This window comes from Microbacterium pasadenense, from assembly GCF_047246565.1.
GTDB lineage: Bacteria > Actinomycetota > Actinomycetes > Actinomycetales > Microbacteriaceae > Microbacterium.
This window is the reverse complement of record NZ_JBFOKN010000003.1, coordinates 123,535-181,205: the sequence shown is the minus strand read 5'-3', so window position 1 is coordinate 181,205 and position 57,671 is coordinate 123,535. Positions and strand designations below refer to the sequence as shown.

Below are 57,671 nucleotides of genomic sequence, written 5' to 3'. Positions count from 1 at the left end.
GCGGGACCGACACGGCCTGCTTGAGGTGCACGATGCCGGTGATGTCGTCCATCGAGTCGCCGAAGATCGGGAAGCGGCTGTGACCGGTGCGGCGGGCGAGCTGGATGACGTCCTCGACGCTGTCGCCGGCGGGCAGGGCGTGGACGCTCGGCCGCGGTGTCATGACGTCGGCCGTCGTCAGCCGGGAGAAGGTGAGGGTGCGGTCGAGGAGCGATGCGGTGTCCTTCTCGAGGACGCCGGCACTCGCCGAGCGCCGCACGAGGCTCGAGAGCTCCTCGGCGGTGCGCGCTCCGGAGAGCTCCTCCTTCGGCTCGATGCCCATCGCGCGCAGCACGGCGTTCGCACTGCCGTTGAGCAGGGCGATGGCGGGCCGGAAGACGGTCGTGAAGACGGTCTGGAAGCCCATCACGAGCTTCGCCGTCGGCCGTGGGATGGCGAGCGCGAAGTTCTTGGGGACGAGTTCGCCGATGATCATGGAGAACACCGTCGCGATCGTCATGGCGATGACCGTGGCGATGGGCCGGGAGGCCTCGTCCGGCACGCCCCATGCCGTGAACACCGGGCTCATCAGGTTCGACAGCGCCGGCTCCATCGTGTAGCCGGTGAGCAGCGTCGTGAGCGTGATGCCCAGCTGCGCGCTGGAGAGATGCGTCGAGGTGATCTTCAGCGCGTCGATCGTGAGCGACAGCCGCGTCTCCCCGTTCGCGCGGCGCGCTTCGAGGTCGGCGCGGTCGAGGTTCACGAGGGCGAACTCGCTCGCGACGAACAGACCGGTGCCGACGGTCAGGAGGAGCCCCACGCCCAGCCAGACGAAATCCATCAGACGTCACCCCGGATCATCGGGGGGCAGGAACGGTGGGGCGAAGGTCTACTGGGAGGGTCGTCCATTGTGAGGATGATTCTACGGCACCCCGGCTCTCGTCCGCGCGGACGGCAGCATCCGCGCCGCGCCGGCATCCGCTCTGCCGGACGACGCGCGGCAGGGCCTCGAGCGGATCACCAGCTGACGGGGAGCGCCTTGCCCTCTTCGTACCCCGCGGCGGACTGCAGCCCGACCGTGGCCCGCTCGGCGAACTCCGGGACGGTCGCCGCCCCGGCGTAGGTGAACGAGGACCGGACCCCCGCGGTGATCATGTCGACGAGGTCCTCGACGCTCGGCCGCAGCGGGTCGAGGTAGATCCGCGACGACGAGATGCCCTCGGCGAACAGCTCCTTGCGGGCGCGCTCGAAGGCGTCCAGCCGGCCGAAGCGCCCCTGCACGGCCTTCGTCGAGGCCATCCCCCACGACTCCTTGTAGACCCGCCCCTCCGGGTCCGCCCGCAGCTCACCGGGGGACTCGATCGTCCCGGCGAACCACGAGCCGATCATCACGGATGCCGCACCCGCTGCGAGCGCCAGCGCGACATCGCGCGGGTAGCGGACCCCGCCGTCCGCCCACACGTGCGCGCCGACCGCACCGGCCGCCTCGGCCGTCTCGAGGACCGCGGAGAACTGCGGACGGCCCACCGCGGTCATCATGCGGGTCGTGCACATCGCGCCCGGGCCCACGCCGACCTTCAGGATCGACGCACCGGCATCGACGAGGTCGCGGACCCCGTCCGCCGTGACGACGTTGCCGGCGACGATCGGCAGGCCGAGCCCGAGGTCCGCCACGGCGCGGAGCGCGCGCAGCATGCTCTCCTGGTGCCCGTGCGCGGTGTCCACGACGAGCACGTCCACGCCGGCGCCCGCGAGCGCCCGCGCCTTCGCGGCCACGTCGCCGTTGATGCCCACGGCGGCCGCGACGACGAGCCGGCCGGCCGCATCGACGGCAGGACGGTAGATCGAGGCGCGGAGGGCGGTCCGCTGCGAGAGGGTCCCGACGAGGTAGCCGTGCTGCAGCACGGTCACGATGTCGGCCTCGGCGGCCACCAGCACGTCGAACGCCGAGCGCGCGCCGTCGACGTCGTCGGCGTCGATCGACACGGCGCGGTGGCGGACGAGGTCGCCGAGCCTCGCATCGGGCAGGGCCGTGCCGAGCCGCTCCGCCGGCACGACGCCGACGATGTCGTCGACGTGGATGCGGCCGCGGCCGGGCGCGACGACGATGCCGTGCCCCGCCGCCGGGGGCAGCAGGGCCGCGGCATCCGCCACGAGCGCCTCCGGCGGCAGGACCAGTGGGCTGTCCCACGCGACGGGCTGATCCTTCACCCACCGGATCGCGCCGTCGACGTCCTGCAGCGCCATGTCCTGCGGCAGCACGGCGAGGCCGCCGCGCCGGGCGAGCGCCGCCGCGAGCCGCGGGCCGGTGACCGAGTTCATGTTGGACGCGACGAGCGGCAGCGTCGCGGTGGTGCCGTCGCGCGGCGACAGGTCGACGTCGAGGCGACTGGCCACCCCCGATCGACGGGGGACGAGGAACACGTCCGAGTAGGTCAGATCGACCGCGGGGCGCTCACCGGAGAAGTGCATGCTCCCACGCTACCCACGGACCGCCCGTCGCGCGGGCCGTCGGCGCCGGATCCGCCGCCTCCCCGGAGGGCGCTCGGATGCCGACAGGCCCGCAACCTGGGATACCCTTGATCTCTGTGCGCGATGCCGCGCGGGCTCCGCACAATTGTTACGTCATCGACGAAAGTAGGCGGATCCGTGTCCGATCAGGCGACCGGCGTGGGAAACACCACCGACGGGGAGTTCGGAGCCAACGAGTGGCTCGTTGCGGAGCTGTACGAGCAGTACAGCCGCGATAAGAACTCGGTCGACAAGGAATGGTGGCCGACCCTCGAGGCATACACCCCCGAGCAGTCCGCCCCCGCCGCCGCGGCGCCCGCCGCCGCCGCCCCGGCAGCCGCAGCCCCGGCATCCGCTCCCCCGGCACCGGCGCCCGCCGCCCCGGCCAGCAACGGCTCGCAGCCCGTCGCGCGCACGACGGCGCGGCCCGCCGCACCGCAGCCCGTCCCGGCGCAGGCGCCCAAGACCGCGCCCGCGGCAGAGCAGGCCACCGGCGAGGACGTCGTCACGCCCCTGCGGGGCATGACCAAGACCCTCGCCGCCAACATGGACCAGTCGCTCACGGTCCCCACCGCGACCAGCGTCCGGACGATCCCGGCGAAGCTGATGATCGACAACCGCATCGTCATCAACAACCACATGTCCCGCACCCGCGGCGGCAAGGTCAGCTTCACCCACATCATCGGGTGGGCGCTGATCCAGGCGCTCAAGGCGTTCCCGAGCCAGAACGTCTACTACACCGAGGTCGACGGCAAGCCGTCGATCGTCGCACCGGCGCACATCAACCTCGGCATCGCCATCGACATCCCGAAGCCGGACGGCACGCGCGCCCTCATGGTGCCGAGCATCAAACAGGCCGAGACCCTGTCGTTCGGCGCCTACCTCAACGCGTACGAGGACCTGGTCCAGCGCGCGCGCGCCAACAAGCTCACCGCCGCCGACTTCGCCGGGACGACGGTCTCGCTCACCAACCCCGGCGGCATCGGCACCGTGCACTCGGTGCCCCGCCTCATGAAGGGCCAGGGCTGCATCATCGGCGCCGGCGCCCTCGACTATCCGGCGGAGTTCCAGGGCGCGAGCCAGAAGGCGCTGTCGGAGCTCGGCATCGGCAAGACCATCACCCTCACCAGCACGTACGACCACCGCGTCATCCAGGGTGCCGGTTCGGGCGAGTTCCTGAAGATCGTCCACCAGCTCCTCCTGGGCCAGCAGGGCTTCTACGACGACATCTTCGCGGCGCTCCGGATCCCGTACCGGCCGATCGCTTGGAACAGCGACATCAAGGTCGACATCGCCGAGCGCGTCGACAAGACGGCGCGCGTGCAGGAGCTCATCAACTCCTACCGTGTCCGCGGTCACCTCATGGCCGACGTCGACCCGCTGGAGTACGTGCAGCGCACCCACCCCGACCTCGAGATCGAAAGTCACGGGCTCACGTTCTGGGACCTGGACCGCGAGTTCGTCACGAACGGGTTCGGCGGCAAGCGCACCATGAAGCTGCGCGACATCCTCGGCATCCTGCGCGACTCGTACTGCCGCACCATCGGCATCGAGTACATGCACATCCAGGACCCCGAGCAGCGCGCGTGGTTCCAGCGGAACCTCGAGGTCAAGTACCAGAAGCCGAACCACGACGAGCAGCTCCGCGTGCTCGGCAAGCTGAACGAGGCCGAGGCGTTCGAGACCTTCCTGCAGACGAAGTACGTCGGCCAGAAGCGCTTCAGCCTCGAAGGCGGCGAGTCCCTCGTCCCCCTGCTCGACCAGATCCTCCAGGGCGCCGCCGCCGAGAAGCTCGACGGCGCCGCCATCGCGATGGCGCACCGCGGCCGTCTCAACGTGCTCACCAACGTCGCGGGCAAGACGTACAGCCAGATCTTCCGCGAGTTCGAGGGCTCCGTCGCGATCGGCTCGAAGAGCGGCTCCGGCGACGTCAAGTACCACCTCGGCACCGAGGGCACGTTCGTCGCCGACGGCGGCGAGGAGCTGCCCGTCTACCTCGCGGCCAACCCGTCGCACCTCGAGACCGTCGACGGCGTCCTCGAGGGCATCGTCCGGGCCAAGCAGGACCGTCTGCCGATCGGGTCGTACTCGTGGCTGCCGATCCTCGTCCACGGCGACGCCGCCTTCGCCGGACAGGGCGTCGTGATGGAGACCCTGCAGATGTCGTGCCTGCGCGGCTACCGCACCGGGGGCACCGTCCACGTCGTCGTCAACAACCAGCTCGGCTTCACCACGCTGCCGCTCGACGCGCGCTCGTCGATCTACGCCACGGACGTCGCAAAGACGATCCAGGCGCCGATCTTCCACGTCAACGGCGACGACCCCGAGGCCGTCGTCCACGTCGCGGACCTCGCGTTCCGCTACCGCCAGGAGTTCAACCGCGACGTCGTGATCGACCTCGTCTGCTACCGCCGGCGCGGCCACAACGAGGGCGACGACCCGTCGATGACGCAGCCGCTGATGACCAACCTGATCGAGGCGAAGCGCTCGGTGCGCAAGCTCTACACCGAGGCGCTCGTCGGCCGCGGCGACATCACCGAGGAGGAGTACGAGAAGGCGAAGCAGGACTTCCAGAACCGCCTCGAGATCGCCTTCGCCGAGACGCACGCCGCCGAGACCGGGACCTCGCCCGTCGTCGCTCCCGAGCAGCCGGATGCCGTGGTGTCGGGCGAGCCCGAGGTCACCGGGGTGTCCCGTCAGCTGATCGAGCAGATCGGCGACGCATTCGTGAACAAGCCCGAAGGCTTCACGGTGCACACGAAGCTCCAGCAGCTGCTGGAGAAGCGCCACGACATGAGCCGCAACGGCAAGATCGACTGGGGCTTCGGCGAGCTGCTCGCCTTCGGCTCCCTCCTCGCCGAGGGGACGAACGTCCGCCTCGCCGGCCAGGACGTCCGCCGTGGCACGTTCGTGCAGCGCCACTCGGTCCTGCACGACCGGGCGAACGGGCAGGAGTGGCTGCCGCTCGCGAACCTGAGCGACAACCAGGGCCGCTTCTACGTCTACGACTCGCTGCTCAGCGAGTACGCGGCGATGGCGTTCGAGTACGGCTACTCGGTCGAGCGCGCCGACACCCTCACCCTGTGGGAGGGCCAGTTCGGCGACTTCGCCAACGGGGCCCAGTCGGTCATCGACGAGTTCATCTCGTCCGCCGAGCAGAAGTGGGGCCAGCAGTCCGGCGTCGTGCTGCTGCTCCCCCACGGCTACGAGGGCCAGGGACCCGACCACTCGTCGGCGCGCATCGAGCGCTACCTGCAGATGTGCGCGCAGGACAACATGACCGTCGCGCGTCCGTCCACCCCGGCGTCGTACTTCCACCTGCTGCGCCGGCAGGCCTACGCGCGCCCGCGCCGGCCGCTGGTCGTCTTCACCCCGAAGGCGATGCTGCGTCTGCGCAGCGCGACGAGCCCCGTCGACGACTTCCTCGAGGGCCGGTTCGAGCCGGTGATCGACGACGAGCGGGCACTCGACCGCAGCGCCGTCCAGCGCGTCCTGCTGCACGCCGGCAAGATCCACTGGGACCTGACCGCCGAGCTCGAGAAGAAGCCGAACGACCGTGTCGCCCTCGTGCGCCTGGAGCAGTACTACCCGGCTCCCGTCGATGAGCTCAACGCGATCCTCGACAGCTACCCGAACGCGGAGCTCGTCTGGGTCCAGGAGGAGCCGGAGAACCAGGGCGCCTGGCCGTTCATCGCACTGGAGCTCGTGAAGCACCTGAACGGGCGCACGATCCGCCGGGTCTCGCGGGCTGCGGCGGCGTCGACCGCGACGGGCTCGCCCAAGGTGCACGCGCGCGAGCAGGCCGCGATCATCGAGCAGTCGCTCACCCTCTGAGCCGGCACGCCCGCATGCGCGTCGCCCTCCTGGTGAATCCGACGGCGCGTGCGGGCTCGGGAAGCGGGACGGCCACGCGCGTGGCCGACCTGCTCCGCGCCGACGGCGTCGAGGTCCGCGTCGTGACGCCGCCGGACGCCGACGCGACCGGAGCCGCGCTGGACGAGTTCGTGGCGGAGCGCCCCGACGGCATCCTGGTGGCCGGCGGCGACGGCACGGTCGGGATCGCGCTCGCGAGGGTGCGGGGCACCGGCATCCCGCTCGGCATCGTCGCGACCGGGACCGGCAACGACCTCGCGCTCGCACTGGGCCTGCCGAGTCTGGACGCGGACGCGGCCGCCGCCGCGGTCACCTCGGGAACGGTCCGCGCGCTCGACCTCGCCCGGTCGATCGGGCCGGACGGCGCCGAACGGCTCTACGCGACGGTCTTCGCCAGCGGCTTCGACTCCCGCGTCAACGACCGCGCCAACCGAATGCGGTGGCCGCGCGGGCGGACCCGCTACACGATCGCCGTGCTGCGGGAGTTCCTCGCGCTCCGCACGACCCCGTACGTCCTGGATCTCGAGAGGCCGGACGGCACGACGACGCGGATCTCGGAGGATCTGCTGATCGCCGCGGTCGGCAACGGCCCGAGCTACGGCGGCGGCATCCCGGTGTGCCCGGACGCCCGCATGGACGACGGACTGCTGGATGTCACCGTGGTCCGCCCCGCCGGCCGGATCGCGCTGCTGCGCCTGCTGCGGAGGGTCTACGCCGGCACCCACACCGACGCGCCGCAGGTCTCGACGTACCGGGTGAGCGCGATCACGCTCGTCTCCCCCGGCGGGACCGGCTACGCCGACGGAGAGCCGCTCGGCGCCCTGCCGGTGCGGATCGACGTCCTGCCGGCGGCCGTCCGCGTGTTCGCGCCCGTCTGATGCCCGGCGCAGAGCGCGACGGTCAGTGGTGGGTGGCCTGCTCGGCGCGGAGCCGCGACAGCACCTGATCGCGCAGCTCCTCGGGAGCGGCCTCCTTGCACGCCCGGGCGACGACGGCCGTCAGCGTCGTGGCGACGAGCGCCTCGTTCCGGCACGACTCGCAGTGCTCGAGGTGCTCGGTGATGTCCGAATGCTCCGTCTTGCACACCTCGTTGCGCAGGTACTCTTCCAGGTCCTTGCGGGCCTTGTCGCAGCCGCAATCGCTCATTTCGCACTCCTTGTGGCGGGCACGTCGATGCCGCGCTCCTTCGCGTAGTCGGCGAGAAGGTCACGCAGCTGCCGCCTGCCTCGGTGCAGGCGGCTCATGACCGTGCCGATCGGTGTTTTCATGATGTCCGCGATCTCCTGATACGCGAACCCTTCGACGTCCGCGAGGTACACGGCCAGTCGGAAGTCTTCGGGGATGGCCTGCAGCGCGTCCTTGACGACGGATGCCGGCATCCGGTCGATCGCCTCGGCTTCCGCGGAACGGCCGGACGACGCGGTGGTCGACTCCGCACCGCCGAGCTGCCAGTCCTCCAGCTCGTCGATCGTGCCCTGGTAGGGCTCGCGCTGCTTCTTGCGGTACGTGTTGATGTACGTGTTGGTGAGGATGCGGTACAGCCACGCCTTGAGGTTCGTGCCCTGCGTGAACGAGGCCCACGCGGCGAACGCCTTGACGAACGTCTCCTGCACGAGGTCGGCCGCGTCCGCGGGATTGCGCGTCATGCGCATGGCGGCGGCATAGAGCTGGTCCATGAAGGGCAGCGCCTGGTCCTCGAACTGGGTACGCGGGTCGTCATCCGCCTGATCGTTCATCGCGCGCAAGTCTACGTTGCGCACCCTCGGGTCGACGGGTGCATCGATCGTCGCGATCATGTCACTCCTTCGGCGTCGCGGGTCGTGTTCAGTAGGCTGGAACCGATGACCGCCGACTCGTATTCCCCGTCACCCGCCGCGTCCCGCTGGCAGGCACCCACACCCGGGTCGCCCGTGCACGCGACGGTGACGGTTCCGGGGTCGAAATCGCTCACCAATCGCGAGCTCGTCCTGGCCGCGCTGGCCGACGGGCCGAGCCTGCTGACCGGCGCACTCCACTCCGACGACTCGGCTCGGATGGTGGACGCGCTCCGCACTCTCGGCGTCTCGATCCGGACGGTCGCCGGCGACGGCCCGTTCGGCCCCGACCTCGAGATCGTCCCGCCGGCGACGTTCGCCGGAGGCACCACCATCGACTGCGGCCAGGCGGGCACCGTCATGCGCTTCATCACGCCGCTCGCCGGGCTCGCCGTCGGCGACGTGCACGTGACCGCCCACGAGACGGCGCTCCACCGCCCGATGGGCGCGATGATCCGCGCGCTCCGCGACGTCGGCGCCGACATCGACGATTCGGGCAGCTGGTCGCTGCCGTTCGACGTGCGCGGACACGGGCACGTCCGCGGCGGCGAGGTCACCATCGACGCGAGTCAGTCGAGCCAGTTCGTCTCGGGACTGCTGCTGGCCGCCGCCCGCTTCGACGTCGGCCTGCGTCTCATCCACGAGGGTCACCGCCTGCCGAGCCTCCCTCACATCGAGATGACCGTCGACGCGCTCGCCCGCCGCGGCGTCCACGTCGAGCATCCGCGCGCGAACGAGTGGCTGGTCCCGGCCGGTCCCATCCGCGGCAAGGAGACGGCGATCGAGCCGGATCTCTCCAACGCGGCCCCGTTCCTCGCCGCCGCCGCCCTCACCGGCGGTTCCGTCACGATCCCCGGCTGGCCGGCGCATTCGACGCAGCCCGGCGCGCTCCTGGCCGACATCCTCCCCGTGATGGGGGCCCGCGCGACCCGTCGTGGCGGCGCGCTCACCGTCACCGGTGGCGAATCGATCACGGCGGTCGCCCTCGACCTGTCCGCCGCCAGTGAGCTGACACCCACGCTCTTCGCCCTGGCGGCGTTCGCGGACGCCCCGACGACCTTCCACGGGATCGGCCACATCCGCGGGCACGAGACCGACCGCATCGCGGCGCTCGTCGGCAACCTGCGGGCGCTCGGCGGCGAAGCGGAGGAGCTCGAGGACGGCATCCGGATCGTCCCGCGACCGCTCCGCGGCGGCCTCTGGCGCGCGCACCACGACCACCGCCTGGCCACGGCCGGCGCGGTGATCGGGCTGCGCGTCCCCGGCGTCGAGGTCGACGACATCGGGACGACGTCGAAGACGATGCCGGAGTTCCCCCGACTCTGGGCGGACATGCTCGCGTGAGCTGGCTGGACGACGACGGGGACGACGACGACCTCGGATACGACGAGACGGACTTCCGGGCTCGCCCGAATCCGAAGGCGAACCGGCCGCGCACGAAGCGCCGTCCCGCGCACGCCGATGCCGTGATCGCCCGCGTCCTGGGCGTCGACCGCGGCCGCTACACCGTCCTCGTCGACGAGGACGGACCGGACGAGCATCAGATCCTCGCCTCCCGGGCGCGGGAGCTCCGCAAGCAGCCCATCGTCAACGGCGACCGCGCCCGGGTCGTGGGCGACACCTCGGGCGACGACGGCACGCTCGCGCGCATCGTCGGCATCCTCGACCGGACGTCGCTGCTGCGCCGGAGCGCCGACGACACGGACCACGTCGAGCGCATCATCGTGGCGAACGCCGACCAGATGCTGATCGTCGTCGCGGCCGCCGACCCCGAGCCGCGGCCCCGCCTCGTGGACCGCTACCTCATCGCCGCGCTCGACGCCGGCATGCGGCCGATCCTCGTCGTGACCAAGACCGACCTGGCCGATCCCTCCCCGTTCCTCGCCCACTTCGAGGGGCTCGAGGATCTGGAGGTCATCACGAGCGGCCGGGACGCGATGCCGGTCGACCTGATCGGCGACCTCCTCGTCGGACACTCGACCGTCTTCGTCGGTCATTCCGGCGTCGGCAAGTCGACGCTCGTGAACGCACTCGTCCCCCACGCCCTCCGCGCCACGGGTCACGTCAACGAGGTCACCGGGCGCGGACGCCACACCTCGAGCTCGGCGGTGTCGCTGCGCTACGTCGGCCCGTCCGGGAAGGGGTGGGTGATCGACACGCCGGGTGTCCGCTCCTTCGGACTCGGCCACGTCGATCCCGCGAACATCCTGCGCGCCTACACCGATCTCGCCGACATCGCGGAGGAGTGCCCGCGCGGCTGCACCCACCTCCCCGACGCCCCCGACTGCGCCCTCGTCGAAGCCGTCGCCGATGGGCGGCTCGGAGAGCGCGGGGCGGCTCGCGTCGACTCGCTGCAGCGCCTGCTCACCACGTTCTCGGCGCCGCCGACGTTCTGAGGATTCGCTCCCCGACGCCGTAAACTGGGCGGATGCCTCGCCTCGAACCCGGTACCGTCGCGCCCGACTTCTCCCTCATCGACCAGGACGGCGATCCGGTCACGCTGAGCGAGATGCGCGGCCAGCGGGTCGTCGCGTTCTTCTACCCGGCCGCGATGACGCCCGGCTGCACGACCGAGGCCTGCGACTTCCGCGACAGCATGGCTCCGCTGCAGGACGCCGGCTACACCGTCGTCGGCATCTCGCGTGACGAGCCGGCGAAGCTGCGCGAGTTCCGCGAGCGCGACAGCCTCCCCTACGACCTGCTGAGCGACCCCGACCACGCCGTGCACGCGGCGTACGGCGCCTGGGGTGAGAAGATGAACTACGGCAAGACCGTCGAGGGCGTCATCCGCTCCACGTTCGTGATCGACGAGGACGGCGTCGTCCGCCACGCGCTCTACAACGTGAAGGCCACGGGCCACGTGGCGCGCGTGCGAGGACTGCTCGGCGTCTGAGCGACGGCCGGTCGCCGTCCGCGGCGCTCAGTCGGAGCCGGGCTCAGCAGCCGTGCCGGGCTCGAGGTCGGCCTCGCGCCGGGTCCGCGGACCGGCGGCTCGCGCGGCGCCGATCAGGAGCACCAGCCCGACGATCGCGGGCGCCGCGATCAGCGCGGCGACCTGCGGATTCGCACCGTCGCCGGTGAGCGTCCCGCCGGCGACGGACAGGACGAGCAGCTGCACGACGATGCCGCCGGAGCGGCCCCAGGACCCGCCTCGCCATACGGCCGCGGCGAAGGCGCCGACGGCAGCCGCGGCGACGAGGGTCAGCACCAGGAGGGCGATCGAGCTGGACACCGAATCGGTGTCGCCGCCCGCCAGCGCGAGGCCCTCCCAGACGGCGAGCAGCACGACGAACAGCGCCTCGAGCCCGAGGAAGGCCGCAGCGATCCGCTCGATCCGGGTGATGCTCACGTTCCGACTTCCTCGCCGCACCCTCGGCCGGGCGGGGCAGACGACTCTGGGCGCGTTGCCGCGCCGAAATACTCCGTTAACCCTTGATTCACATGCCGGAGCATGGGACTATTGGAGAGCAAATGTGCTCCCACAGCGCCGTGGGGCGAGCGTTCTGCTCGCACTCAAATCAGGGTAGTCGACGTCGCCCGGCGTCGCACATCCCATCTTCCCCACCTCCCCAAGGAGCACCGCTATGGATTGGCGCGACAAAGCCGCCTGCCTGACCGTCGACCCCGAACTGTTCTTCCCTGTCGGGAACACGGGTCCGGCCGTCGACCAGATCGAGAAGGCGAAGACCGTCTGCGCCCGCTGCACCGTGACCGAGCTGTGCCTGCAGTACGCCCTCGAGACCGGTCAGGACTCCGGGGTCTGGGGTGGCCTCTCCGAGGACGAGCGCCGCGCCCTGAAGCGCCGCGCCGCCCGCGCCCGCCGCGCCTCCTGACGCCGCCGGATCAGACCCGATCGCGCTCGATGTAGCGCATCGGGATCTCGATCGTCACTTCGGTGCCACTGCCCACCAGCGTGTGCCAGTCGATCGTCCCGCTCAGCTCACCCTGGATGAGGGTGCGGACGATCTGCGTGCCGAGCCCGCGGCCCACCTGTCCTTCCGGCAGGCCCACTCCGTTGTCTCGCACCCGGACCTCGAGACGCTCGTCGTTCCGATCCGCCAGGATCTCGACCTCACCCTCCTTGTCGACGAGACCGTGCTCGACGGCATTCGTCACGAGCTCGGTCAGCGCCAGCGCGAGCGGCGTCGCATAGGCGCTCGGCAGCGTGCCGAACGAGCCCGTCTTGAGGGTGCGGGCGCGCGTGTTCGGCGCGGCCGCCACTTCGGCGACGAGCTTCAGCACCCGGTCGAAGACATCGTCGAAGTCCACGTTCTGGGCGAGCCCCTCCGAGAGCGTGTCGTGGACGACAGCGATCGCGGACACCCGGCGCATGGCCTGCGTCAGGGCGTCGCGGGCCTCATCGGAGTGCGTGCGGCGGGCCTGGATGCGCAGCAGCGACGCCACCGTCTGCAGGTTGTTCTTGACGCGGTGGTGGATCTCGCGGATCGTCGCGTCCTTCGTGATGAGCTCCTGCTCCTGGTGACGGATCTCGCTCACGTCACGACACAGCACGATCGCCCCGATCCGGTTGCCGTTGTCACGCAGCGGGATCGTCCGCAGCGACACCGTCACCCCGCGCGCTTCGAGGTCGGCCCGCCACGGCGCCCGTCCCGCCATCACGATCGGGAGGGATTCGTCGTACTCGCGGGAGGTGGGCAGGATCGCCGTCGCGACCTCGATCAGCGGCTCCCCCTCGAGCTCGTCCTCGAAGCCGAGCCGGTTGAAGGCGGACAGGGCGTTGGGGCTCGCGAAGGTCGTCATCCCGTCCACGTCGAGACGGATCAGGCCGTCCGACGCGCGCGGGGCACCTCGGCGGGGCGACGTCGGCGCGCTCAGATCGGGGAAGTCGGCGGTGGCGACCATGCCGAACAGCTCGTCGGCGCAGTCGTTGAAGGTGATCTGCTGCCGCGACGGCGTCCGCGCCTCACCGAGGTTGGTGTGACGGGTCAGCACGCCGACGACGGTCGCGGGGCGACCCTCACCGGCCCGCTCGCGCACGATCGGGACGGCGCGCACACGCGTCGGGGTCTCCTCGAACCAGTCCGGTGAGGCGGAGTCGACCACCCGACCCTGCGTGAAGGCGTCCTTGACCTGCGTCCGCCACTGCGGCCGCACGAGGTCGCCGACGATGTCGCGGTAGAACAGGGTCGCGGAGCCGCCGGGGCGCGTATGTGCGACGGCGATGAACGAGTCATCGGGCGTCGGCACCCAGATGACGATGTCCGCGAAGGCGAGGTCGGCGAGGAGCTGGCCGTCGCCTGCGAGGCGGTGGAGCCACTCGACGTCCTCCGCGGTGGAACGGCCTTGGGCGTAGGCGAGGTCGCTGAGCGTGGACACGCTTCCACCCTAGAGCGCCCGATCACGCCGTCCGTGCGAGTCGCCGCCGGAGGACGGCCCGGCGCGCAGGGACCTCGGCGGGCAGCGGCACTGCCAACGACTCCGTGACGAGCCGACGCATCGCCGCGGGGATGGCCGACCGCGGGGCGACGTGGGCGATCGGCCGGGCGGCGAGCATGGCGGCATCCGTGCCGCGCACGTCCCAGGGCACGAACGACACCTCGGATGCGCCGGTGTACCGCTCCAGCGTGCGGCGGACCTGCCCGCGCGCATCGACCCCGAGCGCGCCGGCACGGGTCTTGTTCACGATCACCCGTACCGGCGCGGATCCGGCCGCCGCGCGCAGGTCGGGCCAGGCGCGGACGAACCGGGCGACGCCGACGGGATCGGATGCCACCACCGCGACGACGACGTCGGCGCTCGCGAGCGTGGCGTGGGTGGCGGCGTTCCGGCGCGGTCCGTCGACGAGGTCGCTCATGATCTCCTCGTCCCGCTCCAGCGGCGCGGCGACGTCGACGACCGCGTCGTCCACCCAGTCGCGGCAGACCTCGAGGGCGGCCGCAACCCGCGGGTGCGACAACTCCGGCCACCGGCCGGGACGGTTCAGCCCGGTCAGGACGTCGACCTCGCCGAGGGTGCAGGCGATGCGCGTCAGCTCTGCGACCGTGAGCGCGCCGCGGTCGGCCTGACGGCAGGCGGCGGCGAACCCGGGTCCCTCGTCGGCGAGCCCGGTCGCGAGGGCGACCGACGGCGCGTGCGTGTCGGCGTCGATGAGGGCCACGCGACGGACGGCGGCGGCGAGCGCGCACGCGAGCTCGATGGCGACGGTCGTGCGACCGGGAGAGCCGGGCGCGCCCCACACGGCGATGATCCGCCCGCGGGAGAACGTCGCCGGAGGCCGATCCGCCGGAGCGGTCAGCAGCTCGGTGACGGATGTGTCCCGGTCCCGCGGCACCAGCCCGAGCGAGGCGGCGAGCCGCCGATCCGTCGCGCGATCGCAGAGCGGGACGATGCGCACCCCGAGCCGGTCGCAGGCGGACACGAGGTCCGCGGTGAGCGACGCGCCGCGCGCGTCGATGATGAGCGCGTCCGCCCGGGACAGCTCCGCGAGCAGCTCGGCCGCCTCGGGCGTGGACAGCGCATCGAGGACGACCGCCGCAGGGCGGGTCGCCGCGACGACCGCGCGTACGTCGACGTCGTCGTCGCGCAGCCGCTGCGCGATCTCCTCGGCGCGGCGGCCGTCGACGGCGACGACGGCCCTCATCGCGCCGTCCCGGCGACGGGGACGACGGACAGTCCGGAGCCGTCCCCGAGCGCCGCGAGGGTCGCCGCGACGTCCGCCCGCGCGACCACCAGCTCGAGGGACACCTGCGTGCCCGACACGACGGCGTCATCGCGGGTGACCGAGACGACCGTCGCCGACGGCACCAGGACGCGCGGCCGTCCGAAGTCGCCGCGGTCGCCCGGAGGCGCGGCCCAGACCTCGACGACGCTGCCGGCGACGACGGCGGCGGAGACATCGCCCGTCGTCCGGATGACCACCGTCGTCGTGGTCGCGGCGGCCGGGTCGCCGATCGCCGTCCTCGGCACCAGCTCCCCCGCCGCGATGGTGCGGACCGCCACGACGCCGGGCTCCAGCGAGGCGGCCGAGGCATACGCCTCCCGCGCCTGCCCGAGCGCCACGTCCACCACCTGCAGGTCCTCCGCGGTCACCGTCTCGCCCGGCACGATCGTCCGGGCCGCCGCGAACACCGGGGCGGTCTGCCGCGCGGTCGCCACGACCAGCCAGACCCCGGCGACGGAGACGACGATGAGCACGATCCCGAGCAGGAACCGGGCATCAGCCCAGAACGCTCGAGGTCGGGGCCGGACGGTCTCGGGACTGCTCATGACGACATGGTGACCGACGCACGCGATTCCGGTCGCCGATTATCCACAGCCCGGCGCGGGACCGGCATCTCCCCCACCCGGCACCCATAATGGCGTCATGCCCGAGAACCCGACCGCGCGCATGCTCACCCCCGCCCAGGTGGCGGAGATGCTGCAGCTCGATGTCGACGAGATCGTCGCACTGGTCCTGGACGGCCGTCTCCGGGGCGCCAAGGTCGGGACCCCGGGCGTCTGGCGGATCGAGGCCGCCAGCGTCGAGGACTACCTCGACGACCAGGCCGAGGAAGCACGCCGCTACGCACTGTGGCGCGAGTCCAACGCCGCCAGCTTCCCGGAGCTCTGGGGGCGCGGCCCGCGACGGGACTGATCCCGTGCATCGCGCCGACCGCGGCGTGGTGCGAGCACACCCATCCCGGCGATCTCGGAGACTGACATCGTGAACATCACCCTGCTGCTGCGGTTCGTCGCCGTCGCGGAGGAACTGCACTTCCCCCGGGCCGCGCACGCCCTCGGCATCCCGCTCGCCTCGCTCTACACCTCGATCGACAAGCTCGAGGACGAGGTCGGATCCACGCTCGTGACCCGGGACAAGCCGACGCGGCTCACCCCCGCGGGGACCCTGCTGCTCGCGGACGCGAAGCGCATGATCGCCGAGGCGCCCGCGCCCGCCGCGAAGCCGCGGACCTCGGGCGGCGGCAAGGCGAAGGCCTCGAAGGGCAAGGGCCGCGCGCCGATCGTGAAGGGCCAGCCCAAGCCCTACAAGAAGCGCCAGGGCCGCTGAGGCGAGGACCGCGGACGTCAGACCAGCGGAACCGGCGACTCCAGCCGCACCGACACGACGGCCAGGAGCGGCAGGAGGCGGTGCCCGGTCACGAGGTCGCTGCGCCGCGGCACGCCGCAGTCGTGCAGCGCGATGTCGAGGTGATCGGATGCCGCGCGGTCGATGGTCCCGCTGAAGTCTCGGCCGCCGGTGCTCCGCACCGTGACGGGCACCCGCCGCCGCACGAGGTCACGCAGCACGAAGCCCAGGGTCATGCGCTCCTGCAGCGGCCCGGGCGCCGCGCCTCGCGCGCTGCGGAGGAGATCGGCGTGCGGCATCCCGACCGCCTCGATCGCGGCGAACGGCACGAGGACCGCGCCGCGCGAGCGGCTGCCGCCGTCGATCGCGACCCAGTCAGGCCCTACGGCCACGGCCGGCCCGGTGACGACCGACCCGTCGACGAGATCCACGACCGCCTCGACGGCGGGGTCCCGGCTCACCGCGGTCATCCGCTCGGTGAGGGTCAGGCGGGCGAACCGGAGGCGTTCGGCCTCGGTGTCGAGGGCGGCCCGCTCGGCCTCCTCCTCGGAGTCGAGCTGGTCCTCGAGGTCTTCGAAGAAGCGATCCCAGCGCACGGGGGCGACAGTAGGCCATCTCCGGGAGGATGCCGGAGCGCTGTCCACAGGTTGGAGGATTCTCATCCCCGCAGGACGGCCGCTGTGTTGTACTCGGTCGCATTCACCGCCGTCTGACCACACCCCGTCGAGGGAGGAAACGACATGGCAATCCCCGCTCCGGACGACTCTCCCGTCCCCCGCTCCGGCAGCGCCCTCGACGTGGCCGAGTACTTCGCGCCGCAGCGGACGTCCGCCCACGACCTGCCCGACGTGATGCCGCTCGTGAAGAACCTCACGATCGGGGTCCTGGAGGTGCTCGCCGGGGTCCGCGAGGTCGACCAGCTGGCCCGGTGGCTCGGCGAGGACGCGTACCGGGCGCTCATCACCCGCGCCAACCTGTCGGCACGGGCGCGCAGCGCCCGCGGTGTCGCCGCCGTCCGTCCCGCGCACCGCGTGCTCAGCCATCGACTGTGCGAGCCCGCGGACGGCGTCGTCGAGGCCGTCGTCATCGTCGCCGGGCCCGCACGGACGCGGGCCGTGGCGATGCGCTTCGAAGGATGGGACGGCCGCTGGCGGGCGACCTCGCTCGCGCTGCTGTGACCGCCGTCGCCGCTACTGGCGGTACGAGGAGAGGAAGTTGCCGAGCCGCTCGATCGCCTCGGTCAGCACCCGCGCCTCGGGCAGCGTGACGATCCGGAAATGGTCGGGCGTCGGCCAGTTGAACCCGGTCCCCTGCACGAGGAGCACGTGCTCGGCGACGAGGAAGTCGTAGACGAACTTCGCGTCGTCGTGGATCTCGTACACGTTCGGGTCGAGCTTCGGGAAGGCGTACAGCGCCCCCTTCGGCTTGACGCAGGTGACGCCGGGGATGGCGGTGAGACCCTCCCAGGCGGCATCCCGCTGCTCGTGCAGCCGCCCGCTCGGGGCGATGAGCGCGTCGATCGACTGCACGCCCGACAGCGCCGCCTGCACCGCGAACTGGGCGGGCACGTTCGGACACAGCCGGGTCGAGGCGAGCAGCTGGATCCCCTCGAGGAACCCGGAGGCATGCGCCTTCGGACCGGTGATGACCATCCAGCCGGACCGGTAGCCCGCCACCCGGTAGGTCTTGGAGAGGCCGTTGTAGGTGAGGCACAGCAGGTCGGGAGCAAGGGTGGCGAGCGGGATGTGCTCGGCCTCGTCGAACAGGATGCGGTCGTAGATCTCGTCCGACAGCAGCAGGAGGTCGTGCTCGCGCGCGATCGCGACGATGCCGGCGAGGACCTCCCGGGTGTAGACCGCCCCGGTCGGATTGTTCGGGTTGATGACGACGATCGCCTTCGTCTGCGGCGTGATCTTCGCGCGGATGTCCTCCAGGTCCGGCTGCCAGCCCGCCTCGTCGTCGCACCGGTAGTGCACCGGAGTCCCGCCGGCGAGGCTCGTCATCGCCGTCCACAGCGGGTAGTCCGGCGCGGGGATGAGGACCTCGTCGCCCTCGTTCAGCAGGGCCTGCATCGTCATCGTGATGAGCTCCGACACGCCGTTGCCGAGGTAGACGTCATCGGGGTCGAACTTCGGGAACCCCGGCTCCTGCTCGTAGCGCGACACGATCGCCCGGCGCGCCGACATGATGCCGCGCGAGTCGGAGTAGCCGTGCGCATGGGGAACGGCCTCGATCATGTCGCGGACGATCTGGAACGGCGCCTCGAAGCCGAAGACGGCCGGGTTGCCGGTGTTCAGCTTGAGGATCGTGTGGCCCTCGTCCTGCAGACGGTCGGCCTCGACCAGGGCGGCCCCGCGGATCTCGTAGAGGACGTCTTTGAGCTTGGACGACTGATCGAGGATGCGGGGTGTCATCCCCTCAGAGTATCGCCGCGGGCCGGGTCCAATCGGTGACCGGTGGCCTGATCGCCCCCGGTCACCGATCACCCGTCACTTCTTCTTGCCGGTCGCGCGCCGCTGCGCGCGGTTCTGCGGGGCGGGCGATGCGCCGTCGGTGCGCTGCCCGAAGACACCGCGGGGGCCCTCGTCGGCAGCCTCGGGCGCCTGCTGCGCCTGCGACTGGGCCTGCGCCTGCCGGACCTTGCTGGTCGCCGCCTGCTGCACCTGGCCGCGGTCGTTGCGGACCTCGACCTCACCGGCGTCGTTGGCCGCGGTGTACTGCAGCTTCTGCGCCTCGATCGTCGGGGCGGTGAGGCCCTTGGCCTCGACCTGCGCGTCGATGTCGCCGCCCTCCGCCTGACGGACCTCGACCTCGAGGTTGAAGAGGAACCCGACGGACTCCTCCTTGATCTGTCCCATCATGGCCTGGAACATCTGGAAGCCCTCGCGCTGGTACTCGATGAGCGGGTCGCGCTGGGCCATCGCGCGCAGGCCGATGCCGTCCTTGAGGTAGTCCATCTCGTACAGGTGGTCGCGCCAGCGACGATCGAGCACCTGCAGCACGACGCGACGCTCGAGCTCGCGCATCGCGGCGGAGCCGAGCTGCTCCTCGCGGGCGGCGTAGGCGATCTTGGCGTCCGAGAGCAGCTCGCGCTTGAGCAGCTCGGGGGTCACCTTGCCCTTCTGGCCGCTCTCGGCGACGACCTCGTCGATCGTCACACCGACGGGGTAGAGCGTCTTCAGCTCCGTCCACATCGCGTCGAAGTCCCAGCTCTCGGTGTGCCCCGAGCCGGTGTGGTCGTCGATGATCGCGCCGATGGCGTCCTCGATGAAGTGCTCGACCCGCTCGGAGAGGTCGTCCCCCTCGAGCATGTGCCGGCGGTCGGCGTAGATCGCCTCGCGCTGACGGTTGAGCACGTCGTCGTACTTCAGGACGTTCTTGCGGATCTCGGCGTTGCGCGATTCGACCTGTGACTGCGCGCTCCGGATCGCCCGCGTGACCATCGAGGACTCGATGGCGACCTCGTCGGGGAAGTTGGTGCGGGCGAGGATCGCCTCGGCCGCGCCGGACTGGAACAGCCGCATCAGGTCGTCGGTCAGCGAGAGATAGAAGCGGCTCTCGCCCGGGTCGCCCTGACGGCCGGAGCGACCGCGCAGCTGGTTGTCGATGCGTCGCGACTCGTGGCGCTCGGTGCCGAGGACGTAGAGCCCGCCCGCCGCCACCACCTTGGCCGCCTCTTCCGCCACGGTCTCCTTCACCGCGGCGTACGCGTCGTCCCAGGCGGCCTCGTACTCGTCGGGTGTCTCGACCGGGTCCAGGCCCTTCGCCTTCATCTCCGAGACGGCGAGGAACTCGGCGTTGCCGCCGAGCATGATGTCGGTGCCTCGACCGGCCATGTTGGTGGCGACGGTGACGGCGCCGTAGCGGCCCGCGCGGGCGACGATCTCGGCCTCGCGCGCGTGGTTCTTCGCGTTGAGGACCTCGTGCTTGATGCCCTTCTTGGACAGCAGGCGCGACAGGTACTCGCTCTTCTCGACGCTCACGGTGCCGACGAGCACCGGCTGACCGGCCTCGTGGCGGGCGGCGATGTCCTCGACGACCTGGGCGAACTTCGCCTGCTCGTTCTTGTAGACGAGGTCGGACTGGTCCTTGCGGATCATCGGCCGGTTCGTCGGGATGGGCACGACGCCCAGCTGGTACGTGGACATGAACTCGGCGGCCTCGGTCTCGGCGGTGCCGGTCATGCCCGCGAGCTTCTCGTACAGGCGGAAGTAGTTCTGCAGCGTGACGGTGGCGAGCGTCTGGTTCTCGGCCTTGACCGCGACACCCTCCTTCGCCTCGATCGCCTGGTGGATGCCCTCGTTGTAGCGTCGGCCGACCAGGATGCGGCCGGTGTGCTCGTCGACGATCATGACCTCGCCGTTCATCACGACGTAGTCGGTGTCGCGCTTGAACAGCGCGAGCGCCTTGATCGAGTTGTTGAGGAAGGAGATGAGAGGGGTGTTGGCCGACTCGTACAGGTTGTCGATGCCGAGGTAGTCCTCGACCTTCTCGATGCCGGGCTCGAGGACGCCGACGGTGCGCTTCTTCTCGTCGACCTCGTAGTCCTCGCCCGCCTCGAGGGTCCGCGCGATCTTCGCGAACTCGACGAACCAGCGGTTCGCCTCACCGGACGAGGGCCCCGAGATGATGAGCGGGGTGCGCGCCTCGTCGATGAGGATCGAGTCGACCTCGTCGACGATGCAGTAGAAGTGGTCGCGCTGGACCAGGTCCTCCTTGCGCCAGGCCATGTTGTCGCGGAGGTAGTCGAAGCCGAACTCGTTGTTGGTGCCGTAGGTGATGTCCGCCTCGTACTGCTGCCGGCGCACCTCGGGCGTCTGCCCGGCCACGACGGTTCCCGTCGTCATGCCGAGGGCGCGGTAGACGCGGCCCATCAGCTCGGACTGGTAGGAGGCGAGGTAGTCGTTCACCGTGATGACGTGGACGCCCTTGCCCGCGATCGCGTTGAGGTAGGCCGGCAGGGCCGCCGTCAGCGTCTTGCCCTCACCGGTCTTCATCTCTGCGATGTTGCCGAGGTGCAGTGCCGCGCCGCCCATGATCTGGACGTCGTAGGGTCGCTGGCCGAGGGTGCGCCGCGCCGCCTCGCGGACGGCGGCGAACGCCTCGGGCATGAGCTTGTCGAGCGTCTCGCCGCCCTCGTAGCGGGCTCGCAGCTCGGCGGTCTCACCACGCAGCTCCTCATCGGTGAGGTGCGTGTAGTCCTCTTCGAGGGCACCGACGGCCTTGACGACCTGCTGCAGGCGGCGCAGGATGCGACCCTCGCCGGCGCGAAGCAGTTTCTCGAATGGATTGGCCACGGACGATCTCCATCTGTCAGGTCCCCCCGAAGCGCGGGTGTCGACGGGAGCCGGAGCGCAGACCGCGCGGAACGCGCAGACATACCCCGTCATGTTATCCGGCCGTGACCTTCGCAGGTGCCGCACGGCTGCGCGAGTGTCTCGGCAAGTAGGATCGGCGCATGGCCGGTTTCTGGGGCAGACGCAAGCGCGAAGACGCGGAGATCGAGGCGCAGGACGCCGAACTGACGCGGAAGGCGGGGGCCGCGCTGGTCGCCGCCGACGAGCGCATGAGGGTCACCGACGATGAGCTCGCCTATGCCGAGATCGAGCTGGGCAGGGATGCCACCAAGGACCTGCGCGACGCGCTCGCCGCCGTCCGCCAGCACCTCGGCGAGGCGTTCCACCTGCACCAGCTCAACCACGACGAGATCCCCGACACCGCCGAGGAGCTCCGGACGCGGAACGCCCGCATCGTCCAGCTCTGCGACTGGGCCGAGGAGCTGCTCGGCGACCGCATGGAGTCCCTCGGCGAAGCGATCGCCCGCGCTCGTCGTGCGCCCGAGATCGTCGAGGGCATCCGACGCGACGTCGCCGCGATGAGCGAGCGGCTGCCGGCACTGCGGTCCACCCTCGAACGCCTCGCCACCCGGTACTCGGACGACGCCATGCGCACGGTGCTCGGCAACGCGGCCGAGGCGGAGCATCTGCTCGAGTTCGCCGTCCACAGCGCCGACGTCTCGGAGCGGCGGCGGGACGCCGGACACCGCGAGCAGGCGAATCTGGCGCTGGAGACCGCGATCGAGGCCTCCCGGCGCGCGGCGACACTGGTCGACGCCGTCGACACGTTCGAGATCGAGGCGCTGCGTGCGGAGTCGACGCTGTCCGCCATCGTCGAGGACTCCCGCGAGGACCTCGTCGCCGCCCAGCCCTTGCGCGCCACCCCGCAGGTCGGCGACGCCGCCGCGGAGCTCGAGGCGGCCCTCCGATCCCTGACCCCCGCGGGCAGCAAGCCCGATCCGTTCGCGGAGCTGAGCCGGCTGCGCACCGCCAACGCCGCCCTCGACGCGGCCGTCGCGAAGGCGCGTGAGCGTGCCGAGCGCCCGATCCCGTCCGAGGCGCACGTGCGGCATGCGATCGATGATGCGGACCGCCAGATCGGCGTCGCCCGCAGCGTGATCTCGGGGCACCGCGGCTGGATCGGGGCGGACCCCCGCACGCGCCTCGCCGAGGCGGAGCGCATCCGCGGCGACCTGATGGCCTTCGCGGGTCCCATCCCCGAGGACGACCGCGAGCGCGCCATGAACCTCGCCCGGCGAGCGGGTCAGCTCGCGGGGCAGGCGCTCGAGCTCGCGCAGCGGGACATCGACTCCTCCCGCCCGGACGACTGGAACCAGGGCGGCTACGGCGGCCCCCGAGGCGGCATGGGCGGCGGTATGGGCGGCGGCAACATGGTCGGCGGTCTCCTGGGCGGTCTCATGATCGGGGGCATCCTCGACGGCTTCCTCGACTGATGGCCGACCTCCGCTCCGCCCTCGGCGACGCCCGGCAGTGGCCCGTCCCGAACGTCTCGGTCGCCGTCGTCACGGCGGACGGCACGGTGGCGGCATCCGTCGGCGAACAGGACCGCACGTACCGGCTCGCGTCGGTGACGAAGCCGCTCAGCGCGTACGCGGTCCTCGTCGCCGTCGAGGAGGGCGCGCTCCGGCTGGACCAGCCCGCCGGCCCACCCGGCGCGACGGTCGAGCATCTGCTCGCCCATGCGGCGGGCTACGACTTCTCGTCCCGGGAGGTGCGCGCAGATCCCGGGACGCGCCGGCTGTACTCGAACACCGGATTCGAGGTGCTGGGCGAACTCCTCGAAGCCGAGACCGGCATCGCGTTCGCCGACTATGCCCGCGAGGCCGTGTTCGCCCCGCTGGGGATGACGGCGACGACGATCGGCGACTCGCCCGCGGCCGGCGGGTCCTCGACCGCCGCCGACCTCTCCCGCTTCGCCGCCGAACTGCAGGATCCGCGACTCCTCGACCGCACGACGCTGGCGACGGCGACAGCCGTCGTCTTCCCGGGGCTCCGCGGGGTGCTCCCCGGATTCGGCTCGCAGCGCGAGAACGACTGGGGTCTGGGCTTCGAGATCCGCGCCGCGAAGTCGCCGCACTGGACCGGGGCGGACAACTCCCCCGCGACCTTCGGCCATTTCGGCCAGTCCGGCACCTTCCTCTGGGTCGATCCGGCGGTGTCGGCCGCCGTCGTCGCCCTGACCGACCGCGCCTTCGGCGACTGGGCGGTGCAGGCGTGGCCGGCCTTCAGCGACGGCGTGATCGCGGCCCTGCGCGAGAGCTGAAGACCGGTCCGAGAACGACGGAAGGGCGGATGCCGTGGCATCCGCCCTTCTGCTCGTCCGGTCAGGAGGCGAGTTCCTCCATCGGAGCGGACGTCGTCGTGAGCGAGATCACGCCGTAGTCCCATCCCTTGCGCCGGTACACGACGCTCGGCTGGTCGGTGCGCGCGTCGATGAAGAGGAAGAAATCGTGGCCCACCAGCTCCATCCGGTCGACGGCGTCCTCGACGGTCATCCACTCGGCATCGAACTGCTTGGTGCGGATCACGACGGGCGTGTAGTCCTCTTCGTCCTCCGCGCCGCCGACGACGGGCATCTCACCGGTGGCGAGGGCGCGGATCACATCGGCGGATGCCGGCTCGACGTCGATTCCCTGGATGGTGCCGGTGCCCTTCTCGAGCTTGGCGCCGCGGGGATGGTTGCGTGCATCGACCCGCTTCTCCTTGGCCCGTCGTATCTGCTCGGTGAGCTTCGCGATCGCGAGGTCGAGGGCGGCGAACTTGTCCTCGTCGACGGCCTCCGCGCGGACGAGGGGCCCCTTCCCGGTCAGGGTGAGCTCCACCGTCTCATCCTCGCGCGCGCCGTTGTGGTACGTGCGATGCGTCACCTTGACATCGAGCCGTTGGGCTCGGGGAGCAAGGTGCTCGATGCGGGCCGACTTCTCTTCGACGACTGTCCGGAAGCGGTCGCTGACGCTCACTCCTACGCCGACGATACTGATGTCCATCGCTGACCTCCTTGTTCCGGTCCACCCGGTCAAGGGCGGACCTCGGTTCGCCTTCTTTCTCTCACGCTAGTCCGCACGTCACCCGATGTCACCTTCCGGCCACCGGAAATAAGGGTCAGGGGCGCCGCTTCGGCGTGGCGGCGACGGTCACCGCGCCGACCACGATCGCACCGGCGTCGCGGAGGGCCCGTGCGGCCTCGGTGAGGGTCGCGCCCGTGGTCACGACGTCGTCGACGATCACCACCCGGCGGCCTTCGGCGGGACGCGCGACCATCGCGCCGCGGACGTTGGCGGCGCGCTCGGACCGGCTCAGTCCGCGCTGGTCGCCTGCGCGCCGGGTCGGATCCAGCAGCCGCTCGGGCGGGTGCCCCGACCGACGCGCGAGGAGCTCGACGGCGGCGAAGCCGCGACGGCGCAGGGCCGCCCGGGACGTCGGCACGGCCACCGCCACCGCCTCCCCCGCCGGCCAGCAGCGCGCGAGCGCCTCGCCGAGCGGCCCCGCGAGGGCGGTCCGGCCGTCCTCTTTGAACGCCCGGATCACCCGTGCGGTCACACCCTCGAACCGCAGGGCGCTGGTCACCTCCAGCCCACCCGGCAGCGTCCGATGCTCCGGGACGGGGGCGAGGCTCGCGCGGCACGCCGGGCAGAGCATCACGTCGACCGCATCGCAGCCGGCGCACCAGGTCGGGAAGACCACGGCGAGCGCTTCGGCGAGCGCACCGCGGACGGCGGCGGATCGGGAACTCGTCATCCGACGATCGTCGACCGTCGCCGCCGCAGACGGTGGCGGGGAGGCGCAGCCGCGGACGGCGACGCCGGCCGTGCGCCTGGGGAGGAGCCGTCAGCGCGGCGTGCCCTGCTGGACGGCGAGGACCGTCACATCGGATGCCAGGAACTGCCACGATCCGCGCTGGACGAAGAGCCCGCCGTCGGCGGTGCGCAGACGCACGGTCCCGGACTGATTGCCGCCCGCGATCGCCACGACATCGTCGGGCGCGCGCACCTCGCTGCCCTCGCCGCCGATCGGCTGCTCGCGCATGACATGCTGCTCCCCGTCGGTCCAGACGAGGGCGAGGCGATCGGCGGCGAGCCACGTGAGCTCGACGCCCTCCCCCGACAGCGCACTGACGAGCACCGGCTCGCTGAGCGTCGTGGGGACGCCGTCCTCATCGCGGACGATGCCGGCGACCCACACCGCGGGCTGGGCGCCGTCGCGCACGAGAGCGGCCACCCGGGTGCCGTCGCGCGAGACGCGCATCGACGACACGCTGGTGGCTCCGGGCCAGCCGCCCTCGACCAGACGGGCCGAGCCGTCGGGACCGTAAGCCACCACCTCGGTCGGCACCCGCCCCGGCGACGTCCAGATGTGGCCGAACGGGTCGATGGACGGCGCCGTCATCCCGGCCCGGGTGTCGAGCGGGGTGACCGCGCCGCCGGCGCTCACGCGCAGGATGGCGCCCGTCGCGGTGCGGACGGCGGCGGTGGTCCGCTGCTCGTCCACCTCGATGGACTCGACCTCCTCGTCCAGCGACCCGAGTGCGGCGGACAGCTCGGGCAGCACGTCGACCTCGGAGCCGGACAGGAAGCCGAACTCGCCTTCGACGAGGACGAGCGGGCGCGCGTCGACGCGGTGCTCGCGGACGGTCACCGTCGGGACGTCGAGGACCTCATCGCCGACGAGCATCTGGACCTCGACGACTCGCGCGTCCGAGAGGCTCCTCTCGAGCTGGGTCTTCATGCGCGCGAGCGTCTCGGAACCGAGGTCGCGGGCGTTCGCGCTGAGCGACACCTGCGCGACACCGGCGTCCACCGGCACAGCCGGCTGCGTGAGCGACACGTCGCCCGGGAACGCGGTGCGGACGGACCTCGACAGCCAGGGGCTCGGCGAGCCCCCGACGATGGCCGCGGCGATGCGGGTCGCCGGGTTCGTGGCGGGGAACCACCGCAGATCGGGGACGAGCGAGTCCCAGCTCGGGTCGAAGTACGCGAGCGAGTAGCTGCGGAAGACCGTGCTGAACCCGTTCGCATCGAGGACGATGCCGTCGGGCGCTTCCGCGATGCGCCACTGGCCGTCCTGCTGGACGAGGCGGTACCGCATCGTGATCTCGCCCTCCCCGCTCGGCTCGTAGGCGCCGGTCTCGTCGACGCGGGCGACCGGCTGGACGGTGAGGACGACCTCATCCTCCCCCGCCACCTCGAAGGCCCGGTTCCCGGCCGCGTGGATCGTGACGCCCGCCTGCGGCTTCCACACCTCGCGGAACTCCGGGGTGAGGAAGTCCTGCGCCGTCTCCCAGTTGCCGCGGGGACCGGAGCCTGCCGCGACGAAGCCCTCCACGATCTGCTGCGGCGTGGCATCCGCGACGGGACCCGCCGGGACGAAGTCGAAATCGGGGAGCCGCTCGACCTCGTCGATGGCCCGTCCGACGTGCACGGGGCCGTCGACGGGAAGACCCGCGCACGCGGCGAGCGCGGCGGCCATGACCACGGCGGCCAGGGCGGTGATGATCGAGCGCAGCCGGGTCACAGCCGCTCCTCCCGGTCGGGCAGCGAGATGGGCTGGGTGAGACCGAGGTCCTCGAGACTGAGCGAGCCGTCGCGCGGCTCGACGTCGATGGGTGAGGCGCCGGTGAGATGATCGCCGAGGCGACGCGGCAGGGTCAGGACGAAATGCGAGCCGCGACCGGCCTCCGACCACACCGCGAGGGTGCCGCCGTGCAGGCGGGCATCGCCCAGCGCGATGGACAAGCCGAGTCCGGTGCCGCCGATCGTGCGCCGCCGGGAGGGGTCGGCACGCCAGAACCGGTCGAAGACGCGCTCCGCGTCGGTCGCGCTCATGCCCATGCCGAAATCGCGCACGCCGAGCGCGACGGCGCGCTGATCGCTGTCCACCGTGACGACGATCGGCCGGCCCTCGCCGTGCTCGATCGCGTTCCCGAGCAGGTTGCGCACGATGCGGCGCACCCGGCGCGGATCCATCTCGACGGGAGAATAGCCGCCCGGCGCGACGAGCCGCACGTCGGTGCCGTGCTGTTCGGCGAGCTGGCGCATGGACTCGATGACGTCCTCGGCGAGATGGGCGAGACTCGTCGCCTCGGCCTCGAGCTGGACGGAGCCGGCGTCGTACCTGCTGATCTCGAGGAGATCCGCCAGCAGGACCTCGAACCGCTGCACCTGCGCGTGCAGGAGCTCGGCCGCCCGTGCGGTCGACGGGTCGAACTCGTCGCGCTGGTCGTTGATCATGTCGGCGGCGAGCCGGATCGTCGTCAGCGGCGTCCGCAGCTCGTGCGACACGTCCGACACGAATCGCTGCTGCACCAGCGACAGCTCCGCGAGCTCCTTGATCTGCCCCTCGATGCTGTCCGCCATCGCGTTGAACGATCGTCCCAGCGTCGCGAACTCGTCCTCACCGCGAACGGGAAGCCGGACGCCGAGGTCACCGGAGGCCAGTTTGGCGCTGGTCTCCGCGGCCTGCGCGATCGGGACCGTGACCGAGCGCAGCACGAACAGCGAGATGGCGCCGATGAGCACCAGGAGCGCGATGCCGACGACCCACAGGGTCACCTGGACGAACTGCAGCGTCTGAGCCTCGGATCCGAGGTCGTAGGCGAAGTACAGCTCGTACGCCCCCGCCTCGGGGAGCAGGAGCTGCTGACCGACGATGATCCCGGGCGTCCGGCCGCCGTCGTCGTCGGGAAGCGCGATCGACTGCCACCACTGGCGGTCGGCGGCCAGTCGCACACTCTCGCGCAGCTCGCTGCTGATCATGCTCGCGGTGAGTCCGCCGCCCTCGAACCCCTGCGGGGCGATCGCGGACGGCTGGTCGTCGATCCGGAACACCGCCAGCATCGTCGTCCCCGCCTGGCGCGAGAGGATCTCGCGGCGCACCTCGTCCATGAGCACCTGCAGCGCGACGACGTCCCCCTCGATGACGGCGGCGTCGAACGTGGTCTGCGCGGACTGCGTCGCACGCGCCGCCGATGACTGCACCTGCTCGGCGCGCGACTCGTACAGATCGTTCAGGATCGCGAGGGCCATCCAGACGAGCGCCACCACGATCGTGAGCGCGGTGAGCGTCAGGGTCGCCGACAGCGTGCGGAACCGCAGCGATCGCCGCCAGGCGTACGGGATGCGACGGCCCCAGGAGCGCCAGTCCCGCCAGCCGGGGACGACGGTGTGCGTGCCGGTCCGCGCCGTCACGGACATGACCGCCGCCCGCCCGTCCCGGTCACACGGCGGCGCCGGCGCGGTAGCCCACTCCGCGCACCGTCGTCACGATCTGCGGGTTGTCGGGGTCGCGCTCGACCTTCGCGCGGAGGCGCTGCACGTGCACGTTCACGAGGCGCGTGTCCGCCTTGTAGTGGTAGCCCCACACCTGCTCGAGCAGCATCTCCCGGGTGAAGACCTGCTGCGGCTTCGAGGCGAGGGCGACGAGCAGCTCGAACTCGAGCGGCGTGAGGGCGATCGGGCCGTCGCCGCGCCGGACCTCGTGCGCCGCGACGTCGACGCTCAGATCGCCGATCCGGAGAGTCTCGACCGGCGCGGCCGCAGCGGGTCGCAGGCGGGTGCGGATGCGGGCGACGAGCTCCTTCGGGTTGAAGGGCTTCACGATGTAGTCGTCGGCGCCGGACTCGAGCCCTCGCACGACGTCGGCGGTGTCGGTGCGCGCCGTGAGCATGATGATCGGCACGCCCGACTCGGCCCGGATCTGATCGCAGACCTCGATGCCGTCGAGGCCGGGCAGCATCAGGTCCAGCAGGATCAGGTCGGGACGCTCGGTGCGCCAGCTGTCGACGGCGGCGGCGCCGTCGGCGCAGAACGCCACGTCGAACCCCTCGGTGCGCAGCACGATGCCGATCATCTCGGCGAGGGCGGTGTCATCGTCGACAACCAGGATGCGGGATGTCATGGGCCGATCTGTCCTTCGGGTATGGCGGACCTCCGCCGTCGGGTGATCCCACAGTATCCGACCGGGAACGCGGAAGGCCCGCACCCCATGCGGGGCGCGGGCCTTCCGGGCGATCTCGGGGATCAGGCGTGCAGGTCGAACCGGTCCAGCTCGGTGACCTTCGTCCACGCGGCGACGAAGTCGCGCACGAACTTCTCCGCGGCGTCGTCGGAGGCGTACACCTCGGCGAGCGCGCGCAGCTCGGAGTTCGAGCTGAACAGCAGGTCGGCCCGGGTGCCGATGCCGATCTCCGACCCGTCTGCGGCCACGCCGCGGTACGCGTGCGCACCCGGGTCGATCGCCTTCCAGGTCGCGCCGAGGTCGAGCAGCGTGACGAACACGTCGTTCGTCAGCACGCCGGGACGGTCGGTGAACACGCCGTACGGGGAGCCGTCCCAGGTGGCACCGAGCGCACGGAGCCCGCCGACGAGCACGGTCATCTCGGGCGCACTCAGGGTCAGCAGGTTGGCCTTGTCGACCAGGTGGTGCTCCGCGGGCAGGACGGCGTTCGGACCGTAGTAGTTGCGGAACCCGTCGGCGGCCGGCTCGAGGTGGTCGAACGAACGGACGTCGGTCTGCTCCTGCGTGGCGTCGGTGCGGCCCGGCGTGAACGGAACGGTGATCTCCACCCCGCCGTCCGCGGCGGCCTTCTCGATCCCGGCGTTGCCGGCGAGCACGATCAGGTCGGCGAGGGACACCTTCTTGCCGTCGGTGCGGCCCTCGTGGAACGCCGCCTGGAGGGCTTCCAGCGCGCCGAGCACCTTCTGCAGCTGGGCGGGGTTGTTGACCTCCCAGTCCTTCTGCGGGGCGAGACGGATGCGGGCGCCGTTGACGCCGCCGCGCTTGTCGCTGCCGCGGAAGGTGGAGGCCGCCGCCCACGTCGTGCCGACGAGCTCGCCCACGCCGAGGTCGGTCGCGAGGATCTGCTGCTTGAGCGCGGCGGCATCCGCGTCGTCGATCAGGACGTGGTCCACGGCGGGCACCGGGTCCTGCCAGATCAGCTCCTCCTGCGGGACCTCGGGTCCGAGGTACCGCGCGATGGGACCCATGTCGCGATGCGTCAGCTTGAACCAGGCGCGGGCGAAGGCGTCGCCGAACGCCACCGGGTCGTCCTTGAACCTCCGCGACACCTTGTCGTAGTCGGGGTCGACGCGCAGGGCCAGGTCGCTCGTGAGCATGCGGGGCTCGCGACGGCCCTCGGAGTGCGCGAGCGGCACCATGTCGGCGCCCATGCCGTGCTTGGGGCGCCACTGGTGGGCACCGGCCGGGCTCTCCATCAGCTCCCACTCGTACGCGTAGAGGATGTGGAAGAACTCGTTGTCCCAGCGCGTCGGGTGGTAGGTCCAGGTGACCTCGAGGCCCGACGTGATGGTGTCGTCGCCCTTGCCCGTGGCGTTGTTGTTCTTCCAGCCGAGGCCCTGCATCTCGAGACCGGCCGCCTCGGGGTTGCCCTCGAGGTGGGTGTCGGGCGCGGCGCCGTGGGTCTTGCCGAAGGTGTGCCCGCCGGCGATGAGCGCGACGGTCTCCTCGTCGTTCATGCCCATGCGCCCGAACGTCTCGCGGATGTCGTGGGCGGAGGCCAGCGGGTCCGGGTTGCCGTTGGGCCCCTCCGGGTTCACGTAGATGAGGCCCATCTGGACGGCGGCCAGCGGCTTCTCGAGGGTGCGCTCACCCGTGTAGCGCTCGTCGCCGAGCCAGGTCGTCTCGGGGCCCCAGTACACGTCGTCGTCCGGCTCCCACACGTCGGGGCGGCCGCCGGCGTAGCCGAAGGTCGAGAAGCCCATGGTCTCGAGCGCGACGTTGCCGGCGAGGATCATCAGATCGCCCCAGGAGAGGGACTGGCCGTACTTCTTCTTGATCGGCCAGAGGAGCCGGCGGGCCTTGTCGAGATTGACGTTGTCGGGCCAGCTGTTCAGCGGGGCGAAGCGCTGCTGGCCGGTGCCGCCACCGCCGCGACCGTCGGTCGCGCGGTAGGTGCCGGCGGAGTGCCAGGCCATGCGGATCATGAGGGGGCCGTAGTTGCCGAAGTCGGCGGGCCACCAGTCCTGCGACGTGGTCAGCACGCCGGCGATGTCCGACTTCACGGCGGCGAGGTCGAGTGTCTCGAAGGCGGCCTTGTAGTCGAAGTCCTCCCCGACGGGGTTGCCGACGGCGGGGTTCTTCTTGAGGATCCGGAGGTTCAGCTGGTTCGGCCACCAGACCTGGTTCGCGGTGCCGACCGTCGGGTGCGGCTGCGCGCCCGAGTTGCGGCGGTCGGCGCCGGGAACGGCGTGGAAGACCGGGCAGCCCTCGGCGTCGTTCGACGTCTCGTTCGACCGCGGACGGGTCTCGCCGTCCTCCCGCTGGTCCTCGGGGGTGTCGATCGGCGTGACGGCCTGGTCGATGTCGGTCACGTCGGCGCCGATGGGCTCGACCTGAGGGTCCTGGTCGCTCATGGGGGTCCTTTCGTTGGGCGTTCGGGTCGGAAGAGAAGGGGGGGGGAAGGAGAAGCGGATGCCGCTGGTCAGGCGGCGGGGACGGCCGCCGCGCACGCGCCGCAGACCCCCCAGTACGTGACCTCCGCGGTGTCGACGCGGAAGCCGTGGTCGTTCGAGGGGTGCAGGCAGGGCGCCTGCCCGACGGCGCAGTCGACATCCTGGACGGCGCCGCACTGCGTGCAGATCAGGTGGTGGTGGTTGTCGTCCACGCGCAGCTCGAACAGCATCGGCTGACCGGCCGGCTCGATGCGGCGCACCAGACCGGCGTCGGCGAAATCGCTCAGCGCGTTGTACACGGACTGCTTGTTGGCGCGCGGGAGCGCCGGCGCGACATCCGCGTAGACGGCATCGGCGCTGGCGTGCGGACGCACCGCGAGCGCACCCAGGACGGCCACCCGCGAGTCCGTCACGCGGAGACCGGCGCCCCGCAGCAGGGCGGCGGGCTCGGGGAGGGCATCGGGCATACCCCGAGCCTACTTCTTTTACTTGATCAAATCAAAGCAGCCGCGCCGCCCGGCGGGGCTCAGTAGCGGTAGTGCTCCAGCTTGTACGGGCCGTCGACCGGGACGCCGATGTACGTCGCCTGCTCCTCGGTCAGCTGCGTGAGCTGCACGCCGAGGGCGGGAAGATGCAGCCGGGCGACCTTCTCGTCGAGCGCCTTCGGCAGGACGTACACACCCGTCGGGTACTGGTCGGCCTTGGTGTGCAGCTCGATCTGGGCCAGCACCTGGTTCGTGAACGAGGCGCTCATGACGAAGGAGGGGTGCCCGGTCGCGTTCCCGAGGTTGAGCAGACGCCCTTCCGACAGGACCAGGATGCTGCGCCCGTGCGGAAGCCGGTACTCGTGGACCTGGGGCTTGATCTCGATCTTCTCGACGCCGGGGACCGCTTCCAGTCCCGCCATGTCGATCTCGTCGTCGAAGTGCCCGACGTTCCCGACGATCGCGAGGTGCTTGAGGCTCAGCAGATGGTCGACGGTGACGACGCGGGTGTTGCCGGTGCCGGTGATGACGATGTCCACCTGGTCCGCGACGTCCTCGAGCCGGGCCACCTGGTAGCCGTCCATCGCGGCCTGCAGGGCGCAGATCGGGTCGACCTCGCTCACGATGACGCGGGCTCCCTGGCCCCGGAGCGCCTCGGCGGCTCCCTTGCCGACGTCGCCGTAGCCGACCACGAAGGCGACCTTCCCGCCCATCAGGACGTCGGTGGCGCGGTTGATGCCATCGGGCAGCGAGTGGCGGATGCCGTACTTGTTGTCGAACTTCGACTTCGTGACGGAGTCGTTCACGTTGATGCCGGGGAACAGCAGCTTCCCCGCGGCGTGCAGCTCGTAGAGCCGGTGCACACCCGTCGTGGTCTCCTCGGTGACCCCGCGCAGGCCCGCGGCGATGCGGGTGAAGCGCTGCGGATCGCGGGCGATGCTCGCGCGCAGCGTCTCGAGGACGATGCGGTACTCGGCGGAGTCCGTCTCGGTGGCCTCCGGCACGGCGCCTGCCGCTTCGAACTCGGCGCCCTTATGCACCAGCAGGGTGGCGTCGCCGCCGTCGTCGAGGATCAGGTTGGGGCCGTCGAAGCCCTCCGCCGACCAGTCGAAGATGCGGTCCGCGAGCTGCCAGTACTCGGCGAGGGTCTCCCCCTTGAACGCGAAGACGGGGACGCCGGCGGGCTCCTCGACGGTGCCGTGCGGACCGACCACGACAGCGGCGGCGGCCTCGTCTTGGGTCGAGAAGATGTTGCAGCTCGCCCAGCGGACCTGAGCGCCGAGCGCCACGAGGGTCTCGATCAGGACGGCGGTCTGCACCGTCATGTGCAGCGATCCGGCGATGCGCGCGCCGGCGAGGGGCTGCGAGGGGCCGTACTCCTCACGGAGCGCCATGAGTCCCGGCATCTCGTTCTCGGCGAGGCGGAGCTGGTGGCGGCCGGCTGCCGCGAGGGACAGATCGGCGACGACGGAGTCGAGGGTCTTCACAGGGGTCGGCATCCGACCATTCTCCCATGCGAACTCAGACGCGGAGCGTCTCGTGACGCACGACCACCCATCCCTTCGGAACCGACATGCGGTCGGTGTGGATCGCGCACAGGTCGTGGGCGTGAGGATCGTCGCCCGCGCCGAGCGGGCCGAGCACGGCCATCTGATCGCCGTAGTCGTACGTCAGGGTCGTCACGGCCTCACGGGCGCAGCCCACTTTGGAGCAGAGTCGTTCGAGCATCGTCCCCACGGTAGGCGTCGGATCCTGCGACCGGGGGATGCCGCGCCGCAGGCGACCTAGGATGGCTTCATGACCGAGACGGTCCGACCATGAGGCGGCGCCCCCGGGCGTCGGCGCGTCCCGACCGCCACGGCCGGCACGGCCGGGTCGACCGCAGTCCGGTCGTCCGCCCGCCCCTGCCGGCGATCGAGACCCGCGCCGAGAAGTTCGACCTCACCGTCAGCACCGCCGTCGAGTTCCTGCGCAGCGCCTGGCCGGAGCTGCGGGAGGTGCGCTTCGACGTCGCGTGGATGCCCGCCGCCGCCGACGAGGACGGCATCCCCCGCTGGGCCGTCTTCACCGAGCAGAAGCGGATCATCCTGTTCCGCCTGCCGATCGAGCGGCTTGCGCACCTCCACCGCAACGACGACCTGCACCGCCGGATGATGGTGGAGAGCTGCGTCTTCCGGGCGGCGGCCGAGTACCTCGACCGGGATCCGTGGGATCTCGGCCCCGACCGCTTCCACTTCTGAGCGGCGCCGCCGCCGGCAGCGGCGCGTGAGGAGTCGACGGTGGGAGTCAGCGCGGCCGGACGACGACCGGGGCGGCTGCCGCATCGGCGGGCACGACGGGGTAGGCCGCCAGAGCACCCTCCCCCGCGTAGGTGATGTTCGCGCGGACGGCCCCCTCGCCGGGGTCGAGCCGGTAGACGGCGCCGGCCCGGAGGTCGATCGTCACCGTCCGTCCGGCCGGCACCTCGATCTCCGACGCGTCGCCGGCCCCGGCATCCGCCGTCAGGGTCACGGTGCGGTCGGCCTCGGGGTCGCCGCTGACGGCGAGCCGCGCCGCGGGGCCGGCCGCGACGGCGAACAGGCTGGCGACGTCGATCTCCTCCGACGCGGGGTACCACGCGAAGTCCGAGCCGGGACCGACGCCGCTCGCCTCCCACAGCCCGGCGACGACGGGCGCATCCGATGCGATGTCGACGCGGTAGAGCCCCGCGGGGAGCGGATCGAGCTCGACCTCGAGCGGGGTGCCGGCCGCGAGGTCGAGGTCCGGTGCGGTGAAGACGGGCGTGTCGGCGCCGACGGCCGTGACGGCGACGTCCGCCGTGGCGTGGTCGGAGGGAGCGAGCACCCGGACGGTCGCATCGAGGGCCGATTCCTCGCCGGCGACGGCACGGAACGCGGGGATGACCTGGCGGAGGGCCGGCGCGGACGTCGCGCCGGTCTGGTCGAGTCCGCCGGGCACGAGGGTGCGGGTGATCGACGACTGCAGGGTCGCCTGGACGGGCGCCTGGGTCGCCGAGACGAGGACGACGGGGCTCTGCTCTCCCAGGGCGAGCCCGGCCAGCGGCACGACCCGCTGCGTTCCGGGCGGAACGAGGATGCCCGCGCCGGCGTCGGGAGCGGAGCGGCCCTCGACGCCGAAGACCGTGAGGTCCACCTGCGCCGCCACGTCTCCCGGGTTCGCGAGGACGACGAGGTCCGCGGCGCCGGTGAGGCCGCTGCCGGCGACCAGCCACGACTCCATCGCCGGCGGTGTGCAGGCGGTGGCCGCGAAGCCGGCCAGGTCGGGGTCGTCGACGACGGCGGATCCCGCCGCGGCGAGATCGGTCCGGGTGCGGTCGACGGGTGCGGCGGAGAACGACGCGGCCGGCGGACCGCCCGGCACGTCGGCGGAGACCATGTCGGCGGCCTCGGGTTCGTCCGCGCCCGGCGTCGCGGCGACGACGACCCGCTGCTCGGCCGCGGGCGTCAGCGCGGACACGTCCTCGATGTCCCGTCCCAGCGCGAGGACCGGGCCGCTGCAGGCCAGGATCGACGTCGAGGCCTCGGGCGCGGCCGTCACCGAGAGGAGCCCGCGGTCCACGGTGGGCAGGGTCATCGGCGCCGCCAGGACGACGCCCGCGACGAACGCGGCGCTCACGACCGTCCCGAGGACGACCCGCACACGGGCAGGGAGAGTTCTCATGACGCCCTCCTCGAGCCGATGACGTGGGGGTGGCGTCGGGCTTCGCGCAGACTCGTCCGGGTGGGGACCGCCAGCAGGATCGCGATCGCGACCGCTCCGAGCTGGAGCAGGGCGATGCGCCCGGTCAGCGGCCCGGCCGACTCGTCGCTGCTGCGTTCGGCGATGTCCCCGTCCACGCCCCACAGCACGCCGCGGGCGGTGGTTCCCACGCTGACGAGATCGTCGCGCTGATTCAGCACGTTCTGCGCGCCGAGCCGCGCGGCCCTTGCCACGTCGCTCTCGTCGCGGTCCTCTTCGATCAGCACGTACGCGATGCCGTGCGACGCGAGATCGCGAACGACGCCGCCCGATGCCGAGGTGACGAGATCCGCCGTGGCGCGGGCGAGCTCGCGATCACCGGCGGAGAGTGCGGTGCGCGTGGACCGCAGGGTCGTCTGCCCACCGAGGGTCTCGCTCGCGCCCCACACGACGGATGCCGCGAACCCGGCGTCCTGCTGAGCGGTGAGCACCAGCGTCGCGGTCTGCTCCCCCTCGCGCTCGCTCTCGCTCCCGGCCGTCTTGACGTAGGCGGGCAGGGTGCTGGCGGGGCCGTTGGTGAGCGCCGCCTCCCCGCGCACCGGCGCCGTCAGGGCCGGGACGGAGCCGACGGCGAGGAAGGCGATCACGACGGCGGCGGCGACGGGGGCGACCGCGCCCGGCAGCGTGCCGGCGCGGCGGGAACCGTCGAGCCCTGCCACCGCGGCGGTCAGCAGACCCGCCCAGGCGAGGCTGAGCGCGACACCGGGCCAGAGGGACGTCGGCCCGGTCATCCCGACGGCGACGGAGACGCCGGACACGAGGAAAGCGGTCCCGATTCCGGTGGCCGCGGCCAGCAGACCGAGGCTGGCGGGCACCAGGCGTCCCACCACCGGCCCGGCGAGGGCGAGGAGGACGAGCGGCGCCGGGAACACGAGGACCCACCACCCGGTCGTCTCGGCACCGGCGAACGTCGTCCACCCCGCCGCATCGGCGGTCGGATACCCGAAGACCATGAGCACCCGGTCGAGCAGGTCGCCGCCGAACGCGGGCGACCAGACGGTGCGGCCGGGGTCGGCCAGCAGGCCGAGGGCGTTGCCGTCGGCGATCTGCCGCCAGGCCAGCGGCGCGAACATCGCGACGGACGGGACGACGATCCAGGCCACCCGGCCTACGCCGCGGCCGCGACGGAACGCGAGGATCAGCACGATCGCGACCAGCCACAGCAGCACCGCCGCCGGGGCCAGGGACGGGGAGCACGCCAGCAGGACCACGAGCAGCAGAGAGGCGATCCCCGCGCTGCTCCACGAGCGTCGCGCTGCGGCAGCCGTGTAGAACAGCCACGGCACGACGAGGTGGGCGAGCATCGCGGCGGGCCGGCCCTCGATGAGAGCGACGAGGAATGTCGGGGCGACCGCCCAGCCGAAGGCCGCGGCGGCGCGCAGCACGGGCCGCTCGGTCAGGCGCGTGGCGGCGAACCAGCCCGCGAGGGCGGCGAGCGGGAGCGCCAGCACCCACAGGATGACGAGGGCGCGTGACGGCGCCAGCGGCGACAGGCTGCCGATCAGCGCGACCACCGCGGCGAAGGGGTCGGCCGGGCCGGTGGTGTCCCAGCCCAGCGCCCGCGGGCCGTACGCGGCATCCGTCCACAGCGCGAGGACGCCCGTCCGAAGCGGGAGGAGGGCACCGCCGCCGAGAGACGGCCACGCGAGCAGCGAGGCGAAGGCGAGCAGCGAGGTGGCGAGCGCGCCGAGCACGACCCACGCCCCTCCCCCGCTGAAGAAGCGCAGGTCGCTGCGCGGCGCCGCGCCGGGACCGTCGTCGTCGAGACGGTGCCGCAGGTCTCGCCGGTCGATCCGGAGGGCCGCCAGCTGCTGCCAGGAGGATCGCCGGGTCCGCCGGATGCGGCGACGCGCGCGGATGACGGACGGGATCCGCAGCATCACCGTGGCGGCGGCGGCCCACTCCGGACCGATGCGACCGGGCTGCTTCGCGACGAGGTGCCCGAGCGAGCGCCAGAGCGCCAGAGGGAGCAGAGTGAGCCAGTGCAGCACGGCCGCGAACGCCGGAGCGTAGACGAGTCGACGGTGGAGCTGTGCGGTCCGCTCGGCGTACGACCTGCGGCCCCGCGCGACGGCGGTGCGGCCGGCCGGGGCTCCGGCGACGCCGTCTCCGGCGACGGCGACCAGGGCTGTCGGGGTGAGGGCGACGCGTCCGCCCGCGAGATGGGCGCGGATGCCGAGGTCCAGTCCCTCATCGGCGCCCGCGAGTGCGGGGTCGATGCCCGCGAGCCCCGTCCACACCTGCGCCCGCACGAGCATGCCGCGGACGTCGGCGCCGAGGACGTCGTCGCGCGCATCGTGCTGTCCCTGGTCGAGCTCGCCGTCGGCGAGCCCGATGGTCCGGCCCGTGCGGGTCATCGTCACGCCGAGCGAGACGATCTGCGCGGGGTCGTCCCACGCGACGAGCTTGGGAGCGGCGAGCGCGACGGACGGAGCCGTCTCGAGCGCGCCGGCCAGCCGCGCCAGAGCGTCGGGTGCGGGTGCGGTGTCCTGCGCGAGAAGCCAGACCGCGTCGCCGACGAGGCGGTGGCTCGCCAGCCGCAGCGCGTCGGCGAAGCTCGTTCCGCGTCCCGCGACGATCACGGCTTCGGCGCCGGACTCGGATGCCAGCTGGCGCAGACGGTCGTCGGGGCCGCAGAGGACGACGGTCAGGACGTCGGCGCGGCGCGTCTGGGCGGCGAGCGCGCGCAGAGTGCGGCTCAGGTGGAGGTCCGTGCGGTCGCGCCCGGACGGGCGCACGACCAGCAGCGCGTGTACTCGGGCGGGCATGACGTCGTCAGCCTAGGCGGCCGATCCCGAGATCTCGGGATCGCGTCCGGGGTGGCGCGATCCGGTCAGGACGCGCGGCGCTTGAGCTTGCGACGCTCGCGCTCGCTGAGACCGCCCCAGATGCCGAAGCGCTCGTCGTTCTGCAGCGCGTACTCCAGGCATTCGCCGCGGACGTCGCAGGAGGTGCAGATCCGCTTCGCGTCGCGGGTGGACCCGCCCTTCTCGGGGAAGAACGCTTCAGGATCGGTCTGCGCGCACAGCGCGTCGGCCTGCCACGCGAGGGCCGTGTGCTCATCGGTCTCAGCGGGCCGGCGGACGCCGGGGACCCCGAGGTTGACCGGATCGACGAACCAATTCTCGGGAACGCCGGAACGGTAACCCGTCATCTTGCTCTCCCACCTGTAGACCCTGCCGCGGTGCGGCGTGTGCCTTAAATTACACCCGTGTGATTCGCTCCGGTCAAGTCGCAGATCGTAAAGCCTCAACCGGTGATTGAACCTTCTTTGCGTTTTCCCGGCGTGTCGCGGGGGTCAGGCGGGGGCGCCGGGCTGGGCCAGGTAGACGGTCCCGATGCCGGCGAGGTCGACGGCGGACTCGTCGGCGGCGTAGGCGGCGGTCCCGGCGCGGAGGCGGACCTCGGCGGATGCCGCGCTGACGAGGACCTCCCCGTCGGTCGCGAGGACGATCGTCGGCCCGGAGAGGGCGACCCGGCGTTCGCGCCCGTCGAGGGTCACCCGGATCAGCCGGAAGTCGGGAACGCCGACGTCGAAGACCTCGAGACCGCCCTCGCCCACGGGCTCGACCAGCGGCGCCGGCCCCGGCCTGGTGTCGACGACCCGCATGAGCTCGGGGACGTCGATGTGCTTGGGCGTGAGGCCGCCGCGCAGCACGTTGTCGCTGGCGGCCATCAGTTCGACGCCGAGCCCGTCCTGGTAGGCGTGCAGCACGCCGGCGGGGGCGAACGCCGCCTGCCCGGGTCGGAGGACGACCAGGTTCATGAGGAGGGCGACGACGAGGCCCGGGTCACCGGGGAAGTCCCGGGCGATCGCCCGGAGGACGTCCACCTCCTGGGCGAACTCCGCACTGCCCGCATCCGTCAGCGCAGCGGACACGTCGGCGACGATGGCGGCGGAGCGGCCGGAGAGCGCGTCCTCGATCACCGCGCGCAGCGCTGCGGACTCGTCCTCTCCGGCGAGCGCGGCGGCGAGGGCGGCGATGCCGGGGCGGTCGCCGAGCTCCGCCAGGAGCGCGCGGGTCCGCTCGAGGGGCCGGAGTCCGACGAGGGCGCGGAACGGGTCGCTCAGCGCGACGATGATCTCGGGCTTGTGGTTGTCGTCCCGGTAGGTGCGTTCGCCGGCGTTCCGCGGGATCCCCGCCGATTCCTCCCGGGCGAAACCTGCCCGCGCCTGCGCCGCGGACGGGTGCGCCTGGATCGACAGGGATGCCGATGCCGCGAGGATCTTGAGCAGATAGGGAAGCGGCGGCAGCCCGGAGTCCGCCCGCACCCGGGTCAGCGTGCGACCGTCCGGGACCGTGGCGGGGCTGCCGGGGTGATCGCCGAACCAGACCTCGGCCTCGGGTTCGCCGGTCGGCTCCCGGCCCTGCAGAGCGGGAATGAGCGAGGCCGACCCCCAGGAATAGTCCCGCGGCGCGTTCGAGAGCATCTCCAGCACCCCATCAGCCTAAGGTCCGCGCGATACTCTGCTTGCACCATGGCCGTTCACACCCAGCACCCGATCGCGGCTCCGCCCGCCGCTCCCGTGCGTGAGGCGACCGGTCACCTGCTGCTGCGCGGCTGGTGCATCTTCGTGATCGCGATGGCGCTGTCCGGGACGTCGCCCCTCGTGACCTTCGGGACCACGGTCTCGACGATCATCGGCATCTCGATCCTCGTCGTGTCGGCCGGCATCTGGTTCGCGGTGCGGCCGCTCGTGCAGTGGCCGCGGCTGCCCTGGTACGCCCTGGGCTACGTCGCCTGGGGGGTCGCGTCGCTGCTGTGGACGGCGTGGCCGCAGACCAGCGTGGCGACGCTCACCCTCCTCCTCATCACGACCTTCCACGCCTTCTTCGTCGGCGCCGTCCTCACCTGGCGCGAGCTGGTGCGGTCCGTGGCATCCGCTCTCAAGTGGATCCTCGGACTGTCGCTCGCCTTCGAGCTGTGGGTGTCGCTCGTGTGGCGCGGGCCGATCCTGCCGCAGTTCGTCCGACCCGATGGACCCGTCGACGACCCGATCGTGCTGTGGTCGCGGGACAACCTCTTCGACGGCGGACGCATCCAGGGCGTGTTCGGGAACTCCAACGCGCTCGCCTACGTCGCCCTGCTCGGCCTCGTCGTCTTCGCGATCCGGATCGCCTCCCGGGCGCCGCGGCGGCAAGTCCTGGCTCTGTGGCTCGCGCTCGCGGCGTACCTGTTCGTGCGCGCGGGGTCGGCCACCGCCACGCTGGCGGGCGCCCTCGTCGTCGTGGTGCTCGTCACCGTCCTGCTGATGCGCACGACGCGGCGGGCCGGCGAGCGGAGCCGCTACTACGTGGCGTACGCGGTCGTCGCGCTCGGCGGACTCGCGGCCGCCTGGTTCGGACGCGATCAGATGTTCGGCGCGCTGGGCCGCTCGAGCGACCTCACCGGCCGCGAGTCGATCTGGGGCGCGGTCTGGTCCCGCGTGACCGAGCATCCGTGGATCGGCTGGGGTTTCGCCTCGCCGTGGATCCCGACGGACCCCGCGTTCGACGGGTGGATCATCGACCACGGCGTCACCGTCATGCAGGCCCACAACATGTGGCTGGATGTCTGGCTGCAGCTGGGCGTCATCGGCGTGGTCCTCCTCGTCGGCGCATACCTGGCGTTCGTCTGGCGGTCCTGGTTCTTCGCCATCGACCGGCCGCGGTGGGACCTCGTCGACGACCGGCCCTACTCCCCCGTCACCCTGCTCCCCACGCTGACCGGCGCGATCCTGCTGGTGCAGGGTCTGGCGGAGTCGACCCCGCTCCTCAGCTGGGGCTGGATGTTCCTCGTGATGTTCGCGTTCAAGATCAAGCAGGCCCCGCTGCTCGGCCGCGGCGCCTCGGAGCAGCGTCTCCTCGGCGAGCAGGGCGACCTGGCGCACGAGCGATGAGGGCACTCACCCGGCTGGCGCAGGTCCTCAACTCGACCGCCTTCGCCTCCGCCTACGCCCTGACCGTCATCGGCGCGCTGTTCGCGACGCATGCGGTGAGGCAGCTGATGGGCGATGCCGGGCTCGGCGCCCTGATGACGGGGCTCTGCGTCATCGGCGCGGCGATGCTGGTGGTCCGGCGAGCCGAGCTGCGCGCCGTCGAGATCATGCCGACGACGCTCGCCGTCCTCCTGCTGTGGCTGCTCGCGACGGCGTTCTGGTCGCCCTCGCGCGCCGACACGCTCGGCGGATGGCTCCAGCTCGCCGTCCCCACGTTCCTCGCCGTCGTCGTCGCGCAGTTCCGTGACACCCTGCAGACGGTGCGGGCCGTCGGCGACGTGCTGCGGTTCCTCCTCGCGGCCTCACTGGGCCTCGAGATCCTGAGCGGCATCCTGCTGGACGTCCCGATCCCGTTCCTCGGCGTCGCCGGCAACCTCGCCACCGGCGGTCCGATCCAGGGCCTCTTCGGCTCGCGGACGGCGCTCGGGGTCGTCACGATCATCGCTCTGATCACCTTCCTCGTCGAGTGGCGGACCCGCTCGATCCCGCAGGGGCTGTCGATCTTCTCGGTGGCGCTCGCCGCGGTCCTCGCCGTCTTCACCGACTCGCCGATCGTGTTCGTGATGGCGCTCGTCTCGGGCGCGGCGACCGCGACGCTCGCCCTGGTCAGGCGCGCGTCGGCGCGCGTGCGCCCCACGCTGCAGTGGATCATCGCGAGCCTCGTCGCCGTCGGCCTGCTGCTCGCCTATGTGTTCCGCCGCCCGTTGGTCTACTGGCTCAACGCCGAGCCGGACTTCCTGACGAGGTCCCAGCTGTGGAACGTCATCCTCGACCTCGCCGCGCTCCGGCCGGTTCAGGGATGGGGCTGGGTGGGCACGTGGCCGGACGGCCTGTCCCCGTACTCGTACGTCCGGATCTTCACGGACCGCGACCATGCCTCCGCCCTCAACGTGTGGATGGACGTCCTGCTGCAGGCCGGGGCCGTCGGGGTCGTCCTGCTGCTCGCGTTCACCGGCCTGGGCCTGATGCGCGCATGGCTGACGGCATCCGAACGCCGCTCCACCGTCTACACCTGGACGCCGCTGATCCTGATCGTCCTGCTCGCCGATTCGGTGGTCACGAGCGCCACGCTCGGGGGCTTCGGCTGGTTCCTCTTCGTGGTCTGCGCCACCCGCGCGTCCCTGCTGCGCGGCTGGCGCGGGGAGATCGGCCGGCGAGCGCCCGCGGGCGGTGCGCCCGCCCTTCCGGAGGGGCGCGCAGAACGGCCGGACTAGGATCGAACGGTCCCGTCCCGCCGCCTGGAGGTCTCCCGTGCGATCACTTCGCAGTCTTCTGCGAGGCAGCGCCTTCCTCCAGAGGTGGCGCTTCGCGCCGTACATCCTCGCGTATGCGGTGATGCGTCGTGTCGCGGCGGTCGAACCGCGACGCGTGCTGTTCCTCTCCGACTCGCGGGCGGGCTTCTCGGGCAATTTCGCCTACCTGCGCGATGAGATCCGCCGGCAGGATGCCGGTGCGCGGATCGTCGGCATCTTCAAACCGCGCCTGCGCGCCCGACGGCCCGTGACGGACCTCGTCCGCCTGCCCTGGGAGATGGCGCGCGCCCAGACGATCGTGCTCGACGACTACTACCCGCTCGTCTATCCGCTGTCGCTGCGACCCGAGACCCGCCTGCTCCAGGTGTGGCACGCGGCCGGCGCGTTCAAGAAGGTGGGCTGGAGTCGCGTCGGCCTTCCCGGAGGACCGCTTCCTGGGTCCGTCGCGCACCGGAACTACACCGACGTGACCGTCAGCTCCGAGGCGGTCCGAGCCGACTACGCCGAGGCGTTCGGCGTGGAATCGCACCGGGTGCACGCCCTCGGCGTGCCGCGGACCGACGTCTTCTTCGATGAGGAGCGCGTGGCGGCGACGGCGCAGCGCGTCCGCGAACGTCTCGGGATCCCGGCGGGGTCGCGCATCGCGCTGTTCGCACCGACGTTCCGCGGGAACGGCCAGCTGACGGCGACCTACGACATGTCGAGCGTGCCCTGGGAGTCGCTGGCGGACAGCCTGGGCGACGGGTGGACCGTCCTGGTGAAGATGCACCCGTTCGTGGCGTCGCTCGGAGCGTCGCTGCCCGGCGACCCCCGGATCGTCGACGTCTCCGCCGAGCGCGAACTCAACGACCTCATGATGGCCGCCGACGTTCTCGTCACCGACTACTCGTCGGCGATCTTCGAGTACGCGCTGCTCGGTCGTCCCCTCGTCTTCTTCTGCCCCGACCTGGAGGTGTACGCCGCCGAGCGCGACTTCTACCACCCGTTCTCGGAGTACATCGCGGGGCCCCTGGTGACCTCCGGCGCGGATCTCGCCGACGCCATCCGCACGACGCGGGTGGGACCGGCGACCGTCGCCTTCCGGGAGCGGTTCATGTCGGCCTGCGACGGACACTCCGCGGAGAGGATCACCCGTGAGGTCATCCTCCGTCCTCCGGTGGAGGCGACGTCGGACCCGATCGCGGCGGGAAGCACACCGGAGCCGACGCGGGTGCGCGGTTCGGCCCACGTGCAGCTGCTCGTCGCGGCAGCCACCAGGATCGTGCTGTCGGCCGTCTACGCTCCGCTGAAGCTCCTCCCGACGCGTCGGAAGGTCGTCATGATCAGCCGGGAGCATCCGACGGAACCGGCCGACTTCGCCGACCTCCGCGCGGCCATCCATCGCGCCGACCCCTCCGTGCAGGTCGTCTCGCTGGTGCGCATGGTGCCGCCGGGACTCCTCGGCAAGATCGCCTACGCCTTTCACCTGCTCACGCAGCTGTATCACGTCGCCACCGCCCGGGTGCTGGTGATCGACACCTACGCCATCGTCGCGAGTGTCCTCACGCACAAGGACACGCTGCGCGTCATCCAGATCTGGCACGCGCTCGGAGCGTTCAAGAAGTTCGGCCTCAGCATCCTGGGGCAGGACGAGGGACGCGACGCGCGCCTGGCCGCCGCCATGCGCATGCACGCGAACTACGACACCGTGCTCGTCAGCGGCGAAGGCTGCCGGCTCCCGTACGCGGAGGCCTTCGGGACCGACCCCGCGAAGATCGTCGTCGCCCCGCTGCCGCGGGTCGACCGGCTGCGGGACCCGGAACGCGCCGAGCGGATCCGGCGCCGGATCCACGCGGAGCTCCCCCATCTCACCGGCCGCCGGATCGCCGTGTTCGCCCCCACGTTCCGGCTGGACGGCGCCGTCACCGTGGACGCGGTGTCGCTGCGCGACGAACTGGCTCGCATCGGCGTGCACACGGTGGTGAAGCTCCACCCCCTCATGCACGCCGACCTCGGCGACGTCGACACGGCACCGGGCTTCTCGACGCAGGAGATGCTCACGGTCGCCGACATCTTCATCACCGACTACTCCTCGGCCCTTTACGAGGCGGCGCTGCTCGGCATCCCCACGTACTTCCTCGCGCCCGATCTGGACGACTACCTCGCGTCGCGGGACTTCTATCTCGACTATCGCCGCGACCTTCCGGGGCCGATCGTGCAGTCGGTCGCCGACGTCGCCGAGTCCATCGCGGCGGACCGCGCCGACCCGGCCGTCTCGGCGACGTTCGCCGACCGCTGGGTGCAGGTGTCCGGGGCGGCGGATGCCGGCTCGACGACCTGCGCGGATGCGATCGCCGGCATCGTGCTGGAGGGGATGCCGGAACCGGGCCGCCGGCGACCCCGCACGTAGGATGAACAGGCGCGCGAGAGGACCGTCCGTGCGCCGCACCCGACGAGGAGCCACTCAGTGAGTACACCGCGGACCGTTGCCGTCGTGCTGGCCGGAGGCATCGGCGTCCGCGTCGGCCTCGGCATCCCGAAGCAGCTCATCAAGATCGCCGGCAAGGCGATCGTCGAGCACACCCTGGAGGCCCTCGAGGCGAACCCGCTCATCGACGAGATCCTCATCATGATGAACGCCGCCGCCATCGGCGAGCTCGATCACCTGATCTCGACGAACCGCTTCGCCAAGCTCAGTCGCATCCTGCCCGGCGGCGAGACGCGCAACGACACCACCCGCCTCGCCATCGACGCGATCGACGGAGACGACACCAAGGTGCTCTTCCACGACGCGGTCCGTCCGTTCATCGACGACCGGATCATCGAGGACTGCGTGCGGGCGCTGGACGAGTACGACGCCGTGGACACGGCCATCCCGTCCGCGGACACCATCATCGAGGTCAGCGCGGACCGGCTGATCACGAACATCCCCGACCGGTCGCTCCTGCGACGCGGCCAGACACCGCAGGCGTTCCGCCTGCACACCATCCGCCGCGCCTACGAGATCGCCGCCGACGACCCGGGCTTCAAGGCGACCGACGACTGCGGCGTCGTCTTCACCTATCTGCCGGACGTCCCCATCTACGTCGTCGAGGGGACCGCCGCGAACATGAAGGTCACCGAGCCCATCGACGTCCACATCGCCGACAAGCTCTTCCAGCTGCAGTCGGCCAGCCTGTCCCTCGAGAGCATGACGTCGATCCCCGATCTGACGGGGAAGAGCATCATCGTGTTCGGCGGAAGCTACGGCATCGGCGAGCAGATCGTGGACCTCGCCCGGCGCGCGGGCGCGACCGTGCACGAGTTCAGCAGGTCGACCACGGGCACCGACATCAAGTCGGCCAAGGCGGTGCGGCGGGCGCTCACCGAGGCGAAGGCGGCGACCGGGCGCATCGACGCCGTCATCGTCACCGCGGGCGTCCTCCGGATCGCTCCGCTGGTGGACAGCCCGAAGCGCGACCTGAAGGACACCATCAGCGTCAACCTCGTCGGTCCGGCCATCGTCGCGCGCGAGGCGCACCCGCACCTCGTCGAGACCGGCGGGCAGGTGGTGCTGTTCACGTCCAGCTCCTACACCCGCGGACGAGCGGGCTACAGCGCCTACTCCGCCACGAAGGCGGGGGTCGTGAACCTCACTCAGGCGCTGGCCGAGGAGTGGGAGTCCGCCGGGGTGCGCATCAACTGCATCAACCCGCAGCGCACGCGGACGCCGATGCGCACCCGCGCGTTCGGGGAGGAGCCGGCCGACTCGCTGCTCGATCCGGCGGACGTCGCGCGCGTCACGCTCAACGTCGCCGCCTCCGACCTCACCGGGCAGATCGTCACCGTCCAGGTCGCCGCCATGCGCGGGCTCGAGAGCGACGAGGCGCACTGACGCGGGCGCGCCCCCGCTGCCGCGGGACGGCCCGGTCGGAGACGACCGCAGACCCTGCCCGGGTCAGCCGCCGATCTGACGCCGCTCGATCACGTCGAAGAACGCACGAGCGACGTAGTAGTCCTCCGCCGTCGTGATCTTGATGTTGGAGCGGGGACCGTCGACGCGGTACAGCGTCTGGCCGTACCGCCGCAGCAGGCTGCAGGTGTCGATCGAGTCGTTCTCGCCGTCGGCGACGGCGCGATCGTAGACATCCAGCGCGGTGCTGAGCAGCGCGCTCTGCGGCGCCTGGGCGACATAGAGGGAGTCCCGCGGGATGACGTCGTCGACCTCACCGCCGGCCGAGACGATGATCGTCTCGTTGAACTTCATGCTGGTGATCGCGGGGCCCTTCGACCGCACGGTCTCGATGTTGGCGGTGATCACGTCGGCGTCGATGAGCGGGCGCACACCGTCGTGGAGCAGCACGACCGAGTCGTCCGGCGAATCGTTCGCCACGGCGCGAAGGGCGCGGTGCCGCGATTCCTGGCCGGTCGCTCCTCCGTCGACGATCCAGTTCACCTTGGTGAGCTCGTACCGGGCGACGAGGGCGGCGAACCGATCCCGCCATTCCGGGAGGATGGACACCGCGATGCGGTCGATCATCGGATGGTCCTGGAAGTGCTGGATCGTGTGCACGATCAGCGGTGTCCCATGGATCTCCAGGAACTGCTTCGGCAGGGTGGCCGAGGACATCCGGGAACCGATACCGCCAGCGAAAATGACCGCGATGTTCATGCGATTTCCTCCTCAGAGACCTCTTGTTCGGCCGTGTCGGCGGCGTCCTCGACCCGCTCGTCCTCCGGGGAGGGCACGGCATCCGTTCCGATTCTGCCGGGATTCAGGATCAGCCAGTCGATCACCCGATCCGCCGCGCCGGTGTCGATCCGATCGAAGTTCTCGGCTCGGAACGTCGCCACCTTCTCCTGCTCGAACTCGCCGGTGCGGATGGCGTCGATGACCTCCGGGAAGGTGGTGCACACGCGCCCCGGCGCCGTCTCGTCGTAATCGCGATGGAATCCGCGGGTCGCACCGTAGTTGACCTTGTCCGGCGCGAAGAAGAGCATCGGCCGATCGAGCAGCGAGAACTCGTAGATGATCGACGAGTAGTCGGTGATGAGCAGGTCCGTCACGTGCAGCAGGTTGAGACCGTCGCGGAACTTCGTGTAGTCGAAGAAGCGGTCCCGGTACTGCTCGGGGATGTCGATGGGCTGCTTGACGAAGTGGTGCATCCGGAAGAGCACCACGGTGTCTTCGCCGCACGCCTCGTACAGTCCGTCGAAGTCGATCTGGTCGTAGTCGTAGAAGGCGGTGTAGATCGACCGGCCGCGGAAGGTGGGGGCGAAGAGCACGATGCGCTTGCCGACCAGCTCCGGGTGCTCCTCGTAGAACGTCTCGGTGAAGGACTCCCGACGGTCTTCATCGAGGAACCAGTCAACGCGGGGAAGCCCGGTGGGGATCACCGCGGCCTCCTCGATACCGAACGCCTCCGCGTAGACGTGCCGCAGATGCTCGGAACCGGTGATCGCGTAGGTGTACTGCCGGTGCGGATGCCACAGCTTCGGCGATCCGGGGTTCCCGAACCGGCTGTACCCGACGGACTTGAAACCGCTGCCCGCGTGCCACAGCTGGATCACCTTGGTGCGCGGGTCCATCTTGACACTCTTCAGCAGGCCGAAGTAGTCGTCGAGGAGGACGAACTCGCTCGTCGCCAGGAGGTAGAGGATGCGGATCGTCGTGCGCCATCCTCCCGACCTCGGCAGACGGAACGAGTACTTCAGGTCGTACGTCTTGTCGAGGCCGCGCTCGATCATGCGCTCCTGCACGCGCCGCAGGTTGCCCTCGATGGTCAGCCGCTGGTCGGAGGCGAACAGCACGCGACCCTGCTTCACGCCGATCCTGCGGTTGACGAACCGGTAGATCTTGCCCGCATACTCCTTCTTGCGCTTGTCGCTGAGAAGGGACGAGCGCAGCCGCTTGATCGGATGCCAGCTCTTGCGCTTCTTCGGTGACGACCGGAACAGCTGGTAGCTCCGGATCAGGAAGTCGAGGCGGCCGAGGTCGATCTCGTTCTCGGAGATGCCGAAGGACACCGTCACGACAGAGCGGTTGCCGTCGTACAGGAACACACGCGACGCCTCGTCGAGGTAGGCCAGCTCCCGGCCGTCGAAGACCGCCGGGAGGGCACGGTGACCATCCACGACGGGATGGATCCGCCAGGTGCCGTTGGGGATTCCCTGACGCTTCTGGAACGTCGTGATGTTGATCCGCAGGGTGTAGACGCCGTCGCCGTCGCCGTCGTCGTCGAACGCCACGTCGTAGCTGCGCCCATTGTCGACGATCTGGAACGCGAGGGGGGCGCTCGGCTCCGTGCCGGGTGCGGGCTCGGGAGGGAGCCAGTCCCCGATCTGCGACAGCTCGACCCGGATGGCCAGATGCACGCGCTCCCACGAGACCTCGCGCACTCTCGCCGTGAAGGGCGGAACGACGGCGAGGAGCTGCTCGGCCGTTTCGGCGGAGGTCGCCGGCGGGGCGGGGTTCCGCCTCATGCGCGGGTCCCCTCGTGGGAAGCGATCGTGCGGTCCACGCCCTTGCGCAGGCCGACGTGCGGCGCCCACCCGAGCGCCCGCAGGCGGGTGTCGTCGAGGCCCTGCCCCGAGACCGGGTTGTACTTCGACAGATCCACTCCCTCCCGGAAGCGCACGTGCAGATCCGCATCGGGCCTGGCGGCCGTGAAGACCTCGGCGAGCTCGCGGATGCTGATGAAGCCGTCGCGGTCCGAGATGTTGTACGCCGTGCTGTCGCCCTTCAGCAGCGCCGCGAACATGCCGCTGATCGCATCGCCGAGGTAGGTGTAGGTGCGGCGGGCGCTGCCGTCGCTGTTGAGCGTGATGTCTCGTCGGGCGACCACGTCCGCCGTGAAGTCCGCCTGCACGCGGCCGTCGTCAAGCGCCATCCCGGGCCCGTAGATGTGGCCGAACCGCGCGATCGTGATGGGGATGCCGTACTGCGCGTGGTAGCTGACGGCGATGGTCTCCGCGGCTCGCTTGCCCTCCGTGTAGCAGGCACGGGGGTTGAGGATATCGACGGAGCCGTAATCGCCCTCGGCGACGAGGGAGCCGTCGTCGACGCGCTGGCCGTACACCTCGGCGGAGGACATGAGGACAAATCGCGCAGCGCCTGAGCGCACGCACAGGTCGAGGAGGCTGAAGGTCCCCTGGACATTGGCTCGAATGGTGTCGACGGGGCTGCCGGCGTGGAGAGAAGGGCGGGCCGGGGACGCGCCGTGGATGACGATGTCGACCCGGTCGATCGCGGGGAGCTCGCCCTGAACGTCGCCGACGACGAGGCTGAGGTCGGGCCGGCCCGCCGCCGGTCCCAGAATCCGGCGGGCCTTCTCCAGATCGCGGACGAGGCCGATCACGTGGATCCCGGCGTTGTGCACCTCGTTCAGCGCCAGGAGCGTGAAGAGGGCATACGACGGAATCATCCCGCCCGCCCCGGAGATGAGCACGGTCTTCCCGCGCAGCTGCTCCCAGGGAAGATCGCTCTCGACGATCTCCCGGATGTCGAGGTCGATCACGGCATTGCCGCTGACGGAAAGATCAGGACGGCGCACTTCTGCCGCGCCGTCGGCGTCACGGGATGAAACAGAGGGCATTTGAGCGATTGTACGCCACCGGGTCTGGACATCCCCGCGTGGAAGCGGCGACGACGACCCGATCGCGTGGGTCAGAAGGCGGCCTTGATTCGCCGCTTCACGCGGGCCAGGAATCCCGCGGAAACCGGCTCGGGAAGCGTCTTGTCGGCCGCGGTCGGGGGCTTGTAGTACTCGTACGTCCGACGCAGCTTGCGGCGGATCTTCTCCCGGTACTGGCGGAGACTCGTGCCGCCGTATCGCGGCAGGTTCTTCCGCAGCTCCTCGTAGGTGTACGCGGAGCGTGCACTCTCGGGAGCGAAGATGCCCTTGAGGGCGGAGAAGAGGGTGTCGTAGACGCTGAGCAGGAACTGCTCGTCCTTCGTCACTCCCTCCGCCATCGCCTTCTCGAGCGCCGACACGACGGTCTCGGGTCGCCACTGCGAATGGTCCAGTGCGCGGTCGCCGTGGCCCACCGAGTCGTAGAAGTACGGCACCTTGAAGTTCCAGCTCAACCCGATGGAGGGGATGCCGTACGCGAACGACGTGATGCTGGCGTGCAGGCGGTAGGCGATGATCCCGTCGCAGGCCGCCAGTTCGTCGATGAGCTCTTCGGGAGAGTTGACCGTGATGGCCGCCTTGCTCAGCGGGATGTTCTCGGCGCGCACGAGGGCATCCAGGAAGACCTCGTCGGAGAAATGGCCGGTCGTGAAGAGCTTGTAGTCGTACCCACGGGCCGTGAGGGTGTCGATCACCCCGAGCCAGAAGCGACGCTGGTCCGACTCCGTGAACGGGATGCCGTTGTCCTTGAAGATCCCGGCCCGGGTGACGACGAGGCCGACCCGCGGAGCTGATCCGGTTGCCGGCTTCTGCTTCAGTCGACTCGGTCCGAAGATGACATCGGCGAACACGGCCGGGTCGGACACGTGAGCCACGTTGATGTCTGTGCCCTGCACGTATCGCCGCGCCGATTCCACGTCGTCACGGGTGGTGATCTGGCGGACACCGGATGAGATCAGCGCGTCGCGCAGCTGCACGCTCTTGGGGTTCGCCGCATCGAACGGCTCCACGCCGATGCTCGAGAAGAGCACGGGGACACCGTACTCACGTGCCAGCTCGAGCGTCTTGATCGTCCGAAGGTAGAAACTCTGGTAGCGGTAGTTGAACAGCGGCGCGCCGCCGAAGACGACCACATCGGACTCCGAGATCGCCTTCCGGGCGTTCGTGAGCAGAGCGGGGTCGCCGGTGCGCATGTACTTCCGGCTGATGAGGCTCGCCGCTCGGCTCGTGATGTCGAAACCCTCATCCGGGATGTCGAGATTGCCCATCGCTGCCTTCAGCAGACTGATGACGGTCGCCTCGATGATCTGGTCGCCGACGTTGTCGGAGTCCCTGTTGGTCAGGACGAGGATCCTGATCTTGCCGTCGCTCATCATGCACCCTCCTTCTTGGCCTGCTGGTCCTGCAGGTAGTAGGCCGAGTACTTCTGGTAATTCTCATACGTGCGACGGAACTTGCGGCGCACCTTGTCGCGGTACTGGGTCTGGCTGGTCCCGCCGTACCGCGGAAGCTTCGTGCGCAGTTCGTCGTACGTGAACGGCGTCCGGTCGCTGTCCGGGGCGAAGATCCCCTTGAGTCCGGCGAAGAGCGTGTCGTAGACGCTCATCAGGAACGAGAGGTCGGCGGTGACGCCCTCGACCATCGCCTTCTCCATGGCGGGGACCACGTCGGCGGCAGTCCAGCGGTCCGGCGCGAGCGCCCGGTCGCCGTGATCCACCGACTGGTAGAAATAGGGCACCTTGAAGTTCCACGACAGACCGATGGACGGGATGCGGTAGGCGAAGCAGGTGATGCTCGCGTGGAGGCGGTAGGCGATGACGCCGTCGCAGGCGCTGAGTTCGTTCGTGAGCTCCTCCGGCGAGTTGACCGTGAACGCGGCTTTGGACGCCGGGATGCCCTGGGTCTTGACGAAAGTGTCCAGGAAGACCTCGTCGGAGAAGTGACCGGTCGTGAAGAGCCGGTAGTCGTAGCCGCGCTGCGTGAGGTCGGCGATCACATCAAGCCAGAAGTCGCGCTGATCCTCCTCGGTGAACTCGATCTGGTTGTCGCGGAAGATCCCCGCGCGCGTGACCACCAGTCCGATCCGCTTCGGCCGCGGCTCGGCCGCCGCCCCAGAGCTCTTCGCGACCTCAGCGGTGGAACGGGGAGCAGCCGCGGGAGCCGCGGGCGCCTTCGGAGTCCCGGCCTCCCGCTCCGGGGCGGACGTCGCACGAAGCGCGCGTCGCGCCTTCCTCGCCATGCGCCGTGCCTTGCGCACGAGTCGGCGCGCGAACGAGGGCGTGGGGGCAGCAGCGGACGCCGGCGCCGCCTTCGCCGGGGGCGCCTTGCGGAAGACGATGTCGGCGAACACCGCCGGGTCGGAAACGTGCGCGACGGCGATGTCGGTGCCCTCGACGTACCGGCGCACCGAGTCGATGTCGTCGCGGGTGGTGATCTGACGAACGCAGGACTGGGTCAACGCGGCCTTGAGCTTCCGGCATTTCGGGTTGCTCTCGTCGTACGGCTCGACGCCGATGCTCGAGAACAGCACCGGCACTCCGTACTCCTGCGCGAGCTCGAGCGTCAGGATCGTCCGGAGGTAGAAGTTCTGATACGAGTAGTTGAACAGCGGCGCGCCGCCGAAGATGATGACGTCCGAGTTCGAGATGGTGCGGCGGGCGTCTTCGAGGAGGGCAGGATCGCGCGTGGACATGTAGCGCTTGGAGATGATGCCCGCCGCCCGGCTGTTGATGACGAACCCGTCGGCGGGGACGTCGAGGTTCTTCATCACGCCTTTGATCAGCGAGATGGCCGTCGACTCGATGATCTGATCACCGACGTTGTCGGAATCCCTGTTCGTCAGCAGCAGGACCCTGATCTTGGACACCGAAACTCCGTTTCACCGCATCGAGTACCGGGCGGATCAGCCCACGCGCGATCTCCGACACTATCAAACGGGATCAGGGTGGCGTGGCCGCCGTCACCGGTCCGCGACGCGGCGTGCGAGCCGTGACACGCGACGGCGCCACCGGTCGACGGCGGGGCGTGCTGCTGCCGCCCCGGGACCGTTCGGGGTGTGGACCGGCGGGGCGAACACCACATGCTTCGCCTCGCGGTCGAAGCGCGGTGACGGCTCCTGCAGCGTGTGCACGAGACCGTGGCGCTCGAGGAACCGGCGGAAGGTGTCGAGATTGCGCTGGTGTGCGGCACCGAACGCGTCGAAGTCGGCTTCGCCGTACCAGCGGTCGATGTCGACCTTGCGCAGGGCGGCCTTCCCCCGGAACGGGATGCGGTGGAACTCCGCCAATTCGCGGGTGCGGGAGTCGTGCGCGATGAGGATGGACGGGGTCCCCGCCAGAAGACCGGCGATCGTCCCGTGGATGCGGGTGCCGACCACCAGATCGCGCTCGCGCAGCGTGTCGATCCACGTCGTCGCGTCGACGAACATCCGCATCCTGTCCTGCCGGTAGAGCTCGTGCCGCGGGTGTTCGGGAAGCTCCGTCTTGGCGGCGTAGCGCGTCGGTTCGCCCCAGAGCATCAGGGCGAGGGCCTCGACCGTCTGCGGCACGACGTAACTGTCGGGATACTGCGCCGTGACGGCCTGCACGAACGGACCGACATCCCGAAGGTAGGGCGAATACGTCAGCGCGATGCGCGACGAGGTCGTCAACTCGATCGGGCGCCGGACCTCTCCGTCGCCGCCGTAGCCGTAGAGCGAGGGGCAACCGATGACGTCGATGCGGTCGCCCGTGAAACCCCAACGCGCCAGCACCTCGCGGGTGAACTCGCCTCGAACTCCCATCGACGGGCCACGGTCGAGGGCCGCCCCGACGAAGGCGCGCACGGATTCCCGGAGGGCGGCGGGCGCGTCCGCCGGACCCGAGCCGAGCGAGAACTGAGCGCCGACCCCGAGGACGGTCACCGGCACGTTCACCCGGCGGATGACCTCCGTCAGTCGGTCCAGCTGCGGGAGGAAGCTCATCCTGAACGCGTTCGCGAGGGGGATCACGAGCCGATCGAACTCGCCGTCGATCATCCGCGCGATCTGAGCGGGAGATCTCCGCTCGATCGCGTAGCCGTCCGCCACGAGCTCGACGCCCTCGGCCAAGAGGGTGCGCCACGCGGCGGTGTAGAAGAGCATGTTGCCCGTGTTCGAGCCGAACACGCCGTCGGCGCGAACGGCCAGCGACCGTGCCGCCGACATCGGGGCGAGCGGATCCTTCCCTGCGCGCATCAGGATCCGCTGGGCAGTGCTCGTCATGTCTCCTCGAGCACGCCCAGAGCCTCGCGGATGGGTCCGTCGAACACGACGCGCCCCTTCCGGATGACGATCCCCCGGGTGCACAGCTGCTTGACCTGCCCCTTGCTGTGGCTGACGACCATCATCGTCACGCCCTTCGCCGAGAGCTCCGCCAGCTTCGCGTTGCATTTGGCGCGGAACGGCGCGTCGCCGACGGCGAGCACCTCGTCGACCAGCAGCACGTCGAGCTTCACGTGGATGGCGACGCTGAACGCCAGGCGCATGAACATGCCCGACGAATAGTGCTTGACCTCCTGGTCGATGAAGTCGCCGATCTCGCTGAACGCGACGATCTCGTCGAACCGTTCCTTCGTCTCCTTCTCGCTCATGCCCAGGATGGCGGCGTTGAGGAAGACGTTCTCACGTCCGGTGAGGTCGGGGTGGAACCCTGCCCCCACCTCGATGAGTCCGGCGACGCGGCCGCGTGTCAGCACGTGGCCCTCATCCGGCTCGAGGACACCCGACACGAGCTTGAGCGTCGTCGACTTGCCCGACCCGTTCAGGCCCATGACGGCGACCGATTCCCCCTCCCCGATGGTGAAGGAGATGTCGTCGAGAGCGCGGAACTGTCCCGACCGCACCGGCTGACGGCGGATGAGCGCGATCACCGCGTCCTTCATCGAGCGCGCGTTGCGCTTGTTGAACCACTTCGAGACGTGCTCGACGATGATCCGCGGCTGGGACTCGGTCGGGGAAGGAGAGATATCGGGCATCACAGATCCTGAGCGAAGGTGCGCTCGCAGCGGCGGAAGACGAACTGCCCGACGAGGAGGGCGACGAGCACGACGGCCAGTGCCGAGAGGACATACCAGCCCATCCCCGGCGGCCACCCGAGGGCGGCCCCCTCCCGGACGGTGGACTCCCAGAAGGCATGGTGGAACATCTCGACCGCGACGGTCACGGGATTGGTCATGTAGAGGTGGAAGATCCAGGGGATGTCCTGCGCGACGTCTTTCACCATCACCCAGGTGTAGAGGATGGGGGACGCCCAGGTGGAGATCGTCCGGACGATGTCGACGAGGTTGCTGGCGTCTCGGAACCGGACGTTGACGGCGGAGAACAGCAGGCCGATCCCGCTGACGAACAGGAGGACGAGCGCCAGCCCGCCGAGCACGAGTCCGACGGTCAGGAACGAGGGCACCCATCCGAAGAAGGCGACACTGACGACCAGCAGGACGGCCAGCTGCGGGAGGAAATGGGTGAAGGCGCCGATGATCGCCGCGATGGGGAACAGTTCGCGGGGCAGGTAGATCTTGCGCACGAGGGCCTTGTTCGCGACGATCGAGCGCGTCGCGGCACCGAAGGCCTCATTGAAGAGGTTGACGACGACGATGCCGCAGAACAGGTACAGCGGGAAGTCCTCGACGCGTCGGTGCATCTGCAGCACCTGGCCGATCACGAGGTAGTACACGAGGAACTGCACCGTCGGCCGCACGTACGACCAGAACCAGCCGAGGACGGAGTTGCGGTAGCGCAGCGACGTCGTCTTGCCGATGAGGACGCTCAGCAGGTACCGGTAACGCAGCAGTTCGAGGAGTCCGCGCCCGCGTCCAGGGGTGTCGAAGGCGCTGTAGTCGATCTGTGTCACGGGTTTCCTCGAGGTCCGGTCCGGGCAGTGAATCCCGAGCCTTCCGCGGCAGGGTCCGGGCAGGCCACCGGCAATCGTAGCCCACGGAAACTGATCCCACCCTGGGACCGCGCGGTGGCCGGTGGACTACGTCAGATAGTCGCTGTGGACCCATCCTGTCCGGCCGGCGGCGGTGACCTGGTACCACACGCCCTTCGTCGATCGGACGCTGACGGCGGTGCCCTCGGCGAGGGTGACGATGACATCCGCCGAGGTGGATGCCGACTCGCGCATGTGCAGCGAGGTCGTCGTGGTCATGCTCGCGGCGGCGGGTGCCGAGGCGAGCTTGCTGAGAAGGACCCACCCCTGCGTGTCCCCCACCTGCACCGCACGCCACTTCGACGTCGCATCCACCACGGTCACCGTCGTACCCGCCGGCACGATCCGGACCGCCGTCGTCTTGCTCGAGGTCGCCGGCCGGATCCACGTCTTCGCCGTCGTCCGCATCGTGCTCGTCTTGACCGCCGCCGGCTTCGCCGCGACGAGGTGCGAACTGCTGACCCAGCCCGTCACACCGCCCGCCTCGACCTTCGAGGACGAACCCGAGACCGCCGTCACGACGACCTTCGTCCCCGTGATCAGAGCCGCCAGCAGCGTGCCCGACGACGACGCCGACGCCCGCACGCTCAACGGCTTCGCCGTGTAGCGGACTTCATCCGAGGCGAGCTTGCTGAGAAGGACCCACCCCTGCGTGTCCCCCACCTGCACCGCACGCCACTTCGACGTCGCATCC

49 protein-coding genes (1 of these 49 running past the window's edge) are annotated in these 57,671 nt (G+C 70.8%); 16 read left to right on the top strand and 33 right to left on the bottom strand.

Annotated elements, in window-relative coordinates; all coding sequences use genetic code 11:
* Positions 1-820, bottom strand: the 5' portion of a protein-coding gene (locus AB3M83_RS11390; RefSeq protein ID WP_412948165.1) for a hemolysin family protein. It extends 509 nt beyond the left edge of the window; only the first 820 of its 1,329 coding nucleotides appear in the window; its start codon is at positions 818-820; its stop codon lies off the left edge, out of view.
* Between the two features lie 176 nt (positions 821-996).
* Entirely contained in the window at positions 997-2,451 is a 1,455-nt protein-coding gene (gene guaB1 / locus AB3M83_RS11385) for a GMP reductase (protein ID WP_412948164.1), read from the bottom strand.
* A gap of 177 nt (positions 2,452-2,628) precedes the next feature.
* On the opposite strand from guaB1, the gene AB3M83_RS11380 reads away from it, so the two are divergent.
* On the top strand, positions 2,629-6,324 hold the full coding sequence (locus AB3M83_RS11380; RefSeq protein WP_412948162.1) for a multifunctional oxoglutarate decarboxylase/oxoglutarate dehydrogenase thiamine pyrophosphate-binding subunit/dihydrolipoyllysine-residue succinyltransferase subunit: 3,696 nt from the start codon (positions 2,629-2,631) through the stop codon (positions 6,322-6,324).
* Positions 6,325-6,338: 14 nt separating this feature from the next.
* Positions 6,339-7,241, top strand: a complete 903-nt coding sequence (locus tag AB3M83_RS11375) for a diacylglycerol kinase family protein (protein WP_412948160.1) — start codon at positions 6,339-6,341, stop codon at positions 7,239-7,241.
* Positions 7,242-7,263: 22 nt separating this feature from the next.
* Here the strand turns inward: AB3M83_RS11375 and AB3M83_RS11370 are convergent, their stop codons facing one another.
* Both AB3M83_RS11370 and AB3M83_RS11365 read right to left on the bottom strand, forming a co-directional pair.
* Positions 7,264-7,509, bottom strand: a complete 246-nt coding sequence (locus AB3M83_RS11370) for a zf-HC2 domain-containing protein (RefSeq protein ID WP_412948159.1) — start codon at positions 7,507-7,509, stop codon at positions 7,264-7,266.
* Positions 7,506-8,099: a sigma-70 family RNA polymerase sigma factor gene (locus AB3M83_RS11365; protein WP_412948157.1), complete on the bottom strand. Its 594-nt coding sequence runs from the start codon at positions 8,097-8,099 to the stop codon at positions 7,506-7,508. The genes AB3M83_RS11370 and AB3M83_RS11365 overlap by 4 nt, the downstream gene beginning before the upstream one ends.
* Before the next feature lie 105 nt (positions 8,100-8,204).
* Between AB3M83_RS11365 and aroA the strand changes: the two genes are divergently transcribed.
* From aroA to bcp, 3 genes are read left to right on the top strand one after another with little or no spacing between them, the layout of a single operon-like run.
* A complete protein-coding gene (gene aroA / locus AB3M83_RS11360) occupies positions 8,205-9,521 on the top strand; it encodes a 3-phosphoshikimate 1-carboxyvinyltransferase (protein ID WP_412948155.1) in 1,317 nt (438 codons plus the stop codon).
* Positions 9,518-10,573 carry a ribosome small subunit-dependent GTPase A gene (rsgA, locus tag AB3M83_RS11355; protein ID WP_412948153.1) on the top strand — a complete coding sequence of 352 codons (1,056 nt, stop codon included), beginning with the start codon at positions 9,518-9,520 and terminating at the stop codon, positions 10,571-10,573. The genes aroA and rsgA overlap by 4 nt, the downstream gene beginning before the upstream one ends.
* A 32-nt stretch (positions 10,574-10,605) precedes the next feature.
* Positions 10,606-11,070, top strand: coding sequence for a thioredoxin-dependent thiol peroxidase (bcp, locus tag AB3M83_RS11350; RefSeq protein ID WP_412948152.1), 465 nt, complete (start codon positions 10,606-10,608; stop codon positions 11,068-11,070).
* Positions 11,071-11,097: 27 nt separating this feature from the next.
* On the opposite strand, the gene AB3M83_RS11345 is transcribed toward bcp, so the two are convergent.
* Positions 11,098-11,526, bottom strand: a complete 429-nt coding sequence (locus tag AB3M83_RS11345) for a histidine kinase (protein ID WP_412948150.1) — start codon at positions 11,524-11,526, stop codon at positions 11,098-11,100.
* Between the two features lie 235 nt (positions 11,527-11,761).
* Between AB3M83_RS11345 and AB3M83_RS11340 the strand changes: the two genes are divergently transcribed.
* Positions 11,762-12,010: a WhiB family transcriptional regulator gene (locus AB3M83_RS11340; protein ID WP_248172050.1), complete on the top strand. Its 249-nt coding sequence runs from the start codon at positions 11,762-11,764 to the stop codon at positions 12,008-12,010.
* Between the two features lie 10 nt (positions 12,011-12,020).
* Here AB3M83_RS11340 and AB3M83_RS11335 read toward each other — a convergent pair whose 3' ends face one another.
* Genes AB3M83_RS11335 through AB3M83_RS11325 form a run of 3 tightly spaced genes read right to left on the bottom strand, consistent with a single transcriptional unit; the run spans position 12,021 to position 15,404 of the window.
* Entirely contained in the window at positions 12,021-13,514 is a 1,494-nt protein-coding gene (locus tag AB3M83_RS11335) for a sensor histidine kinase (RefSeq protein WP_412948148.1), read from the bottom strand.
* Between the two features lie 22 nt (positions 13,515-13,536).
* Positions 13,537-14,778 (bottom strand): nucleotide-binding protein, encoded by a 1,242-nt coding sequence (locus AB3M83_RS11330; RefSeq protein ID WP_412948146.1) that lies wholly within the window; start codon positions 14,776-14,778, stop codon positions 13,537-13,539.
* Positions 14,775-15,404, bottom strand: coding sequence for an SAF domain-containing protein (locus tag AB3M83_RS11325; protein WP_412948144.1), 630 nt, complete (start codon positions 15,402-15,404; stop codon positions 14,775-14,777). Before AB3M83_RS11325 ends, AB3M83_RS11330 begins: the two co-directional genes overlap by 4 nt.
* A gap of 97 nt (positions 15,405-15,501) precedes the next feature.
* On the opposite strand from AB3M83_RS11325, the gene AB3M83_RS11320 reads away from it, so the two are divergent.
* Both AB3M83_RS11320 and AB3M83_RS11315 read left to right on the top strand, forming a co-directional pair.
* Complete coding sequence (locus tag AB3M83_RS11320; protein ID WP_412948142.1) at positions 15,502-15,771, top strand: helix-turn-helix domain-containing protein; 270 nt, start codon at positions 15,502-15,504, stop codon at positions 15,769-15,771.
* A 69-nt stretch (positions 15,772-15,840) separates the two neighbouring features.
* Positions 15,841-16,185: a LysR family transcriptional regulator gene (locus tag AB3M83_RS11315; RefSeq protein ID WP_412948140.1), complete on the top strand. Its 345-nt coding sequence runs from the start codon at positions 15,841-15,843 to the stop codon at positions 16,183-16,185.
* A 17-nt stretch (positions 16,186-16,202) separates the two neighbouring features.
* Here AB3M83_RS11315 and AB3M83_RS11310 read toward each other — a convergent pair whose 3' ends face one another.
* Positions 16,203-16,799 (bottom strand): hypothetical protein, encoded by a 597-nt coding sequence (locus tag AB3M83_RS11310; RefSeq protein WP_412948139.1) that lies wholly within the window; start codon positions 16,797-16,799, stop codon positions 16,203-16,205.
* A gap of 144 nt (positions 16,800-16,943) precedes the next feature.
* Here AB3M83_RS11310 and AB3M83_RS11305 point away from each other — a divergent pair, with 144 nt between their 5' ends.
* On the top strand, positions 16,944-17,381 hold the full coding sequence (locus AB3M83_RS11305; protein WP_412948138.1) for an Rv3235 family protein: 438 nt from the start codon (positions 16,944-16,946) through the stop codon (positions 17,379-17,381).
* A 12-nt stretch (positions 17,382-17,393) separates the two neighbouring features.
* Here AB3M83_RS11305 and AB3M83_RS11300 read toward each other — a convergent pair whose 3' ends face one another.
* Together AB3M83_RS11300 and secA are read right to left on the bottom strand one after the other, a co-directional pair.
* Positions 17,394-18,617: a pyridoxal phosphate-dependent aminotransferase gene (locus AB3M83_RS11300; protein WP_412948136.1), complete on the bottom strand. Its 1,224-nt coding sequence runs from the start codon at positions 18,615-18,617 to the stop codon at positions 17,394-17,396.
* A 75-nt stretch (positions 18,618-18,692) separates the two neighbouring features.
* Positions 18,693-21,500 (bottom strand): preprotein translocase subunit SecA, encoded by a 2,808-nt coding sequence (gene secA, locus AB3M83_RS11295; RefSeq protein WP_412948135.1) that lies wholly within the window; start codon positions 21,498-21,500, stop codon positions 18,693-18,695.
* A gap of 161 nt (positions 21,501-21,661) precedes the next feature.
* On the opposite strand from secA, the gene AB3M83_RS11290 reads away from it, so the two are divergent.
* Positions 21,662-22,993: a hypothetical protein gene (locus AB3M83_RS11290; protein WP_412948134.1), complete on the top strand. Its 1,332-nt coding sequence runs from the start codon at positions 21,662-21,664 to the stop codon at positions 22,991-22,993.
* A complete protein-coding gene (locus AB3M83_RS11285) occupies positions 22,993-23,823 on the top strand; it encodes a serine hydrolase domain-containing protein (protein WP_412948132.1) in 831 nt (276 codons plus the stop codon). Before AB3M83_RS11290 ends, AB3M83_RS11285 begins: the two co-directional genes overlap by 1 nt.
* Positions 23,824-23,884: 61 nt before the next feature.
* On the opposite strand, the gene hpf is transcribed toward AB3M83_RS11285, so the two are convergent.
* The 9 genes from hpf to AB3M83_RS11240 form a co-directional block, all read right to left on the bottom strand.
* Positions 23,885-24,547 (bottom strand): ribosome hibernation-promoting factor, HPF/YfiA family, encoded by a 663-nt coding sequence (gene hpf, locus AB3M83_RS11280; RefSeq protein WP_412948130.1) that lies wholly within the window; start codon positions 24,545-24,547, stop codon positions 23,885-23,887.
* A gap of 115 nt (positions 24,548-24,662) precedes the next feature.
* On the bottom strand, positions 24,663-25,298 hold the full coding sequence (locus AB3M83_RS11275; RefSeq protein WP_412948128.1) for a ComF family protein: 636 nt from the start codon (positions 25,296-25,298) through the stop codon (positions 24,663-24,665).
* 90 nt (positions 25,299-25,388) lie between these two features.
* Positions 25,389-27,071 carry an LpqB family beta-propeller domain-containing protein gene (locus AB3M83_RS11270; protein WP_412948127.1) on the bottom strand — a complete coding sequence of 561 codons (1,683 nt, stop codon included), beginning with the start codon at positions 27,069-27,071 and terminating at the stop codon, positions 25,389-25,391.
* Entirely contained in the window at positions 27,068-28,750 is a 1,683-nt protein-coding gene (mtrB, locus tag AB3M83_RS11265; protein WP_412948126.1) for an MtrAB system histidine kinase MtrB, read from the bottom strand. The genes AB3M83_RS11270 and mtrB overlap by 4 nt, the downstream gene beginning before the upstream one ends.
* Before the next feature lie 22 nt (positions 28,751-28,772).
* Entirely contained in the window at positions 28,773-29,453 is a 681-nt protein-coding gene (mtrA, locus tag AB3M83_RS11260; protein ID WP_412948125.1) for an MtrAB system response regulator MtrA, read from the bottom strand.
* A gap of 122 nt (positions 29,454-29,575) precedes the next feature.
* On the bottom strand, positions 29,576-31,927 hold the full coding sequence (katG, locus tag AB3M83_RS11255; protein ID WP_412948123.1) for a catalase/peroxidase HPI: 2,352 nt from the start codon (positions 31,925-31,927) through the stop codon (positions 29,576-29,578).
* A gap of 68 nt (positions 31,928-31,995) precedes the next feature.
* On the bottom strand, positions 31,996-32,433 hold the full coding sequence (locus AB3M83_RS11250; RefSeq protein WP_412948122.1) for a Fur family transcriptional regulator: 438 nt from the start codon (positions 32,431-32,433) through the stop codon (positions 31,996-31,998).
* A 59-nt stretch (positions 32,434-32,492) separates the two neighbouring features.
* Entirely contained in the window at positions 32,493-33,950 is a 1,458-nt protein-coding gene (gene ahcY / locus AB3M83_RS11245) for an adenosylhomocysteinase (protein ID WP_412948120.1), read from the bottom strand.
* 22 nt (positions 33,951-33,972) lie between these two features.
* A complete protein-coding gene (locus AB3M83_RS11240; RefSeq protein ID WP_412948119.1) occupies positions 33,973-34,179 on the bottom strand; it encodes a DUF3499 family protein in 207 nt (68 codons plus the stop codon).
* Between the two features lie 89 nt (positions 34,180-34,268).
* Between AB3M83_RS11240 and AB3M83_RS11235 the strand changes: the two genes are divergently transcribed.
* Positions 34,269-34,691 (top strand): metallopeptidase family protein, encoded by a 423-nt coding sequence (locus tag AB3M83_RS11235; protein WP_412948118.1) that lies wholly within the window; start codon positions 34,269-34,271, stop codon positions 34,689-34,691.
* Between the two features lie 46 nt (positions 34,692-34,737).
* On the opposite strand, the gene AB3M83_RS11230 is transcribed toward AB3M83_RS11235, so the two are convergent.
* The 4 genes from AB3M83_RS11230 to manA all read right to left on the bottom strand — a co-directional run bounded on the left by AB3M83_RS11230 (position 34,738) and on the right by manA (position 40,651).
* Positions 34,738-36,132, bottom strand: a complete 1,395-nt coding sequence (locus tag AB3M83_RS11230; protein WP_412948116.1) for a DUF5719 family protein — start codon at positions 36,130-36,132, stop codon at positions 34,738-34,740.
* Positions 36,129-38,978 carry a glycosyltransferase gene (locus tag AB3M83_RS11225; RefSeq protein ID WP_412948114.1) on the bottom strand — a complete coding sequence of 950 codons (2,850 nt, stop codon included), beginning with the start codon at positions 38,976-38,978 and terminating at the stop codon, positions 36,129-36,131. The genes AB3M83_RS11230 and AB3M83_RS11225 overlap by 4 nt, the downstream gene beginning before the upstream one ends.
* 65 nt (positions 38,979-39,043) lie before the next feature.
* Positions 39,044-39,364 (bottom strand): WhiB family transcriptional regulator, encoded by a 321-nt coding sequence (locus AB3M83_RS11220; protein WP_412948112.1) that lies wholly within the window; start codon positions 39,362-39,364, stop codon positions 39,044-39,046.
* 144 nt (positions 39,365-39,508) lie between these two features.
* A complete protein-coding gene (gene manA, locus AB3M83_RS11215) occupies positions 39,509-40,651 on the bottom strand; it encodes a mannose-6-phosphate isomerase, class I (RefSeq protein ID WP_412948110.1) in 1,143 nt (380 codons plus the stop codon).
* Positions 40,652-40,690: 39 nt separating this feature from the next.
* On the opposite strand from manA, the gene AB3M83_RS11210 reads away from it, so the two are divergent.
* The 4 genes from AB3M83_RS11210 to AB3M83_RS11195 are packed head-to-tail and all read left to right on the top strand — an operon-like array spanning position 40,691 to position 47,296.
* Positions 40,691-42,091: an O-antigen ligase family protein gene (locus AB3M83_RS11210; protein ID WP_412948108.1), complete on the top strand. Its 1,401-nt coding sequence runs from the start codon at positions 40,691-40,693 to the stop codon at positions 42,089-42,091.
* Positions 42,088-43,404 carry an O-antigen ligase family protein gene (locus tag AB3M83_RS11205; protein WP_412948106.1) on the top strand — a complete coding sequence of 439 codons (1,317 nt, stop codon included), beginning with the start codon at positions 42,088-42,090 and terminating at the stop codon, positions 43,402-43,404. The genes AB3M83_RS11210 and AB3M83_RS11205 overlap by 4 nt, the downstream gene beginning before the upstream one ends.
* 37 nt (positions 43,405-43,441) lie before the next feature.
* Entirely contained in the window at positions 43,442-45,832 is a 2,391-nt protein-coding gene (locus tag AB3M83_RS11200) for a CDP-glycerol glycerophosphotransferase family protein (RefSeq protein WP_412948104.1), read from the top strand.
* A gap of 57 nt (positions 45,833-45,889) precedes the next feature.
* Positions 45,890-47,296, top strand: coding sequence for a D-ribitol-5-phosphate cytidylyltransferase (locus AB3M83_RS11195; RefSeq protein WP_412948102.1), 1,407 nt, complete (start codon positions 45,890-45,892; stop codon positions 47,294-47,296).
* 63 nt (positions 47,297-47,359) lie between these two features.
* On the opposite strand, the gene AB3M83_RS11190 is transcribed toward AB3M83_RS11195, so the two are convergent.
* The 9 genes from AB3M83_RS11190 to AB3M83_RS11150 form a co-directional block, all read right to left on the bottom strand.
* Positions 47,360-48,073 (bottom strand): IspD/TarI family cytidylyltransferase, encoded by a 714-nt coding sequence (locus AB3M83_RS11190; protein ID WP_412948100.1) that lies wholly within the window; start codon positions 48,071-48,073, stop codon positions 47,360-47,362.
* Positions 48,070-49,884, bottom strand: a complete 1,815-nt coding sequence (locus AB3M83_RS11185) for a CDP-glycerol glycerophosphotransferase family protein (protein WP_412948098.1) — start codon at positions 49,882-49,884, stop codon at positions 48,070-48,072. The genes AB3M83_RS11190 and AB3M83_RS11185 overlap by 4 nt, the downstream gene beginning before the upstream one ends.
* Positions 49,881-50,996: an NAD-dependent epimerase/dehydratase family protein gene (locus AB3M83_RS11180; RefSeq protein WP_412948097.1), complete on the bottom strand. Its 1,116-nt coding sequence runs from the start codon at positions 50,994-50,996 to the stop codon at positions 49,881-49,883. Before AB3M83_RS11180 ends, AB3M83_RS11185 begins: the two co-directional genes overlap by 4 nt.
* A gap of 71 nt (positions 50,997-51,067) precedes the next feature.
* Entirely contained in the window at positions 51,068-52,405 is a 1,338-nt protein-coding gene (locus tag AB3M83_RS11175) for a polysaccharide pyruvyl transferase family protein (RefSeq protein WP_412948095.1), read from the bottom strand.
* Positions 52,405-53,898: a polysaccharide pyruvyl transferase family protein gene (locus AB3M83_RS11170; RefSeq protein ID WP_412948093.1), complete on the bottom strand. Its 1,494-nt coding sequence runs from the start codon at positions 53,896-53,898 to the stop codon at positions 52,405-52,407. Before AB3M83_RS11170 ends, AB3M83_RS11175 begins: the two co-directional genes overlap by 1 nt.
* Before the next feature lie 93 nt (positions 53,899-53,991).
* Positions 53,992-55,272 carry a polysaccharide pyruvyl transferase family protein gene (locus AB3M83_RS11165; RefSeq protein WP_412948091.1) on the bottom strand — a complete coding sequence of 427 codons (1,281 nt, stop codon included), beginning with the start codon at positions 55,270-55,272 and terminating at the stop codon, positions 53,992-53,994.
* A complete protein-coding gene (locus tag AB3M83_RS11160) occupies positions 55,269-56,024 on the bottom strand; it encodes an ABC transporter ATP-binding protein (RefSeq protein WP_412948089.1) in 756 nt (251 codons plus the stop codon). The genes AB3M83_RS11165 and AB3M83_RS11160 overlap by 4 nt, the downstream gene beginning before the upstream one ends.
* Entirely contained in the window at positions 56,024-56,899 is an 876-nt protein-coding gene (locus AB3M83_RS11155) for an ABC transporter permease (RefSeq protein WP_412948087.1), read from the bottom strand. The genes AB3M83_RS11160 and AB3M83_RS11155 overlap by 1 nt, the downstream gene beginning before the upstream one ends.
* Before the next feature lie 126 nt (positions 56,900-57,025).
* On the bottom strand, positions 57,026-57,671 hold a 646-nt coding region (locus AB3M83_RS11150; protein ID WP_412948085.1), incomplete at its 5' end, for an SH3 domain-containing protein.

Excerpts from the sequence above, each read along its gene's own strand:
- aroA (WP_412948155.1), top strand. The coding sequence starts at position 8,205 with ATGACCGCCGACTCGTATTCCCCGTCACCCGCCGCGTCCCGCTGGCAG.
- AB3M83_RS11370 (WP_412948159.1), bottom strand. The coding sequence starts at position 7,509 with ATGAGCGATTGCGGCTGCGACAAGGCCCGCAAGGACCTGGAAGAGTAC.
- AB3M83_RS11210 (WP_412948108.1), top strand. The coding sequence starts at position 40,691 with ATGGCCGTTCACACCCAGCACCCGATCGCGGCTCCGCCCGCCGCTCCC.
- AB3M83_RS11330 (WP_412948146.1), bottom strand. The coding sequence starts at position 14,778 with ATGAGGGCCGTCGTCGCCGTCGACGGCCGCCGCGCCGAGGAGATCGCG.
- AB3M83_RS11235 (WP_412948118.1), top strand. The coding sequence starts at position 34,269 with ATGAGGCGGCGCCCCCGGGCGTCGGCGCGTCCCGACCGCCACGGCCGG.
- mtrA (WP_412948125.1), bottom strand. The coding sequence starts at position 29,453 with ATGACATCCCGCATCCTGGTTGTCGACGATGACACCGCCCTCGCCGAG.
- AB3M83_RS11230 (WP_412948116.1), bottom strand. The coding sequence starts at position 36,132 with ATGAGAACTCTCCCTGCCCGTGTGCGGGTCGTCCTCGGGACGGTCGTG.
- mtrB (WP_412948126.1), bottom strand. The coding sequence starts at position 28,750 with ATGTCCGTGACGGCGCGGACCGGCACGCACACCGTCGTCCCCGGCTGG.
- hpf (WP_412948130.1), bottom strand. The coding sequence starts at position 24,547 with ATGGACATCAGTATCGTCGGCGTAGGAGTGAGCGTCAGCGACCGCTTC.
- AB3M83_RS11325 (WP_412948144.1), bottom strand. The coding sequence starts at position 15,404 with ATGAGCAGTCCCGAGACCGTCCGGCCCCGACCTCGAGCGTTCTGGGCT.
- AB3M83_RS11185 (WP_412948098.1), bottom strand. The coding sequence starts at position 49,884 with ATGAGGCGGAACCCCGCCCCGCCGGCGACCTCCGCCGAAACGGCCGAG.
- guaB1 (WP_412948164.1), bottom strand. The coding sequence starts at position 2,451 with ATGCACTTCTCCGGTGAGCGCCCCGCGGTCGATCTGACCTACTCGGAC.
- AB3M83_RS11225 (WP_412948114.1), bottom strand. The coding sequence starts at position 38,978 with ATGCCCGCCCGAGTACACGCGCTGCTGGTCGTGCGCCCGTCCGGGCGC.
- AB3M83_RS11160 (WP_412948089.1), bottom strand. The coding sequence starts at position 56,024 with ATGCCCGATATCTCTCCTTCCCCGACCGAGTCCCAGCCGCGGATCATC.
- AB3M83_RS11375 (WP_412948160.1), top strand. The coding sequence starts at position 6,339 with ATGCGCGTCGCCCTCCTGGTGAATCCGACGGCGCGTGCGGGCTCGGGA.
- AB3M83_RS11300 (WP_412948136.1), bottom strand. The coding sequence starts at position 18,617 with ATGACACCCCGCATCCTCGATCAGTCGTCCAAGCTCAAAGACGTCCTC.
- AB3M83_RS11220 (WP_412948112.1), bottom strand. The coding sequence starts at position 39,364 with ATGACGGGTTACCGTTCCGGCGTTCCCGAGAATTGGTTCGTCGATCCG.
- AB3M83_RS11320 (WP_412948142.1), top strand. The coding sequence starts at position 15,502 with ATGCCCGAGAACCCGACCGCGCGCATGCTCACCCCCGCCCAGGTGGCG.
- katG (WP_412948123.1), bottom strand. The coding sequence starts at position 31,927 with ATGAGCGACCAGGACCCTCAGGTCGAGCCCATCGGCGCCGACGTGACC.
- AB3M83_RS11290 (WP_412948134.1), top strand. The coding sequence starts at position 21,662 with ATGGCCGGTTTCTGGGGCAGACGCAAGCGCGAAGACGCGGAGATCGAG.
- AB3M83_RS11285 (WP_412948132.1), top strand. The coding sequence starts at position 22,993 with ATGGCCGACCTCCGCTCCGCCCTCGGCGACGCCCGGCAGTGGCCCGTC.
- AB3M83_RS11175 (WP_412948095.1), bottom strand. The coding sequence starts at position 52,405 with ATGAGCGACGGCAAGATCAGGATCCTCGTCCTGACCAACAGGGACTCC.
- AB3M83_RS11180 (WP_412948097.1), bottom strand. The coding sequence starts at position 50,996 with ATGCCCTCTGTTTCATCCCGTGACGCCGACGGCGCGGCAGAAGTGCGC.
- AB3M83_RS11190 (WP_412948100.1), bottom strand. The coding sequence starts at position 48,073 with ATGAACATCGCGGTCATTTTCGCTGGCGGTATCGGTTCCCGGATGTCC.
- AB3M83_RS11240 (WP_412948119.1), bottom strand. The coding sequence starts at position 34,179 with ATGCTCGAACGACTCTGCTCCAAAGTGGGCTGCGCCCGTGAGGCCGTG.
- bcp (WP_412948152.1), top strand. The coding sequence starts at position 10,606 with ATGCCTCGCCTCGAACCCGGTACCGTCGCGCCCGACTTCTCCCTCATC.
- ahcY (WP_412948120.1), bottom strand. The coding sequence starts at position 33,950 with ATGCCGACCCCTGTGAAGACCCTCGACTCCGTCGTCGCCGATCTGTCC.
- AB3M83_RS11275 (WP_412948128.1), bottom strand. The coding sequence starts at position 25,298 with ATGACGAGTTCCCGATCCGCCGCCGTCCGCGGTGCGCTCGCCGAAGCG.
- AB3M83_RS11305 (WP_412948138.1), top strand. The coding sequence starts at position 16,944 with ATGGCAATCCCCGCTCCGGACGACTCTCCCGTCCCCCGCTCCGGCAGC.
- AB3M83_RS11205 (WP_412948106.1), top strand. The coding sequence starts at position 42,088 with ATGAGGGCACTCACCCGGCTGGCGCAGGTCCTCAACTCGACCGCCTTC.
- AB3M83_RS11165 (WP_412948091.1), bottom strand. The coding sequence starts at position 55,272 with ATGACGAGCACTGCCCAGCGGATCCTGATGCGCGCAGGGAAGGATCCG.
- AB3M83_RS11250 (WP_412948122.1), bottom strand. The coding sequence starts at position 32,433 with ATGCCCGATGCCCTCCCCGAGCCCGCCGCCCTGCTGCGGGGCGCCGGT.
- AB3M83_RS11365 (WP_412948157.1), bottom strand. The coding sequence starts at position 8,099 with ATGAACGATCAGGCGGATGACGACCCGCGTACCCAGTTCGAGGACCAG.
- AB3M83_RS11340 (WP_248172050.1), top strand. The coding sequence starts at position 11,762 with ATGGATTGGCGCGACAAAGCCGCCTGCCTGACCGTCGACCCCGAACTG.